This window comes from Streptomyces tagetis (assembly GCF_018069565.1).
Taxonomy (GTDB): Bacteria; Actinomycetota; Actinomycetes; order Streptomycetales; family Streptomycetaceae; genus Streptomyces; species Streptomyces tagetis.
Map to the genome: position 1 here is coordinate 684,934 of NZ_JAGPNL010000001.1, position 57,671 is coordinate 742,604.

Annotated in this window: 46 protein-coding genes, 4 pseudogenes and 1 CRISPR repeat array (2 of these 51 only partly in view); of the genes and pseudogenes, 29 read left to right on the forward strand and 21 right to left on the reverse strand. The window is 72.9% G+C overall.

The features are described 5' to 3' along the window. From J5Y05_RS02910 to J5Y05_RS02925, 4 genes are all read left to right on the forward strand, one after another. A protein-coding gene (locus tag J5Y05_RS02910; protein WP_210868144.1) for an ABC transporter substrate-binding protein crosses the window boundary here: on the forward strand, positions 1 to 81 show its 3' portion. 1,017 nt of this gene lie to the left of the window's left edge; 81 of the gene's 1,098 nt are visible here — the last part of the coding sequence; its start codon lies beyond the left edge, outside the window; it ends in the stop codon at positions 79 to 81. Positions 82 to 277: 196 nt separating this feature from the next. Beyond that, positions 278 to 1,837, forward strand: a complete 1,560-nt coding sequence (locus tag J5Y05_RS02915) for a sugar ABC transporter ATP-binding protein (protein ID WP_210868145.1) — start codon at positions 278 to 280, stop codon at positions 1,835 to 1,837. Then, entirely contained in the window at positions 1,830 to 2,792 is a 963-nt protein-coding gene (locus tag J5Y05_RS02920) for an ABC transporter permease (protein ID WP_210868146.1), read from the forward strand. Before J5Y05_RS02915 ends, J5Y05_RS02920 begins: the two co-directional genes overlap by 8 nt. Continuing rightward, positions 2,789 to 3,823: an ABC transporter permease gene (locus J5Y05_RS02925; RefSeq protein WP_210868147.1), complete on the forward strand. Its 1,035-nt coding sequence runs from the start codon at positions 2,789 to 2,791 to the stop codon at positions 3,821 to 3,823. Before J5Y05_RS02920 ends, J5Y05_RS02925 begins: the two co-directional genes overlap by 4 nt. A 78-nt stretch (positions 3,824 to 3,901) precedes the next feature. Here J5Y05_RS02925 and J5Y05_RS02930 read toward each other — a convergent pair whose 3' ends face one another. Further along, positions 3,902 to 7,174, reverse strand: coding sequence for a LamG-like jellyroll fold domain-containing protein (locus J5Y05_RS02930; RefSeq protein ID WP_210868148.1), 3,273 nt, complete (start codon positions 7,172 to 7,174; stop codon positions 3,902 to 3,904). A gap of 500 nt (positions 7,175 to 7,674) precedes the next feature. Here J5Y05_RS02930 and J5Y05_RS02935 point away from each other — a divergent pair, with 500 nt between their 5' ends. Next, positions 7,675 to 8,124, forward strand: a complete 450-nt coding sequence (locus J5Y05_RS02935; RefSeq protein WP_247614007.1) for a hypothetical protein — start codon at positions 7,675 to 7,677, stop codon at positions 8,122 to 8,124. Positions 8,125 to 9,197: 1,073 nt separating this feature from the next. On the opposite strand, the gene J5Y05_RS32410 is transcribed toward J5Y05_RS02935, so the two are convergent. Next, positions 9,198 to 9,935, reverse strand: coding sequence for an ATP-binding protein (locus J5Y05_RS32410; protein ID WP_307853672.1), 738 nt, complete (start codon positions 9,933 to 9,935; stop codon positions 9,198 to 9,200). Between the two features lie 147 nt (positions 9,936 to 10,082). On the opposite strand from J5Y05_RS32410, the gene J5Y05_RS02945 reads away from it, so the two are divergent. The 4 genes and pseudogenes from J5Y05_RS02945 to J5Y05_RS32760 all read left to right on the forward strand — a co-directional run. Further along, positions 10,083 to 10,808, forward strand: coding sequence for an NsdA family TPR-like regulatory protein (locus J5Y05_RS02945; RefSeq protein ID WP_307853673.1), 726 nt, complete (start codon positions 10,083 to 10,085; stop codon positions 10,806 to 10,808). Then, entirely contained in the window at positions 10,805 to 11,527 is a 723-nt protein-coding gene (locus J5Y05_RS02950) for an HAD family hydrolase (RefSeq protein ID WP_210868150.1), read from the forward strand. The genes J5Y05_RS02945 and J5Y05_RS02950 overlap by 4 nt, the downstream gene beginning before the upstream one ends. A gap of 644 nt (positions 11,528 to 12,171) precedes the next feature. Then, positions 12,172 to 12,411: pseudogene (locus tag J5Y05_RS32755) on the forward strand (hypothetical protein); the annotation flags it as partial. A 102-nt stretch (positions 12,412 to 12,513) separates the two neighbouring features. Next, positions 12,514 to 12,949: pseudogene (locus J5Y05_RS32760) on the forward strand (LacI family transcriptional regulator); the annotation flags it as partial. A 192-nt stretch (positions 12,950 to 13,141) separates the two neighbouring features. Here the strand turns inward: J5Y05_RS32760 and J5Y05_RS02960 are convergent. The 10 genes and pseudogenes from J5Y05_RS02960 to J5Y05_RS03000 form a co-directional block, all read right to left on the reverse strand. After that, positions 13,142 to 14,275 (reverse strand): phosphoenolpyruvate carboxykinase (ATP), encoded by a 1,134-nt coding sequence (locus tag J5Y05_RS02960; RefSeq protein WP_210868151.1) that lies wholly within the window; start codon positions 14,273 to 14,275, stop codon positions 13,142 to 13,144. Then, positions 14,272 to 14,820, reverse strand: coding sequence for a Rossmann-fold NAD(P)-binding domain-containing protein (locus J5Y05_RS31520; RefSeq protein WP_247614008.1), 549 nt, complete (start codon positions 14,818 to 14,820; stop codon positions 14,272 to 14,274). Before J5Y05_RS31520 ends, J5Y05_RS02960 begins: the two co-directional genes overlap by 4 nt. Continuing rightward, entirely contained in the window at positions 14,817 to 15,176 is a 360-nt protein-coding gene (locus J5Y05_RS31525) for a lactate/malate family dehydrogenase (RefSeq protein ID WP_307853677.1), read from the reverse strand. The genes J5Y05_RS31520 and J5Y05_RS31525 overlap by 4 nt, the downstream gene beginning before the upstream one ends. After that, a complete protein-coding gene (locus J5Y05_RS02970; protein ID WP_210868152.1) occupies positions 15,173 to 16,378 on the reverse strand; it encodes a hypothetical protein in 1,206 nt (401 codons plus the stop codon). The genes J5Y05_RS31525 and J5Y05_RS02970 overlap by 4 nt, the downstream gene beginning before the upstream one ends. A gap of 190 nt (positions 16,379 to 16,568) precedes the next feature. Further along, positions 16,569 to 17,252: a hypothetical protein gene (locus J5Y05_RS02975; RefSeq protein WP_210868153.1), complete on the reverse strand. Its 684-nt coding sequence runs from the start codon at positions 17,250 to 17,252 to the stop codon at positions 16,569 to 16,571. A 264-nt stretch (positions 17,253 to 17,516) separates the two neighbouring features. Continuing rightward, the gene (locus tag J5Y05_RS02980; RefSeq protein WP_210868154.1) at positions 17,517 to 18,032 is read right to left on the reverse strand and encodes a hypothetical protein; all 516 of its coding nucleotides are present in this window, start codon (positions 18,030 to 18,032) and stop codon (positions 17,517 to 17,519) included. Beyond that, the gene (locus tag J5Y05_RS02985) at positions 18,029 to 18,400 is read right to left on the reverse strand and encodes a hypothetical protein (protein WP_210868155.1); all 372 of its coding nucleotides are present in this window, start codon (positions 18,398 to 18,400) and stop codon (positions 18,029 to 18,031) included. Before J5Y05_RS02985 ends, J5Y05_RS02980 begins: the two co-directional genes overlap by 4 nt. Before the next feature lie 341 nt (positions 18,401 to 18,741). After that, a complete protein-coding gene (locus tag J5Y05_RS02990) occupies positions 18,742 to 19,986 on the reverse strand; it encodes a helix-turn-helix domain-containing protein (protein WP_210868156.1) in 1,245 nt (414 codons plus the stop codon). 132 nt (positions 19,987 to 20,118) lie between these two features. Continuing rightward, entirely contained in the window at positions 20,119 to 20,661 is a 543-nt protein-coding gene (locus tag J5Y05_RS02995; RefSeq protein WP_210868157.1) for a vWA domain-containing protein, read from the reverse strand. A 102-nt stretch (positions 20,662 to 20,763) separates the two neighbouring features. Further along, positions 20,764 to 22,331: direct repeats of the CRISPR family, unit length 29 nt; unit sequence CGGAACACCCCCACGCACGTGGGGAAGAC. A gap of 163 nt (positions 22,332 to 22,494) precedes the next feature. Next, positions 22,495 to 22,677, reverse strand: a pseudogene (locus J5Y05_RS03000) (IS1380 family transposase); the annotation flags it as partial. 306 nt (positions 22,678 to 22,983) lie between these two features. Between J5Y05_RS03000 and J5Y05_RS03005 the strand changes: the two are divergent. Beyond that, complete coding sequence (locus J5Y05_RS03005; RefSeq protein ID WP_210868158.1) at positions 22,984 to 23,898, forward strand: HipA family kinase; 915 nt, start codon at positions 22,984 to 22,986, stop codon at positions 23,896 to 23,898. A 33-nt stretch (positions 23,899 to 23,931) separates the two neighbouring features. Here the strand turns inward: J5Y05_RS03005 and aceB are convergent, their stop codons facing one another. Both aceB and J5Y05_RS03015 read right to left on the reverse strand, forming a co-directional pair. Then, the gene (gene aceB, locus J5Y05_RS03010; protein ID WP_210868159.1) at positions 23,932 to 25,563 is read right to left on the reverse strand and encodes a malate synthase A; all 1,632 of its coding nucleotides are present in this window, start codon (positions 25,561 to 25,563) and stop codon (positions 23,932 to 23,934) included. A gap of 181 nt (positions 25,564 to 25,744) precedes the next feature. Further along, positions 25,745 to 26,344 (reverse strand): nucleotidyltransferase family protein, encoded by a 600-nt coding sequence (locus J5Y05_RS03015; protein ID WP_210868160.1) that lies wholly within the window; start codon positions 26,342 to 26,344, stop codon positions 25,745 to 25,747. A 204-nt stretch (positions 26,345 to 26,548) separates the two neighbouring features. Between J5Y05_RS03015 and J5Y05_RS03020 the strand changes: the two genes are divergently transcribed. Continuing rightward, complete coding sequence (locus J5Y05_RS03020; RefSeq protein ID WP_210868161.1) at positions 26,549 to 26,863, forward strand: DUF5955 family protein; 315 nt, start codon at positions 26,549 to 26,551, stop codon at positions 26,861 to 26,863. Positions 26,864 to 27,050: 187 nt separating this feature from the next. Here J5Y05_RS03020 and J5Y05_RS03025 read toward each other — a convergent pair. Continuing rightward, positions 27,051 to 27,851 (reverse strand): annotated as a pseudogene (locus tag J5Y05_RS03025) (NAD(P)/FAD-dependent oxidoreductase); the annotation flags it as partial. Between the two features lie 110 nt (positions 27,852 to 27,961). Between J5Y05_RS03025 and J5Y05_RS03030 the strand changes: the two are divergent. Both J5Y05_RS03030 and J5Y05_RS03035 read left to right on the forward strand, forming a co-directional pair. Next, entirely contained in the window at positions 27,962 to 28,345 is a 384-nt protein-coding gene (locus J5Y05_RS03030) for a type II toxin-antitoxin system RelE/ParE family toxin (protein ID WP_307853678.1), read from the forward strand. Continuing rightward, entirely contained in the window at positions 28,342 to 28,683 is a 342-nt protein-coding gene (locus J5Y05_RS03035) for a helix-turn-helix domain-containing protein (protein ID WP_210868163.1), read from the forward strand. Before J5Y05_RS03030 ends, J5Y05_RS03035 begins: the two co-directional genes overlap by 4 nt. Positions 28,684 to 28,955: 272 nt before the next feature. Here the strand turns inward: J5Y05_RS03035 and J5Y05_RS03040 are convergent, their stop codons facing one another. Together J5Y05_RS03040 and J5Y05_RS03045 are read right to left on the reverse strand one after the other, a co-directional pair. Then, the gene (locus tag J5Y05_RS03040) at positions 28,956 to 30,047 is read right to left on the reverse strand and encodes a sensor histidine kinase (protein ID WP_210868164.1); all 1,092 of its coding nucleotides are present in this window, start codon (positions 30,045 to 30,047) and stop codon (positions 28,956 to 28,958) included. After that, positions 30,040 to 30,735, reverse strand: coding sequence for a response regulator transcription factor (locus J5Y05_RS03045; RefSeq protein ID WP_210868165.1), 696 nt, complete (start codon positions 30,733 to 30,735; stop codon positions 30,040 to 30,042). Before J5Y05_RS03045 ends, J5Y05_RS03040 begins: the two co-directional genes overlap by 8 nt. Before the next feature lie 129 nt (positions 30,736 to 30,864). On the opposite strand from J5Y05_RS03045, the gene J5Y05_RS03050 reads away from it, so the two are divergent. Beyond that, positions 30,865 to 31,926: an endonuclease/exonuclease/phosphatase family protein gene (locus J5Y05_RS03050; protein WP_210868166.1), complete on the forward strand. Its 1,062-nt coding sequence runs from the start codon at positions 30,865 to 30,867 to the stop codon at positions 31,924 to 31,926. Positions 31,927 to 32,004: 78 nt separating this feature from the next. On the opposite strand, the gene J5Y05_RS03055 is transcribed toward J5Y05_RS03050, so the two are convergent. After that, positions 32,005 to 32,808, reverse strand: coding sequence for an IclR family transcriptional regulator (locus J5Y05_RS03055; RefSeq protein WP_210868167.1), 804 nt, complete (start codon positions 32,806 to 32,808; stop codon positions 32,005 to 32,007). Between the two features lie 354 nt (positions 32,809 to 33,162). Between J5Y05_RS03055 and J5Y05_RS03060 the strand changes: the two genes are divergently transcribed. After that, entirely contained in the window at positions 33,163 to 33,771 is a 609-nt protein-coding gene (locus tag J5Y05_RS03060; protein ID WP_210868168.1) for a dihydrofolate reductase family protein, read from the forward strand. Positions 33,772 to 33,861: 90 nt separating this feature from the next. Here the strand turns inward: J5Y05_RS03060 and J5Y05_RS03065 are convergent, their stop codons facing one another. Then, positions 33,862 to 34,905 carry a Gfo/Idh/MocA family protein gene (locus tag J5Y05_RS03065; RefSeq protein ID WP_210868169.1) on the reverse strand — a complete coding sequence of 348 codons (1,044 nt, stop codon included), beginning with the start codon at positions 34,903 to 34,905 and terminating at the stop codon, positions 33,862 to 33,864. 115 nt (positions 34,906 to 35,020) lie between these two features. Here J5Y05_RS03065 and J5Y05_RS03070 point away from each other — a divergent pair, with 115 nt between their 5' ends. The 11 genes from J5Y05_RS03070 to J5Y05_RS03120 all read left to right on the forward strand — a co-directional run bounded on the left by J5Y05_RS03070 (position 35,021) and on the right by J5Y05_RS03120 (position 53,098). Then, positions 35,021 to 35,770 (forward strand): GntR family transcriptional regulator, encoded by a 750-nt coding sequence (locus J5Y05_RS03070; RefSeq protein ID WP_307853767.1) that lies wholly within the window; start codon positions 35,021 to 35,023, stop codon positions 35,768 to 35,770. A gap of 282 nt (positions 35,771 to 36,052) precedes the next feature. Next, a complete protein-coding gene (locus J5Y05_RS03075; protein ID WP_210868170.1) occupies positions 36,053 to 37,057 on the forward strand; it encodes a sugar ABC transporter substrate-binding protein in 1,005 nt (334 codons plus the stop codon). 140 nt (positions 37,058 to 37,197) lie between these two features. Next, positions 37,198 to 38,184: an ABC transporter permease gene (locus J5Y05_RS03080; protein ID WP_307853680.1), complete on the forward strand. Its 987-nt coding sequence runs from the start codon at positions 37,198 to 37,200 to the stop codon at positions 38,182 to 38,184. After that, positions 38,181 to 39,014, forward strand: a complete 834-nt coding sequence (locus J5Y05_RS03085; protein WP_210868172.1) for an ATP-binding cassette domain-containing protein — start codon at positions 38,181 to 38,183, stop codon at positions 39,012 to 39,014. Before J5Y05_RS03080 ends, J5Y05_RS03085 begins: the two co-directional genes overlap by 4 nt. 242 nt (positions 39,015 to 39,256) lie before the next feature. After that, positions 39,257 to 40,405 (forward strand): ROK family glucokinase, encoded by a 1,149-nt coding sequence (locus tag J5Y05_RS03090; RefSeq protein ID WP_210868173.1) that lies wholly within the window; start codon positions 39,257 to 39,259, stop codon positions 40,403 to 40,405. A 22-nt stretch (positions 40,406 to 40,427) separates the two neighbouring features. After that, positions 40,428 to 41,009 carry a sugar kinase gene (locus tag J5Y05_RS03095; protein WP_210868174.1) on the forward strand — a complete coding sequence of 194 codons (582 nt, stop codon included), beginning with the start codon at positions 40,428 to 40,430 and terminating at the stop codon, positions 41,007 to 41,009. Between the two features lie 383 nt (positions 41,010 to 41,392). Further along, positions 41,393 to 44,359, forward strand: a complete 2,967-nt coding sequence (locus J5Y05_RS03100) for an SCO1167/SCO6262 family helicase (protein ID WP_372450473.1) — start codon at positions 41,393 to 41,395, stop codon at positions 44,357 to 44,359. Between the two features lie 818 nt (positions 44,360 to 45,177). Further along, positions 45,178 to 46,959, forward strand: a complete 1,782-nt coding sequence (locus tag J5Y05_RS03105) for an SWIM zinc finger family protein (RefSeq protein WP_443742824.1) — start codon at positions 45,178 to 45,180, stop codon at positions 46,957 to 46,959. A 113-nt stretch (positions 46,960 to 47,072) separates the two neighbouring features. After that, positions 47,073 to 48,065, forward strand: coding sequence for a hypothetical protein (locus J5Y05_RS03110; protein ID WP_210869651.1), 993 nt, complete (start codon positions 47,073 to 47,075; stop codon positions 48,063 to 48,065). A gap of 237 nt (positions 48,066 to 48,302) precedes the next feature. After that, positions 48,303 to 50,162, forward strand: a complete 1,860-nt coding sequence (locus J5Y05_RS03115; RefSeq protein WP_210868176.1) for an HSP90 family protein — start codon at positions 48,303 to 48,305, stop codon at positions 50,160 to 50,162. Between the two features lie 2 nt (positions 50,163 to 50,164). Beyond that, positions 50,165 to 53,098: a hypothetical protein gene (locus J5Y05_RS03120; protein WP_210868177.1), complete on the forward strand. Its 2,934-nt coding sequence runs from the start codon at positions 50,165 to 50,167 to the stop codon at positions 53,096 to 53,098. A 17-nt stretch (positions 53,099 to 53,115) separates the two neighbouring features. Here J5Y05_RS03120 and J5Y05_RS03125 read toward each other — a convergent pair whose 3' ends face one another. Both J5Y05_RS03125 and J5Y05_RS03130 read right to left on the reverse strand, forming a co-directional pair. Beyond that, positions 53,116 to 54,288 carry a 4-hydroxybenzoate 3-monooxygenase gene (locus J5Y05_RS03125; protein ID WP_210868178.1) on the reverse strand — a complete coding sequence of 391 codons (1,173 nt, stop codon included), beginning with the start codon at positions 54,286 to 54,288 and terminating at the stop codon, positions 53,116 to 53,118. A 168-nt stretch (positions 54,289 to 54,456) separates the two neighbouring features. Beyond that, positions 54,457 to 55,197, reverse strand: a complete 741-nt coding sequence (locus J5Y05_RS03130) for a helix-turn-helix domain-containing protein (protein WP_247614010.1) — start codon at positions 55,195 to 55,197, stop codon at positions 54,457 to 54,459. Positions 55,198 to 55,290: 93 nt separating this feature from the next. Between J5Y05_RS03130 and J5Y05_RS03135 the strand changes: the two genes are divergently transcribed. The 3 genes from J5Y05_RS03135 to J5Y05_RS03145 form a co-directional block, all read left to right on the forward strand. Then, positions 55,291 to 56,163 (forward strand): siderophore-interacting protein, encoded by an 873-nt coding sequence (locus J5Y05_RS03135; protein WP_307853681.1) that lies wholly within the window; start codon positions 55,291 to 55,293, stop codon positions 56,161 to 56,163. Positions 56,164 to 56,428: 265 nt separating this feature from the next. After that, positions 56,429 to 57,346 (forward strand): ribokinase, encoded by a 918-nt coding sequence (locus J5Y05_RS03140; protein ID WP_210868180.1) that lies wholly within the window; start codon positions 56,429 to 56,431, stop codon positions 57,344 to 57,346. Then, positions 57,343 to 57,671, forward strand: the 5' end (the start) of a protein-coding gene (locus tag J5Y05_RS03145; protein WP_210868181.1) for an ABC transporter permease. Its footprint extends 709 nt past the window's final position; 329 of the gene's 1,038 nt are visible here — the first part of the coding sequence; it begins with the start codon at positions 57,343 to 57,345; its stop codon lies beyond the right edge, outside the window. The genes J5Y05_RS03140 and J5Y05_RS03145 overlap by 4 nt, the downstream gene beginning before the upstream one ends.

Genomic DNA, 57,671 nt, shown 5'->3' on the forward strand with positions numbered 1-57,671 from the left:
GAAGTCCCCCAGGACGTCATCATCGAGGACGGCGCCTACACCGGCGACAACGCCAAGCAGGACATCGGCAAGGCGTACTGACCCCGCCGCCCGGGGCCGGGTCCGCTCTCGACGCGGCCCGGCACCCGGCGCCCGGCGCCCGGTTCCGGGCGGCCCCGGCCGCGCACCCGCCGTCCCCGCACCTCGTACCCCTCCGTAACCCGCACCCCGTACCCCCGTACCCTCCGTACCTCGTGCCGCGTACGCGGTACTCGTCCCGCTCTACCTGGAGGCACAGGTGGCACCCCCCGCCGAGGTCCTCGCCGTCCGCGGACTCAGCAAGACCTTTCCCGGAGTCCGGGCCCTGGACGGCGTGGACCTCACCCTGCACCCCGGTGAGGTGCACGCCCTCATCGGCGAGAACGGCGCCGGCAAGTCCACGCTCATCAAGGTGCTCACCGGCGTCCACCGGCCGGACGCCGGCGACATCACGTTCCAGGGGCGGCCGGTCGCCTTCTCCACTCCGATGGAGGCCCAGAAGGCCGGCATCTCCACCATCTACCAAGAGGTCAACCTCATCCCGCTGCTGAGCGTGGCCCGCAACCTCTTCCTCGGCCGCGAACCCCGCACCCGCCTCGGCCTGCTGGACTTCGGCCGCATGCACCGGGAGGCCGACGAGGCGCTGCGGGCCCACGGTGTCCGGGTCGACGTGCGGCAGCCGCTGCGCACCCTCGGCGTCGGCGCCCAGCAGATGGTGGCCCTCGCCCGCGCCGTCGCCACCGACGCCCGCGTCGTCATCATGGACGAGCCCACTTCTTCCCTCGAACCGCGCGAGGTGGAGACCCTGTTCTCGGTCATCCGCCGCCTGCGGGAGTCGGGCATCGCCGTCGTGTACGTCAGCCACCGCCTCGACGAGCTGTACGCCGTGTGCGAGACGGTCACCGTGCTCCGCGACGGACGCCGGGTGCACCACGGGCGGCTGGCCGACCTCGACCGGCTCGGCCTCGTCTCCACCATGCTCGGCCGGGACATGGGCGAGGTCCGCTCCGAGGGACTGACCAAGTTCACCGGCGACCACCACGCCGCCGCCGGCGAGCCGGTGCTCCAGGCGACCGGCCTCACCGTGCCACACAGGCTGCACGGCGTCTCGGTCGGCATCCGGCCGGGCGAGGTCGTCGGGCTCGGCGGACTGCTCGGCTCGGGGCGCACCGAGACCGCGAAGGCCATCTCCGGTGCGCTGCCGCTGCGTTCGGGCGACGTCGTGGTCGCCGGGGCCCCGCTGCGCGGCGGCTCCACACCGGCCGCCATCCGGGCGGGCATCAGCCTGCTGCCCGAGGACCGCAAGAGCGAGGGCATCGTGCCGGGCCTGTCGGTCCGCGAGAACATCGCCCTGGCCGCCCTGCCCCGGCTCTCCCGCTTCGGCCTCGTCTCCGAGGCCCGGGTGGACGCCGTCGTCGACACCTTCGTCCGGCGGCTGCGCATCAAGGCGTCCTCGCCGCACCAGAAGGTCGGTGAACTCTCCGGCGGCAACCAGCAGAAGGTGCTCCTCGCCCGCTGGCTCGCCATGAACCCCAAGGTCCTGCTCCTGGACGAACCCACCCGCGGCATCGACGTCGGCGCCAAGGCCGAGGTGCAGAAACTCGTGGACGAACTGGCCGCCGACGGTCTGGGCGTCCTGCTCATCTCCTCCGACCTGGAGGAACTGATCGAAGGGTCCGACCGCGTGGTCGTACTGAAGGACGGTGCGGTCGTCGGCGAACTGACCGGCGACGACGTCACCGAGGACAAGCTGATGCGGACCATCGCCGGGGACCCGCCCGCGCCCGGCGCGGTGGAGGTGGCGGCCACCGATGACTGAAACCGCCCTGCGCACCGCCCCGTTCGACAAGACCCGCGTCCTCGCGTGGCTCCAGAGCTACGGCGTCTACGCGGGCGTCGCCATGCTCCTGATCGTCAACACCGTCATCACACCGCACTTCCTGACCGCCGAGAACTTCCGCACCCAGGCCGTCCAGGTCGCCCCCGTCGTCATCGTCGCGCTCGGCATGGCCCTGGTCATCGGCACCGAGGGCGTCGACCTGTCGGTGGGCGCCGTGATGGCGCTGGCGGCCTCGGTGACCGCGCTCTACCTCGGCTACGGACTGCTCCCCGCGCTGCTGGTGGTGGCGGTCTTCGCCGCGGGCGCCGGACTCGCCAACGGCGCGCTGGTCGCCTTCGTCGGCGTGCAGCCCATCGTGGCCACCCTGGCGCTCATGGTCGGCGGGCGCGGCATCGCGCTGGTGCTGCTGCCGCAACTACAGGACCTGCACAACCCCGCGCTGGCGTCCCTCGGTTCCGGGGCCGTCGCGGGCATCCCGTACCTGATCCTGATCGCCGCCGCCCTCGCCCTGCTGATCGCCTTCGTCGTCCGGCGCACCACCTTCGGCCGGCAGCTCCTCGCCATCGGCGACAGCCGCCCCGCCGCCCAGCTCGCCGGCCTGCCGGTGCGCCGGGTGCTGGTCGTGGTCTACGTCGTGTGCGCGCTGCTCGCCGCGGTGGCCGGGGTGCTGGCCACCGCCCGGCTCCAGGCCAGCGACCCGACCTCGCTCGGCAACCTCATGGAGCTGTCCGCGATCACCGCCGTCGTGGTCGGCGGCACCCCGCTGACCGGCGGCCGGATCAGCATCGGCGGCACCGTGGCGGGCGCCGTCCTCATCCAGTTGCTCACCGCCACCCTCATCAAGCACGATCTGCCGCCCTCGTGGACCCAGATCGCCCAGGCCATAGTGATCGTGTGCGCGGTCTACGCGGCACGGGGACGGGGGAAGCGATGACCGCCACCAAGACGGACGCCCCCACGACCGCCCCGGGTGAACAGCCCGCGGACGAGACGGAACCGGTGGGTTCCGCACGCTCCGAGCGGCTGAGCGCGCTGGTCCAGCAACACGGCGCGCTCGCCGTGCTGGTGATCGTCTCGCTCGTCGCCTCGCTCAGCTTCGACTCGTTCGCCACCGGGGACAACGTCTCCAACATGGCGACCAGTTCGGCCTTCCTGGCGATCGTCGCGCTCGGCATGACCTTCGTCATCATCACGGGCGGCATCGATCTGTCGGTGGGCTCGCTGTTCGCGCTCGGCGGCGTGCTGGCGGCCTGGGGCTCGCGCCACGGCACCCTGGTGGCGCTGCTGCTGCCGCTCGCGGTGTGCGGACTGATCGGTGTCGTCAACGGCCTGCTCGTCGCCCGCTCCCGGCTCGCGCCCTTCATCGTCACCCTGGCCGCCATGCTGGGGGCGCGCGGTGTGATGCTGGCCCTCACCGACGAGGGTGCCGAGACCTATCTGATCGGCAAGGACTCCTTCCTCGCCGACCTCGGCCAGGGCAGCACCCTGGGCGTCGGCAACCCGGTGTGGGTCACGCTGGCGCTCTTCGTCGCGGGCGCCGTCGTCCTGCGCCGTACCCGGTTCGGCCAGCACGTCTACGCGGTCGGCGGCAACGAGGACGCGGCTGCCCTCATGGGCGCCCCGGTGGCCCGCACCAAGGTCCTCGTCTACACCCTGTCCGGACTGCTGGCCGGCCTGGCCGGCGCGCTCAACGCGGCGTGGCTCGCGTCGGGCGTGACCATCCTCGGCGGCGGCATGGAGCTGGAGGCCATCTCCGCCGTCGTCATCGGCGGCACCCTGCTCACCGGTGGCCTCGGCCATGTCAGCGGCTCGCTCGTCGGTGTCCTGCTGCTCAAGGTGATCCAGAACGTCATCAACCAGATCGGCTCCCTGGACTCCTCCTACCAGCAGGTCGTCAGCGGCGCCTTCCTGGCCGTCGTCGTCATCGCCCAGACCTGGCTGGGCCGCAGGCGACGGCTCGGGTAGCGGGGGCCGGCACAGATGGTCCCGGCGGGCGTCTTCAGGGACGCTCGCCGGGACCACGTCTGTGCGGGGAGGCGGGTGCTACGGCTTCTCCCGGGTGTGGAGCGCGCTCACCTCCTCCGAGGTGAGCGCCGTGTCGTAGGCGTGGACCTCGTCGACGGCACCGTTCCAGAAGTCGGTGTCCTCGCCGTTCCACTGGGCGCGGCCGACGGCGAGGGGGCCGGAGCCGACGTAGTTCGGGCCGGCCGTCGCGGTCGCGGCCAAGGCGCCGTCGACGTACAGCCTGATCTGGTCGCTCGCGGCGTCGCGGACGCCGACGAGGTGGTACCAGCGGCCCGTCGGGGGCGTGACCACCAGCCGGGCGCGGTTCTCGCCCGGCGTGCTGAAGGCGAAGGCGCCCTGGCCGTACTGCAGGTAGAACGGGCTGGCCTGGCGCCGGCCGTCCTGGCTGACGGCGGTGGCGTAGTTGCCCGGGAGCCCGTCCAGGCGCACCCAGGCGGAGACCGAGTAGCTCCCGGTGGTGTCGAGCACCGGGCCGTCGGTCTGGGCGGACTGCCCCCGGCCGTCGAACTTCAGCGCGCTGCCGCTGACGCCCGGGGTCCAGGTGGTGCCCGCGGAGAGCGTCAGGGACCTGTGGTGCGGGCCGGTGTCCGCCGCGGTGGTCCCGCCGCCCTCGTCGAGGGGCCAGTGCCCGCCGCCGGTCGGCGTCGGGCGCTCGCCGGCGGCGGCACCGGCGGCGACGACCTGGCGGTTGACCGCGCGGACGCGGACCGGGTCGACCTTGACCTCGCGGCGGTCGTAGGTGTAGAGCCCGTTCAGCTCGTTCTCCAGGTCGGTGATCTGCGTGTACACCGATCCGGACAGCTCGGCGCCGGCCTGGTCGAGGTAGAACTTCTCGGTGTTCTCGACGTACTTGCGGGTCAGCGCCTCCTTGTCCGCGACGCCGCTGTAGATCACGGTGGGGGCGCCCGGCCACATGTGCCCGGGGGCGCGCAGCGTGAAGCCGCCGTGCTCGCCGTCCATGGCGGCCCGGTGGTCGGGGAAGGGCGGGGAGTCGTTGTTGTAGTCGTGGTGGTCGATGATGTCGCCCTTGCCCGAATCACCCTTGGAGTTACAGCAGTTGACACCGCTGTGGGCGTTGACCAGGCGGGACGGGTCGGCGGCCTTGACGGCCTCGGCGAGGCGCCCGCTCTCCTCGCGGTCCCACTCGCCCCAGCCCTCGTTGAAGACGACGTGACCGATGACGGAGGGCGCGTCGTGGTGCTGCCGCATCGCCTCCATCCCCTCGTCGACGAAGGACTTCCGGCCGGTGGCGTCGGTGATGTTCCCCGAGACGAAGTCCTGCCACACCAACAGGCCCAGCTTGTCGGCGTGGTGGAACCACCGGGCCGGTTCGACCTTGATGTGCTTGCGGACGGCGTTGAAGCCCAGCTCCTTGTGCGCCTTCAGGTCGAAGGCGAGCGCCTCGTCGCTCGGCGCCGTGTAGAGGCCGTCGGGCCAGAACCCCTGGTCGAGCGTGGCGAGGGAGAAGACCGGCTTCCCGTTGAGCACCAGCTTGCGGTGGCCGCCGACGTCCTCGATGCCTATCTTCCGCATCCCGAAGTAGCCGGTGACCTTGTCGCTCGATTTGCCGTCGGTGAGCGTGACGTCGAGGTCGTAGAGGTAGGGGTCGTCAGGGCTCCACAGGTGCTGCCGGGTCACGGGCAGGCGCAGTTCCTTGTTGGCGGGGCCGGAGATCTTGCCCACGACCTTGCCCCGCTTGTCCCGGGCGACGGCCTCGACGCGCGCCCGGCCGGAGGCGTCGGCGGAGGCGACGGTGACCGCCAGGGTGCCGGTGTCGATGTCGGGCGTGGTGACGAGGTCGTCGATGGCGACGGCGGCGACGGGCTCCATCCACACCGTCTGCCAGATGCCGGACGACTGGGTGTAGAAGATGCCGCCCGGGTCGGTCGACTGCTTGCCCGTCGGCTGGTCGGCGCCGCCGGTGTCGGTGACCGCGACGACCACCTCCTGCGGACCCGAGCCCTTGAGCGCGTCGGTGATGTCGGCGCCGAAGGCCGTGTAGCCGCCGGTGTGTTCGGCGACCTTCCTGCCGTTGACCCAGACCGTCGCCCGGTTGTCGACGGCGCCGAAGTTGAGCCGGAGCCGGCTGTCCTTGTCGCCCTTGCCGACCTTCCAGTCCCGCGGCACCTCGACGAGCCGGCGGTAGAACATGTGGTCCTCGTGCCGCTCCAGACCGGAGAGCTGCGACTCCACGGGGAACGGGACGATGATCTTCTCGCCGAGGTTCCGGCCGAAGACCGGCCGCTCGCCCGCCTTGGCGGCGCTGAACTGCCAGGGCCCGTTGAGGTTCTTCCACCGGGAGCGCACCTGTTGCGGGCGCGGGTACTCCGGCAGCGGGTTCCTGGTGTCGAGCTTGTCGCCCCAGGGGGTGGTGAGGCGGTGCGCGGAGTCGTTCTGCGCGTACCGGATGATCTTCGGTACGGTCTTGCCGCCGGAGGTGAGGCCGCCGGCGCCGTCGTAGGCGACGCGGACCTGCTGGTTCTTCTGGACCGGCTCGGCGAGGGTGATCAGCAGGGAGTCGCGGTCGCCGGGGGCGGTGCGGACCGAGGCGAGGGGCATCGGGGTCGTGTCCGCCTCGACCTTCAGGTGGTCCCGGACCGCGCCGATGTCGCCGACCCGGCCCTCGAACCGGGCCCGTAGCTGTTTCCCGTCACCGGCGACCGACAGCTCCACCGGGTAGACCTCGAAGCCGTCCGGCGGGGTGAAGGCCGACATCGGCACGAGCTGCTTGGGCAGCGTCGGGGCGGACCAGCGCAGGAACATGTTGGCGCCGCCGGTGTCCTGGAACAACTCCAGCCGGAAGTCGTGCGGTTCGCCGGCCTTCAGCCTGATCGGGGCGCTGGTCTGCTCGTTGTCCCAGTCGGGCACCCAGTGGTCGATCACCGGCTTGCCGTCGATGAGGAGCCGGAAGCCGTTGTCGCCGATGGCGTGGAAGGTGTAGTCGCCGGTGGCGGGCGCCGTGATCCGGCCGGTCCAGCGGGCGGTGGTGTGCTCCGTCCTGCCGGTCAGCTCCTCGAAGGTGCCGGTCAGCCCGGAGAAGTTGATCTGCGGGTCGAGCGAGGTGCCGCCGAGCCGGTCGAAGTCGCGTGCGCCGGGCGCCGACATGGCGAAGTACTCGCCCTTGAGCCCGTGCACCGCGACGGCGGCCCGTTCGGAGGAGGGGGCCGCGGCGCCGGCCCGGGTCTCGGCGGCCGACGCGGTGGACAGCAGCCCGGTCGTGGGCAGGACCAGGGCCGCCGCGGTCAGCAGGGCCCAGGCTCTCGCTCGTGGGCGGAGGTGTCGTCTTGTCATCGAACCCTTCCTCGCACAGAAGGTGGCGGACCGGGGCCGGCCGGCTCCGGTCGGGTGACACGGCGGGGACACCGCAACGGGCGCGGTCAGCGACCATTTCAACGTTGGAAAATAACGTTGGAAAACAGTGCCAGCGGAATGACAGCATGCCGTTCCGCCACTGTCCAGACCTCGCGCACCACGGGCTGACGGGACGTCGGCCCGCCGCACGCCGCGGACACGGCGGTACGTGACCTCGCCGGGCGGCGCCGGCGGGACAAGGTGTGCCGGCGCCCGCGGTTCGCGCACCGCAGGGGATGAGGCATAGCTTGGGAGATCAGCGTCGATCGTCTACGCGTACGTAGTCATCTTCGGGCTGCGGGCCGCGTCGGGCCCGCCGGGCGGCCTGGATCGGGGTTGGTGACACGTGGTGAACGAGCGCCGGGACGAGAGGCATCCCTGTCCGAGAGCGACGAGGAGTCACTGCGCGGTCTCCTGCGTGAGGCCGAGGGCGGCTCCGAGTGACGTACGTGCTCGTCCTGGTCGTTTCGACCCTCGCTCTCCCGTGGGGCGGGGCGGCCGTCGCCAGACGTCTCGCCGGCCTCCTGCCGCCTCGCTGGGCTTGCTGGTTGCTGACGGGCGCGGCGGTTCTGCCGGCCGGTGGGACGATCTCCGCGCTGGTCGGCCTGTTTCACGTGCCGTTCCTCGCCTCGTTGGAACAGGTGTCTTTGACGCGGGTGAGGGAGGTGTGGCCGGCGGCGGTGCCGCTCGCCGGGATCGCCGGAGTGGTGATGCCGGCGCAGTCGGTGTTGCTGGTGCGGCGCCGGCTTCAGCACCGTTCACTGCTCAAGAGGGCGTGGTCGTCGGCGGACGAGGGCACGGGAAGCGGGGGCGTGCTGGTGGTGCCGGGAAGCGATGCCGACGCCTTCGCGCTGCCCATCGCCGGACTCCACCCCACGTACACCGGGTAACTCACCGTCGACGGTCGCCCGTTGACCCCCGCGTGCAACGCCGCACCCGAGAACAGCAGCGCCGCGTCCAACTCGTCCCGCAGAACCCGCTGGCCGCGCCCAACCCCCCGGCACACCGTCGGCCGGCAGTTGACCCGTCCCCTGCGTCTGCACGCCGATGTGTCCAGGAACGTCCGTTCCGAGCGGGTCAGTCACCGAACTCCTCGCCCCGGTCGGCCTTCCCGCCGACTACGCCGACCGCTTTCCGGGAGAGCTGTTGGGCGGACAGCGCCAACGCGTCTCCATCGCCCGCGCCTTGGCCACGAGGACCCGATATCCTCCCCTGCGGCGAGGCCACCGCAGACATCATGGAGCTTCTCTCCCGCCTGCGCACCGAACACCGGATGACCCTGGTCATGGTGCCCCACGAGGCACCACCTGGTCGCTCGATACACCGACACGGTCCACCTCCAAGTAGCTCGGCGCGGCTGGCCTGCGCGAGGAGGTTCCGGCTTGGCGCAGGGCGTCAGGCGTCGAGGCTTCGGCGGAGGCCGATATCCATCAAGCCGCGCATGCCCTATTTGTCGGAATCGAAGAAAGTACTCGGAAGCTGCCTCTGGCGGCAGTAAAATCGCAAGTCATCCAGCCTGCTCCCCGCACCCGCGGGGATTGTCCCTCCTGGACCTTCGCGGCCAGGTCGTCCGCGCGCTGCTCCCTACACCCGCGGGGATGGTCCCCTGATCCCGTTCGTGCACAGCGACTTCGAGGCCTGCTCCCCGCACCCGCGGGGATGGCACCAGCGCGGGACTCTCACCTCCGTGGTCTCCTGGGTTGCACACACGGGCCCGCCCGAAGCCCAACTCGGGGGAGAGCCGCGACCGTGGCCGCGACCACGACGGCGACGGCCTGGAACACCGTCAACACCCAGCCCAGTACGGCGTTCACCGGCAGCAGCGCCGCCGAAGCGGAATCCATCGGCCACCCACCCATCGGTATCGGCTCCCGAGCGCACGAATTATCACAGCCGCCCCGCCGGAGGAAGAGGGGGCCAGTGAACCAGGTCACCTGCGGAGACGCGGTCCTGAGGGTGCTCGTCATCGGCTCAGGGGCCCGCGCAATTCGCGCCACGTACTGGCCCCGTCGTCGCCGACACCCCAGGAGCCCTGTCGGGCAACGGCGATCGCCTGCACCAACATCAAGCCACGGCCGTGTTCGTCTTCGGCAGAGGGATTACGCGGAGTGGGCCGATGCCCGGGGACTCCGTCGTGGACGTCGATCCGCAAGCAACTGCCGCGGAGGGAGAGCGTCAATGTCACCTCTCGACCGTGGCTGTGCTGGACCGCGTTGGTCACCAACTCGGAGACGACGAGCACGGCGTCATCCACAAGGCAGGCCAAACCCCTTTCGAGCAAATGAACCCGCGTCAGCTTTCGCATCTCGGCTACCCGTGACATGTCCATACGCACGGGGGGTTGCCCTGGTCCGCGCTCGACGATCTGAAAGGTTCGCCTCAGCAGGTCGGCATTTGCACCGGCGGAGCGAAGCAGTCGTTCGGCAGTCGTTGTTATCACGTCCTCTTGTGGGAACGGAGGAGCGACCAGACGACGAGTTTCGCCCTGCGAGGGGTGGTCCGCCCGCCGCCGCGGCGAAGACGGGGCGAACATGGGTGAGACGGGGTCGTCGTGGAGCCTCGCACGTCCTTCCTCCCTCCACAGCGAAATGTGGTCACCGCATCCGACTGAGTGGTCAGCGCGTGGGCATGAGTGTGACGCCAGGACGAACCTGTGCTTATCTCTGCGGCGATATCTCCACGGAGATAAGGAGTCCGGCATATCGTGTGGACCGTCGGGGAGTTCGATCCAGGGGGCCGCACCATGAGACCGACGGGCCGCGTATGCGAGAGGTGCGCAACCGGGCTCAGTCAGTACAACCCCGATGCCCTGTGCGCCTTGTGCGCAAAAGCAGTGACGGCGCCGGGAGTGCCCGATCGTGCCTGGCGCGACGAGGCCGTCTACCGTGCCCTGGCCGCTTGGGACTTCGGGGAACTCGGCGCTCTGCGCGCGGCGCACGCCTCAGGCGACTCCCGTCTACGCGCCGGTGCCCTCGGTTTCCTCGCCATCCACGGTTACTCCGCCGGCGACCCGCGCGACGCCATCACCGCCGCCCGTACCGCGCGCCAGGCGATCACCGATCACGACGCCCCCGCCCTGAACGCCATGCTCCTCACCCGCCAGGCGCGCGGCCATGCTCGACTCCGTGAAGAGCGCCAAGCTCTGGCCGCGCTTGCCGAAGCCGAAGAACTGTGTGCGCGCGGCCGGGGCGAGGACGACCCTCACTGGCTGTACTGGATCAGCCCGGGGGAGATCCTCGGACAGACCGGAAGCTGCCACCTTGACCTGGGACAGCCGGCTCGGGCAGCCCAGTCCTTCGCCGCGGCCCGTGGCGTGCTCAGCCGGGAGGAGACCCGGACCACCGCACAGTTCCTGTCCCGAGCCGCGACCGCACAGATGCGCGCGGGTGATGCCGACGCGGGCTGCGCCACCGCCCATGACGTCCTGACGCTCGCCGAAGGGATTCGGTCCGCCCGCCTCGACGACCACCTGCACACCATGCTTCACGAGACGCGTTCCTACGGTGCCCCCTCAACCGCCCGGGATCTGCTGGATCGTGGGGAGAGTGTCATGCGTCAGCGAGCCGCCGCGTGATCCTTGTTCTCTGGGATGTCGACCGCACGCTCCTTTACACCGGTGACACCGATCGGCTGGTCTACCGGGAGCTTTTCGAGGAGGCGGTGGGTAGGCCCGCCGAGCGTTTGCCCGCCCGGGGCACCGGAGTGACGATGCCGCTCGCTGTCCGGGAGTTGCTGCGTGTGAACGCGGTGAAACCCGAGCGGATCGAGGATCTCGCGCAGCGCATCGTACGGCGGATGCCCGCGCGACTGGAAAGTCACCGGGACGATCTTGCCCGCACAGGGCGGATCATGCCCGGCGCACCCGCCGCTCTGGCCGCCGTGCGACAAGAGCCTGGGCTGGTCCCCACGGTCGTCACCGGCAACCTGCGGGGCAGCGCCGAGATCAAGCTCAAGACTCTCGGCCTGGACGAGTATCTCGACCTCGATATCGGCGGATACTCCTCCGACGATCCCCACCGCCCCGCCCTCGTACGCGTGGCACAACAGCGAGCCGGCGCCCGCCACGGGTTCACCTTCACGCCGGATACGACCGTGATCATCGGCGACTCCCTTGAGGACGTTCGCACCGGACGGGAAGGCGGGGCCCACGTGATCGGCGTCGCTTCGGGTACCACATCAGCCGAGCAACTCGCGTCCGCCGGGGCCTGCCACGTCGTCCCTGACCTGACCGATGCACAACGCGTCATTCGACTGATCGACCAATGCGCCACGCTCGACGCCGACCAGCGCTGAAGCCGCCGGCGTGAGGGCTTGGGCATTTTTCGCCGATTGTCGTGGAACACCCCACGCAGGTGGGGAAGACCCTGAGCAGGAACGGGCCGCAGCCCAAGTTCCCTTCGGCCACTTCGCCAAGGAGTGGCTCACCGATCAAGACCTCGCGCACTCGACCATGCAGAACTACCCGCGCAGCCTGGCGCACTTACTGCGGGCATTCGGGGACAGGCCATCCCGGAGATCATCAAGTCGACGGTGACGGTGGCTACCTGGGAGCGAGAGCAGCTCAAGCAGTCCGCGGTGAGCAGTGTCCGCACCTACCGCTTGCTGCTCCACCTGATCCTCGCCGACGTACGCGACGCAGGCCACGCCGACATCAACGTGGCCGAACGTCGCAGTGGCCGAGGGCGCCGCCACGGGCGGAGCCGGCGGTGCGGCCCCGAGAAGGCGACCACCACCATGCTTGGCTCCTTGCTCATCGCCGAGCGCGCCTCCCTCCCGTCCACCCGCGACGACGAGTTCGTGGCCCACATCCTCAAGACCTATACGGGCATGCGCTGGAGCGAAGTCGTCGGTCTGGAGACGCAGTACGCCCGGCCTGACGCACGCTGCTTCCGGATCGAATGGCAGCTCTGTGAACTCGACATCGGCGAGCTGGTCCAGTGCCCGCCGAAGGACGACAGCTACCGCAACATCGACTCACCGGACTGGCTGTCGCACCTCGTCGGGGCCACCTCGCCAGCACCAAGCCACAGCCCTGCGGCTGCCACGGGCTCACCTACGTCTTCAGCGGCCGAGGCGTCGGCGGGACCAGGCAGGACGGGCCCACGGTCCGCCAGGTCGCCGAATTGGCCGGCGTCTCCACCGGCACCGTCTCCAACGTCCTCAACTGCCCGGAGCGGGTGACCGCAAAGACCCGCGTCCTCGTCGAGAAGGCCATCGCCGAGATCGGCTTCGTCCGGCAGGCCGGCTCCTCCCGCGAGGCAGCCCACTGGCGGAGGTCCGGCCGCGCGACGTGGATCTTCACCCCGGCCGCGACCGGCTGGTACCCGAAGAAGGCCCCCAACGATGCCCACCCGTGCCCGTGACCCGCGGGGAATTCCCCGGTGTGCCGGTACGCGGCCGGGGCGCCGCCAGCCGGGCAGAGGCGTGCCGGCCCCCCATCAGGGATCTCCTGACCCGCCACGGACTGCGCCACGGCCACCGAACCTCATGGAGGAGCTGGGAACACTCAAGGTCCTCATGGACGAGCGCGTGGGGCACGAGGACGGATCGGTCAGCGCCCGCCACGCCCACGTCACGGACTCGATGTGGCAGACGCTCATGGAGCAACTGACCGAGGTCCGGAACGAGTCGCTGGCTGCCCGCCGCGCGTTGCACCCTCGGTACCCTTTGCCGGTACTCGACCGGCTGTTGCATGAGCGTGCCGAGTCCCGGTAGGTCGTTGATCAAGATCACACCCGGCTCACACCCAGAATCGGCAGAAGTGCCCGACAAGTATCCGCAGGTGAAAGCGGTGCAACGTCGGGCGCCACACCCCGGGGGTCGTCACCCCGGCTGGGTGTCACACCAGGAACCGAGCCGCCCCGGCCGAGAGCGGTCGGGGCGGAACCACGGAGCACGCGGTAGGGATCAGATCGAGTCAGCCACCTTCGTCAGGACCGCGGTACTCGCCGGCACGTCATGGCTCAGCCGCACCGTGCGGTGCGGCAGCTCGGCGAGCCGCGCCGCCACCTCGGCCCGCGCGCTCTCCCGGCCGCCGCCGTCCACGCCCTGCGCCTGCCCGAAGACGTCGGGGTAGCGGTCCTCCGTCTTCCCGGACATGAAGTCTGCCTCGCCCAGCGTCCGGGTGCCGTCGGTGATGTCCGGCGCCGTGTCGGCGTCGACCTGGGGGAAGAGGAGACCGGCCGCCCGGCCGCCGGTGGCCAGCGGCACGCCGAACAGGTCCGGGAACTGGTCCGGGAACACTTGGACCTTCCGCTCGCGCTTCGCGTTCTCCCACAGCGGCGTGTGGTCGCCGGCGAGCAGCGCCTCGGCCACCGACTCGTGCTGCGTCGGGTGGAAGCTGCCACCGGACCGCAGGTACTCGCGGGCCTTGGCGTCCCAGCCGAGCGAGTGCAGCAGGCCGAGGCCGAGCGCGGCGGCGGACGGCCAGGGCACGACCTCGACGTCCCGCTCGCCGGTCGGCCGGACTAGCACCCGGTCGTTGGCGAGGAGTTGCCAGCCGTGCGAGGCGAGCAGCAGCGCCGTGGTCGTCTTCCCAGCCCCCTTGTCACCGAAGGTCAGCAGAGTCGCACCGTCGTCCGGCCGTACGACCGCAGAGGAGTGGAGCACGGCCCACCCGTCGCGGAGGAGCCGGCTACGGATCGCCTCCCGTGCGAGGCGCGCGGCGGCCAGGGCGAGCGGCTGCGCGTCGGAACCGGCGAGGACGAGACGGCCCGAGGACGGGGTGCTGCGGTACGCGATCCCCTCCTCCGGCGACGTGGCGATGATGTCCTCGCCGTCGCGCGCCACCAGCAGTGGGTGCTTGGCGTAGGCGACTTCTTCGGCGGGCCGGCCGTCGTGGACCAGGAGGGTGATCTCCTTGTAGCCCTCCGGCTTGACGTCCGCGATCACCACGGCCCCGGCGCACACGGCGGCGGCGTCCACCGTCGTGGCGTTCCACCACGGGCCGAAGTAGCGCAGGGCCCAGTCGGTGACCTCCTGCCGGTTGCTGAGCACGGTGACGGCCGCCGCGGCGGCCTCCAGTCGAGTTGCTGTGATCATGTAGCGATCCTCTTGGGGAGAGCTTGGAGTTGGGCGTAGGCGTCGCGGAGACTGCCGGCCGCGGAGTCCAGACGCAGGCGTTCGGAACGGGTGAGGGGAGGCAGGCACGGTATGGCCTGGCCTCCGGTGAAGCGCAACGGAATTCCGAGGTAGACGTCCCCGTATGGCACGGACAGCTCCTCGACTCCGTCGACCAGGCCAAGTGCCTTGCGAAGCGTGGAGAGCACCGCGCCGGCGGGGCCACAGCGGGTACGGCCGATACCGTTGCGGATCAGCGCCGGGCGCTGTTGGAGGTCGGCCACGACGGTGCGCACCGGGACCACGACCGGGCGACTGCCGACGGTGGTCGTCGACGCGCACACCACGGCGCGGTCACCGTGCTCGCCGATGACGTGGCCGCGCACCAGATCCGGGGATACCTGGGCATACCGGGCGAGCAGGAGGCGGTACCGAGCCGAGTCGAGGTTCGACCCGATCCCGAAGACCCGGGAGCAGCCCGAGACCTCGCCGAACCGTCGGGCCATCAGGTCGACCGGGTTCGTCACGACGAGGACGGCGCCGCCGTACCCGCGCAGCTTCCCGCCAACGCCCCGAGCGCGGGAGCGTTCGCCGCCGCGCCCCCACGCCGGATGTCCCGCTGGGCCGTGTTCGTGAAGTCGGTGCGCAGGGCGATCACCACCGCGTCGCAGTCATGCAGGTCGGCGACCTCACCGGCCTCGATCAGGGAGCGCGACCGTGTGGTGTGCGCGAGGTCCTGAAGGTCGGCGCATAGGCCCCGCACCTGGCTGGGCTGCCGGGACACGACGAGGAGCCGGTCGGGCAGGCCGGCGGTCACCAGGCTCGTGGCGACGGTCTGCCCGACGGCGCCCGCCCCGACGATCCCCACCACCGGGCCGCTCACCGCGCGCTCCCCGCGGTGTGCTCCACCTCGGAGAAGACCGCGTCCAGGAGCCGCAGGCCGGCCATCGATCCGACGAGGAGGGCGCTCACCCGGTCGACGACGCCCGCGACCGTGCGGGCCTGGGCGACGAGGGCCTGCTGATGGGGCGCCAGGGGAAGCCCCGGGGGCGCGCTGAGGCAGGTACTCAGGATGCTCACGGTGTCCATGAGCCACAGGACCAGGACATCCCGGAGCCGGGCCGCTCGGTCCCGTTCGGGCAGCGCCGCGGCGTGCCGGGCGAGCGTGGAGGTGACGCCTTGCACGATCTGCCGTCCGGCCTGCGGTTTCGGGCGCCCGACCGCGAGGAGGAGCGCCCGGCCGGTGAGCTTTGCGACGTCCGGCTGGGGACCGGCGGCCCACTGCACGGCCGGGTCGATGAAGTTGAGGCGCGTGCCGTCGAGGAAGACGTGCTCGGGCTTGAGGTCCCCGAAGACGACGGTGTCCCGACGGGGCGAGAGCGCACTCGACATCCGCAGCAGCCGCCACACCGCGTTCTGTACCAGCTCGATGATCTCCTCGCGCACGCGCTCCGGGAGCCCGCTGTCCCGGCCGAGCGCCCGCAGATAGGCGGTGGTGCTCAGGCCGTTGGACTTCCGGCGGAAGACGCCGACGACGGACCGCTCGCCGATCGGTGCCGCTTCGCGCAGGCACTCGGCGCCGGCCGGGCCGTGCAGGTCACCGAGGGCGTCGAGCACGGCTTCGAGGAGCGCGCCCGTCTCCCAGGGGCGGGCGGCCAGCTCGTCGGCGAGCGGCGTGCCCGCGGCGACGTGCGTGAGCAGCACTCCGCCGTGCAGACCGGCGGTCCCGCACACCCAGGGACGGCCGAGCTTCCGCAGGACCTCCAGGTTCTGCGCCTCTCGCGCGGTTAGCAGGCCGGTGCTGACGACGTAGGCGCGCTGCGCTTCCTGTACCTCGTCCCACGTCCCTCCAGCGCCCCGCAGGATCGACACCAAGGACAGGCCGAGCCAACTGTATTTGGCGATCATCTCCTCGCCGTCCACCGTGATCCGGCAGACGTACGACGTGACGCTCGGGCACTGCGGACCGAGGACGACGTTCCTGCCCGGCCACGCCTCTGCCACTGCCTGCGTGATGTTCTGCTGGCTGGCGGCGTGCAGCACCGCTGCGTTCACCGCCGCGTTCTCGCTCGTAGCGAGGGTCACAGACCGCCTCCTTGAGGGATTGCGCGTCCTACGGGTGCTGGTCGCGCGTTCGGGGTGCGTGATGGGGCAGGCGGCCGGACAAGAGCCGCCTTGGTCCGCCGCGCGGTGCGCGCCGAGGGTGACCGGCGAACGCGCTGCACAGGACGAGAGCAGTACAGGGGGCGAAGCGGGCGGGTGGTCCGGCGCAGCGTCAGGCAGCCGCCGGCACCTCGACCCGAGCGAACTCCTTTTCCAGCCGGTCCCGACCCAGTCGCGCAAACTCGACCTTCAGGTCGACTGGTGTCACGCCGTGCAGCTCGACGACCATGCGCCCGGCCACCACCCAGGACGCGGCCGGCGAGCCGTACACGACCTGTTCGTCGCCGCCCATCGGCCGGAGGGTCACCGGGTCGTGCACGATGCCGGCCAAGCCCCATGCCGGCGCGCTGTCCGCCGTGGCCGCGACGTGGTGCCGCAGCAGGTACGGGCAGAGCTGCACGGAGATCCCCGCGCACGGCAGGCACACCGGCGGACTCGCCGTCCGCTCCCTCTCCCTGATCGGGTTGTCCCCGCGCAGGAGAAACAGGAGCGGCGCGGCGGGGTCGTCCGGGGACCGCGCGCAGACCTGGCACAGCCCGTCCCGCATCGCCCGCCGCTGCCGGTAGGGGTGCACCTCCCGCAGCCGCGGCTCACCCCGCCGGCCCTTCGGGAGCAGCGTCGGCCGCACCCACAGCGTCCCCCAGGAGTCACGGTCGAGGTGCGACTCGTCCACGAACGCCAGCCGACCTCCGCAGGAGGTGAGCCGGGGCGTGACCAGCGTCTCCCGGCTCCACCCGGCGATGTACGGCACGATGCCCGGCGGTGCGGGCGGTAACACGAGGCTGTGGGCAGCCATGGGGTCCCCCTGATGGTGCGTTGGTCCGCCCGCCCCCTCGGGCAGTGAGGTGGCAACCGGGAGGCGGGCGGGGTCTGATGGGCCGCTGGGCGAGCGGCCACCGCGCGGTGGTCTACGCCGTGGCGATGCCGACGAGGAGAGCGCCGAGCACAAGGGCCAGGGCGAGCACGTAGAGGGTCTGGCCGATGGGGCTGTCCGGCCTCACGCCCGCCCCGCGGCGACGGCTACCTCGACCTGCCCGCGCTCGGCTGGCGGCCGGCCGGGTCACTGCTCTTCCTCTTCCAGGGCAACGGCCTGCCGGCCAAGCCGTACCAGGGCGGCGACGGCCTCAACGTCACACAGGCCGCCCGGAACCTCCAAGGGCAGGCTCCAGTAGGCTCCGCGGCCGGGTTCTGTGCGGTGGACGGCGGGTAGGCCCAGGAAGTGACTGCGGGTCAGCATCTCCACGGTGTCCCGCCCGGCCGCCAGCGGCCACTTCACCGACGGGGGCACAAGCGCGTAGTACGTGCACTGTCTGCGGTCCAGGGACACTGCCCCGCCGCCGCTGAAGAAGCCTTTGAGGAACGCGTCGGCTTTCGAGAGGTCACGGGTACCGGCGGCGGACCACACCAGCGGGCCCGGCACCCGCACAGCGGTGAAGCGAACGTTGCACGGGAAGAGCGCGGTGTCCCCTTGCCCCCAGTCCTCCCACACCTGGTGCTCGTCCCGCACAGCGGTCAGGAGCCACCGGATGACGGCTAACTGCCGGTCGGCGAGATCCCCCACTGCGCGGCGGTTCATCGGGCCCCCGATCTGGACATTCGGAAGGCCATTTCGAGCACCGGACGGATCTGCCAGCCGTTCAGCAACTCACGGGGCGTGGCTGTGCCTTCCAGCCACGGAGGGGTATCCCACCGGACGTCGTGGCTCGGCGGGAGCGCCACCCACCCGTCCGGTCCGGTGTGCACGTCTATGTCGTCGTCGACGATGGCATGGTGCCCCGTGGCCGGCAGTACGAGCAGAGCGCAGTGATCCTTGGTGAAGAAGCACGGCGTCGGGGCCCGTCGGTCCAACTCGACCATGGCGGCCACACCCAGCATGCGCGGGACCACGATCGCGTCGAATCGGGCGGTGGTGGCGATGAGGGCCGATCCCGGGGCCGTCGGCACGACCTCGTCGACCGTGTCCTCGTGGAGCCGGGGGAACTCCCCGGTCCGGGGATGAGCACCAGGCAGAGCGCATTCGGCCCTCGCGCAGGTACACCCCTGGCGAGGCCGGTAGCGATGCCCCAGTGTGAGAGGCCAGCCCAGTGAAAGATACGCCCGTGCCGCAGTGGCAGGGTCGCGGGTGCTGATCGGCTCCATCGCCGATACCCCCAGGTGATCACTCAGTTGCGAACGGTGATGCGCCTACCGTTCCGCACCCGCGGCCCCGCGCCCCTATTTTTTCCTAGGGGGCACTTCGGGGCGTTCGGCGATGCCGCGCGCCCTCTGAACGCCCCCGAGCGCCACTACCGGACCAGCTCCATGTTCCGGATCAGCCCAGACAACATGGCTGCCTGGGACGGCACCCCGACACGGGCGAGGTCGGACACCAAGGCACGCGCCATCGGGTCGGCGTAGACGTAGTACGGCGCCTGCCCAGCCGCCGCGCGCAGCTTCACCACGGCCGCCGCGCTGCGCCCCATCCGGTGGAGCGCGCGGGCCTCATCGATGGCGAAGTGGGTCTTGCGCTCCTTGCTCGGGATAGCGGCCACGTTGGCCCTCGGAACACGCTTGAGCCCGGTGTCGGGCTGGTCGACCTCGACCCCGGCCTCGGCCGCGTGAACGGCGACGGTGCCTTGCCCGAAGACCGTGTAGGCGTCCAGGTCGTACCAGTCGTCACCGAGACGGTCGGCATCGGCCAGAGCGGCGTCGATGCGCGCCCAGGCGTCATCGGCGTTCCTTCCCCGTGCATGACCGATGGCGGCTCTCAGGTGTAGCGCCCCGCGAAGGGACACAGCCCGGTTGTCGGCGTTGCGTGCACTGGCGAGCGGCTCCAGGTCGCGCAGCGCGGCGTCCGCGACCGCGACGGCCTCGCGCAGGGTGGCTTGGTGCAGCAGGGCGCCGCACCGGTCCCAGGCGACTGCGGCCTGGGCGACGGGGTCTCCGAGCTGTGTTGCCGAGCCGGCGGCGACCTCGGCCGCGCTCCAGGCGAGATCGGGGTACCCGAGCTGATTGAGGCACATGCGCGACGTCCGGGCCACGTCCGCGAGGAGGCGTAACGTCTCCTCCCGCGCCAGGCCGTCAACGCTCAGCAGGGCCGTGTTCAGGTCCTCGACGAGCGGCGGGAGGAGTTCCGCCACCTTGGGCAGGTTTGCGGCCTGCCGGGCATCCGCCGCCTCGCCGGCCCGGCTGTGCAGCGCTGCCATCCCCACAGGGGTCGCGGAAGGGCTGAGCCCGGGATGCCCGGAAAGGATCAACCCCGAGCGGCGCAGGCCAGTCCGCAGAGCGGGGATGTACGCGTGAGCGAGCGCCCCGCCGCCCCGCTGGAGCCGGTAGGGCTGCCCGAGCAGCCACACGACATCCACGTCGCAGCACTCAGCGATCGCGGTGATGACGGAGTATCGGTCAAGCGCTAGACGGCCGTTCTCGACGCTCGCCACCCAATCTGGCGTACGTTCAATGAAATCCCCCAGCTCAACCTGGGTGAATCCGGCAGCATTGCGGGCGATACGGACTCGTTGCCCGATGTGCTCATCGCTGGTTAGGGGCATACTGGTTCTCCGTTCTGGCCTCGACGCTCAGAACGCTACTCCCGAGCCCGCCCCCGCCGCCTCCCCCTGGAGAACGGCGGGGCGGGGGAGTTCACGCCCCCGCCCCCTTCTCGGCCGCTCTGGGCAGACTGCTTACTCCCAGGGCCAGGCCGCGGTGTGTCCTGCCTCCATCATCGGGATCAGCCGGAACGCGGCGTCGGTCAGCCCCCTGAAAGTGTGCCGGTTCCCGTTGCCGGACGGACCGCGCCCGACCCGGTAGCCAGCGAGGTTCCACGTGTAGAGGGGCACAGAAGCCGGGATCTGCGTCGCGGCGCCCGAGTCTGCCGTCTGCTCGTCGGTGACGATGACGACGCGGTCATGCCCGTCGAACGTGTCCCGCAGCGCCATGGCCGTTTCCGTGCCGCCGCCGAGGAAGAAGCCGTCCCGCTCCCACCTCTCGATGCTGCGCAGCACCGACTCACCCCGCACCATCGGAAACGCCTTTGTGCGCCGGCGGACGTTCCACCCCGCCGCGGAGTACGACACCACGTGCGCCGGGTCACACCGGTGGGCGAGGGCCACGCCGAACAGCGTGGCGACGTCCCAGCGGCGCACGCTGCTGTCCCTGGACAGCACGTCGCGCATGGACCTGGAGGTGTCGATCAGGATGAGCGTCCGCCCCCGCAGAGCAGGCACGTTGTCCCGGGAGGCGTTCAACGCCCTGTCCAGGGCGTGCCCCCACCGCAGTGACGGCGCCTCCCGGTAGGCGGTGTGGAACCGGAACGGCAACTGCCTCGACGGAGCACCCCCACGCACGTGGGGAAGACCTCGTCGTCCTGATCATCGACTCCTGGAGCCACGGAACACCCCCACGCACGTGGGGAAGACCGTTCGGCTCCGGCCAGCGCCGTGAGGGCGCCCTTCTCGTCCGCCGGAACACACCCCCACGCACGTGGGGAAGACTCGTGCTCACCGGACAGGCACAGGACGCAGAACGGAGCACCCCCACGCACGTGGGGAAGACGGCGAGCCCGGCGTCGGCAAGGTCGCCGTCGCCGGAACACCCCCGCGCACGTGGAGAAGACGTCATGCCGGTGGCCTTGGCCAGCTCGTGCATCGGAACACCCCCACGCACGTGGGGAAGACTGCCTGGAAGCCGGCATCCTGACCCAGCGCCACGGAACACCCCCACGCATGTGGGGAATACGTGCTGTTGGGTGTTGGTGGCCCACGGGTCGCCGGAACACCCCAACGCACGTGGGGAAGACTACGGCGGCCTGGACCTCGGCTCGGTCAGCGACGGAACACCCCCACGCACGTGGGGAAGACCCGGACCACAGGCCCTGGACTACGTTCCGGCCCGGAACACCCCCACGCACGTGGGGAAGACTGGCGGGCCTCGGCATCGGTCATGCCGGTGGCCGGAACACCCCCACGCACGTGGGGAAGACGCTTCCGGTGTCCGACGGAGAGGGAGAGAACGGGGAACACCCCCACGCACGTGGGGAAGACGATGCGGGGACTTGCGGGGACTTGGGGAATCCCGGAACACCCCCACGCACGTGGGGAAGACGACCGCCGTGTACCCGAAGATGTTGGGCGGGGCGGAACACCCCCACGCACGTGGGGAAGACGGCCGACGGCCTGGACGATGTCGACCTGGGAGCGGAACACCCCCACGCACGTGGGGAAGACACGAGGAGACGCTCGGATACGGGGCGAAGAAACGGAACACCCCCACGCACGTGGGGAAGACCCGGTCGGCGCGGTCAACTTCACCGCAGCCGTCGGAACACCCCCACGCACGTGGGGAAGACGACCTGCAGGGCGACATCATCGAGCGCGGCGCCGGAACACCCCCACGCACGTGGGGAAGACCCCTGTGCCAGTTGAAAACTCCCAGAGGGAGGCGGAACACCCCCACGCACGTGGGGAAGACGACATGCGGTCGATGAGCCGCTTGAAGAACTCCGGAACACCCCCACGCACGTGGGGAAGACGCGCGGGCACCCGCTCCCGTCAGGAGCTGCCTCGGAACACCCCCACGCACGTGGGGAAGACACCCCACCCCCGAGCGCAAGAAGCTCATCCGTCGGAACACCCCCACGCACGTGGGGAAGACGTTTTCGTGGTGGTCGGCCCCCGGGGCTTCGGTGGAACACCCCCACGCACGTGGGGAAGACCCGACGAGGCCCTTGCCGAACGGGGCGAGTTGCGGAACACCCCCACGCACGTGGGGAAGACGCGGTCCACTTGCCGGGCGGCAGGGTGATGGACGGAACACCCCCACGCACGTGGGGAAGACTTGAAGACACGGTCGGTCGCTACGTCGATGGCCGGAACACCCCCACGCACGTGGGGAAGACTCTTCCTGACCTGCTGTTCAGCGGGGCCTTTGCTGTTTCTTTACGGAGGGGGTGGCTCTGAGGTGCTGGAGTGGTTGGGTCATGTTGGCGACTTTAGTCGGGCTCAGCGGGCGTGGAGGTGTTGTCAGTGGGTGTGCTTGGATTGCGAGGAGTTCCCCCGTCGACTCGGTCCACGGCGGACAGCGTCCAGAGCCTTCTTGCCTGCGGCGGCGAGCGTTCCGATCAGTCGGGAGACGGTCGGGTCTGAGGACACCGGCCCGAACGGAGTGGGCTCAGCCCGGAGCATGGCGACATCGGTGAGGCAGCCCCCGACGTCCGGGAGGAGCTTGGCGGGATCGTGGACGGCCGTGTGACCGGTAGTGATCGGCTGTGGCCGCGATGTCGGCCTAGCCTGCCTGGGAGGCGTCTCAAAGAGACGGCTTCCGTGTGCTGCGGCGCATGTACGCCTCGATCATGTGGGAGCCGGTGACGTTGGTGCCGTGGCTCAGCCCTTCTCGTCGACTGTCACGCTTGGTTACTATGCTCATTTCATGCCGGAGGCGGGAAGTAAGGGGCGCACCGCCCTTTGACGGATCGGAGAGGTTTTCCCTGGATCGCACCGCGTGGGAGTTGGCGTGGAATATAAGGTAATGGATCTTTGGAGCCTTGGAATATGCTGACCGAGGTAACCGCGACCCGCTACATCGAGCCCCTGCGCTCCGGTGGCTCCGTGCCCGGGATTGTCGAGGCCGATGATCTGGGGACATACGTCGTGAAGTTCACCGGCTCCGCGCAGGGGCGCAAGGCGCTGGTCGCCGAGGTGATCGTCGGGGAGCTGGCGCGGGCGCTCGGGCTGCGGGTGCCCGAGCTGGTCCTCGCCTGGTTCGACCCGGAGATCGCCGCGCACGAGCCGCACCAGGAGGTGCGGGAGATGCTGTCCGCGAGCGCCGGGCTCAACCTCGGCATGGACTACCTGCCGGGCGCCGCCGACTACACGCCCGAGGTCGCCAAGAGGTTCCCGGTCGGCCCCGAGGAGGCCGGGCGGATCGTCTGGCTGGACGCGCTCACCGTGAACGTGGACCGCACCGTGCACAGCTCCAACCTCATGGTCTGGCCCACCTTCGGCACCGCCCCCGCGCGGCTGTGGCTCATCGACCACGGGGCCGCCCTCGTCTTCCACCACCGCTGGGACACCTCGGCGCCGGAGAAGGCGTACGACTTCCGCCACCACGCCCTCGGCCACAGTGCCCCCGACGTCCGGGCCGCCGACGCCGAGCTGGCGCCCCAGGTCACCGACGAACTGCTGCGCGCGATCGTTGCCCAGGTGCCCGACGCCTGGCTGGCCGGCGAGCCGGGCTTCGCGGGCCCCGAGGAGGTGCGCGCGGCCTACGCCGGCTACCTCTCGGCCCGGGTGAAGGCGTCCGAGCGGTGGCTGCCCACCGACTTCCCGGGCCGCGAGGAACTGGCCGCCGAGGAGGGCCGGCGCGCGGAGCGGACCCGGCGCGGCCGGCCCGACTGGCTCAAGCGCGTCCCCGACCTGCACGGCCGGCCCGCCGCGGAACCGGACTGGTCGGCCCACCTGGGCTGACACCCCTGAGGGCCGCCCGGCGGCGAGGGGCGCTCAGCCCCGGAGCCGCTCGTACGCCGGGACCGTCAGGAAGTCGGCGTAGTCCTCGTCGAGGGAGACGGTCAGCAACAGGTCGTGTGCCTGCTGCCAGTCGCCCGCGGCGAACGCCTCCTCCCCGGCCTCGGCGCGGATCGCCGCCAGTTCCCCGGCGGCGATCCGGCGGACGAGGTCGGCGGTGACCCGCTCGCCGGTGTCGAGGACGACGCCCGCGTTGATCCACTGCCAGATCTGCGAACGGGAGATCTCCGCCGTGGCCGCGTCCTCCATCAGGCCGAAGATGGCCACCGCGCCGACGCCGCGCAGCCACGCCTCGATGTAGCGGATGCCGACCTGCACCGCGTTGACCAGGCCCGCGTGGGTCGGCCGGGCGTCGAGGGAGTCGACGGCGAGCAGGTCGGCCGCCGTGACGTCGACGTCCTCGCGGAGCCGGTCCTTCTGGTGCGGCCGGTCGCCGAGCACCTTGTCGAAGCACTCCCCGGCGATCGGGACCAGGTCGGGGTGGGCGACCCAGGAGCCGTCGAAGCCGTCACCGGCCTCGCGGTCCTTGTCGGCCCGGACCTTCTCGAAGGCCACCCGGTTGACCTCGGCGTCCCGGCGGGAGGGGATGAAGGCCGCCATGCCGCCGATCGCGTGCGCGCCGCGCTTGTGGCAGGTGCGTACGAGGAGTTCGGTGTAGGCGCGCATGAACGGGGCCGTCATGGTGACCGCGTTGCGGTCCGGCAGCACGAACTTCCCCCCGGCGTCACGGAAGTTCTTGACGATGGAGAAGAGGTAGTCCCAGCGGCCGGCGTTCAGCCCCGAGGCGTGCTCGCGCAGTTCCCAGAGGATCTCCTCCATCTCGAACGCGGCGGTGATCGTCTCGATCAGGACGGTCGCCCGGATCGTGCCTCGCGGGATGCCCAGGTGGTCCTGGGCGAAGACGAAGACGTCGTTCCAGAGGCGGGCCTCCAGGTGCGATTCGGTCTTCGGGAGATAGAAGTACGGGCCCTTGCCCCGCTCGATCAGGTGGCGGGCGTTGTGGAAGAAGTAGAGGCCGAAGTCGACGAGGGCGCCGGGCACCGGCGTGTCACCGACCCGCAGATGCCGTTCGTCCAGGTGCCAGCCGCGCGGGCGCACGACGACCGTCGCCAGTTCCTCGTCCGGGCGCAGCGCGTACGACTTGCCGGTCCGCTCGTCCGTGAAGTCGATGCCCCGGCGGTGGGCATCGGTCAGGTTGAGCTGGCCCAGGACGACGTTCTCCCAGGTCGGCGCGGAGGCGTCCTCGAAGTCGGCGAGCCAGATGCGGGCGCCCGAGTTGAGCGCGTTGACGGTCATCCTGCGGTCGGTGGGGCCGGTGATCTCGACCCGGCGGTCCTCCAGCGCGGGCGGCGCCGGGGCCACCCGCCAGGAGTCGTCTTCGCGGATCGCGGCGGTCTCGGGGAGGAAGTCGAGGGTGGCGGTGCGGGCGATCTCGGCGCGGCGCTCCGCCCGGAGGGCCAGGAGTTCGTCACGCCGGGGCGTGAACCGCCGGTGCAGTTCCGCCACGAAGGCGAGCGCGGCGTCGGTGAGGACTTCCTCCTGTCGGGGCACGGGCTCGGCGTCGACGATGGCCGGCGGGGTCGGCGGGGGCGGCGCTGGTGCGGACATGAGCGGTCACTTCCTTCTGCGGCGGCACCGGATGCCACCACGGACGAATGGGATGTTCCGCACCCGGGGAGCGGCCGGGCGCTTCTGCTCAACGGATAGTAGTTTTCTCATTGTGGAATCTCAATGGGAGGGTGGGGCGGTCGGTACGAGGGCGGGGGACGGGACGCCGACGGCGCACCCCTCACTCCAGTCGTCCCAGGTCCGCGGGGGTGTCGATGTCGTACGGCCGCGCCACGTCCCCGCACTCGACCAGCGTGAGCCGCCCCTCGTGCGCGCGCAGGTAGCCGCGCGCCCCCCGGTCCCCGGTCGCGGAGGCGGTCACGCCCGCCCAGTGCGCCGCCCCGAGCAGCACCGGGTGCCCGCGCACGCCCGCGTACGCCGCCGCGGCGAGGGACCTCTCGTCCCGGTACGCGGCCCGCACGCGCGCCGTCGCCTCCGCCCCGATCCCCGGCTGGTCCACGAGGGCGACCAGCGCGGCCCGCGCCCCCGTGGGGGCCAGGGAGGCCAGACCGGCGCGCAGTGAGGAGCCCATGCCCTCCTCCCAGTCGGGGTTGTCCACGAGGACGCACCGCTCCAGTGCCGCCCGCTCCCGTACCTCCGGCGCACGCGCCCCGAGGACCACATGCACCCGGGCGCATCCGGCGGCGCGCAGGGCATCGGCCGCGTGTTCGACGAGCAGGTGTCCCCGGTGTTCGAGCAGGGCTTTCGGCCGTCCGCCGAGCCGCCGGCCGCCCCCGGCGGCCAGCACCACCCCGGCGACCTGCTCCTCGTACTCCGTCATGGCTCCTGCATACCCTGAGCGGCGGTCAAACCCCGTGACCCGCAACGGCTTTCGGGAGGCTGAATTTCCGTCCCGGCGGTGGCGCCCGAGGCACTCGGTGGCGTTTACTGACCGGCGTCCCCGGAGCCCGGCCAAGTACCACGGGGACGCTCGACACGTTCCCTGCGTAGGGGCGCACAACGGAGTGCGAGGGGGAGGGCTGTGGTGCGAAGCAGTGTGGGGCGGCGGCAGGTGGCCGCCGGCGATCAGGATGTGCGGTTGGTGGAGCTGCGGGCCGCGGTGGCCCGGCTGCGCCGTCGGCTCGCGGTCCTGCCGGCCGACTTCCCGGACCGTGTCATAGCCGAGGAGGCGCTCGCCGATCTCGCCGCGATGACGGCGCACGGGGTGCCGGAGGTGGCCCGGCTGCGCCGGTCCCTGCTGCTGATCGCCGGGTCCATCGGTTCCGTCAGCGCCCTCTCCCCGTACCTGGCCGAGGTCCGCGACGCGGTCGACCTCTTCGGCGGCCCGCCGAGTCGGTGAGTCGGTGAGGCGGGGTGCGTGTGACGCCGACACCGGTGACCGGCGGGGTACGCATGACGCCGACACGGGTGACCGGCGGGGCACGCGTAACGCCGGCGCCGGTGACCCCCGGGGTACGTACCCCGACGGCCACCGGCGTCCCGGCACCCCCCGTCTCATCTGCCGGGCGGCTCGCGGCGGGCGGCGCTCACCGCGCGGCGATGACGTCCGCGATCCGGGCCAGCGGCGAGGTCGTCGTCCGGGCGTCCTCCTCCTGGCGGTCGGCGGCGCGGTAGGCCGCGTACATGCCGTGCACGCCGAGCCAGCGGGCCGGCTCCGGCTCCCACCGGCGTGACCCGCGGCCCGTCCAGGGAAGCCGGGTGCGCTCGGTGTCCTCGCCCAGGACCAGGTCGGTGAGCGTGCGCGCCGCGAGGTGCGAGGCCGTCACCCCCTGGCCCACGAAGCCGCCCGCCCAGCCGAGGCCCGTGACCCGGTCGAGGCGGACCGAGGGGCACCAGTCCCGGGGCACCGCCAGCACCCCCGACCAGGCGTGCGCCACCGGCACCGAGGCCGCCGCCGGGAAGAGCCGCGCCAGCGTCGCCGCCAGCGAGGCCACCGTCGACGCGCTGGTGCCGCCGGCCGCGTCCACCCGGGAGCCGAACCGGTACGGCACCCCCCGGCCGCCCAGCGCGATCCGCCCGTCGGCGGTGCGCTGGCCGTAGAGGTAGGCGTGCGTCTGGTCGCTGAACAGCTCCTGGCCCGCCCAGCCGATGGTGCGCCAGGCGGCCTCGGGCAGCGGCTCCGAGACGATCATCGAGGAGTTCATCGGCAGCCAGGTCCGCTTCTCGCCCGGCAGCTCCGAGGTGAACCCCTCGGTGCAGCGCAGAACATGACGTGCCGTCACCTCACCGAAGGGCGTCGTGACCGACCGGGGCCCGATCGCGGTGACCGGCGTCGACTCGTGGAGACGGACGCCGAGCCGCCGGTCCACTGGGAGAAGCCGTTGAACGCCTCCGCCTTGTCCGGCACGGCCCTCACCCGCGGTCTCCACGCGCGCCGTCGATGACGAGGTGGCGCCCGCGCTTGAGTATGTCGGAGGCGACATATAATGTGGCATGGGTGGATGGACTTCTCACCATCGAGCTCGAGCCCGAGATGCGGGACTGGCTGGATGCCCTGCCGGCCAGGCATTTCCTCAAGATCGACGAATACGTCGGACTGCTCGCGGAACATGCCGGCGTGCTCGGCGAGCCCTACGCCCGCTACCTCGGCGACGGAGTCCGGGAGCTGAGGCCCACCCTCAACGGTGCCGCCATACGCATCACCTACTGGCTCACCCCGAACCGCACCGCTGTCCTGCTGACCGTCTTCCGCAAGACGAGAATGCGGGAGGATGCCGAGGTCAGGCGCGCCAAGCTCGCGCAGAAGGTCTGTGAGGCCGAGCACGGCCCGGCCCACGAAGAGTTCGTCCGCACCATCGAGGAAGGGGAGGTGGAGCAATGAGCCACAGCCGTTGGAAGACACTGCGCGAGCGCAAGCTCGCCGAGGGTCTCACCGAGCCGGAGGACGTGGCGGAGGCCCGTCGTGAGATCCGGCTGTCCATGGCCCTGGCGAAAGCCGTGTACGACCGGCGCACCGAGCTCGGGCTCACCCAGACCGAACTGGCAGGCCGCGCGGGCCTCACCCAGGCGAAGATCTCCCGGATCGAGGGCTCCGACACCGTCCCCACACTGCCGCTCCTGTCCAAGCTGGCCAAAGCCCTGGACGCGACCCTCAACATCGCGCTCGACAACGACGACACCCAGGTGACCTTCACCGCGCACCGCACCGACGCGGCCTGAGCCGGCCGGGCACCTTCCCGCGCATCGCCCGCCGACTCACCTTCCCGGATTCTCGGAACTCTCGCAGTGTTCCTTCGCACGGGCAGGATCAGCGCTGGCCCAGGGACAGGACTGTCGTGGCCGGCGACATCCACACCACGGAGGCCGCTGCCGCTGCCTGGCGTCACAGCACCGTGTTCACCGAGGCGCCGCGTCGATCGTGACGGAAGTCCCGCATCGCGCGGGTCCGGGGGCTCTTCGTGGTCGTGGCGGCGCACCGGTTGCCTGAGGCGTCATCTGTCGGGGTGCGGGGATGCCGCGGGTAGTTCCACCGTGACGCGGAGGCCGCCGGCGGGGCGCGGGGTGAGGGTGAGTGTTCCGTCGTGTGCGCGGGTGATGGTCTTGACGATGGCCAGGCCGAGGCCGACGCCCGCGTGGTCGGTGTGTACGCGCTCAGTGCCGCGCTGGAACGGTTCGGTGAGTGTCGAGGCCAGCTCCGGGAGGACCTGCGCGCCGGTGTTTTCGACGGTGAGCACCACTGTCTGGGGGCGGACCCCGGTGGTCACCCACACGGTGCCCTGTTCCGGCAGGTTGTGGACGATCGCGTTGTGTACGAGGTTCGAGGTGAGCTGTAGCAGGAGCGCCGGCGATCCGATCGTGGGGGCGATGTCGCCACGGGTTTCGAGGGTGACGCCACGCTTCTCGGCGAGGGGGAGGAGTGTCTCGGTGGCTTCTTCCGCCATGAGGGACAGATCGACGTGTTCCCGGGTGAAGGAGCGCTGGTCGGCGCGGCTGAGCAGGAGCAGTGCTTCGGTGAGGTCGATGGCTCGGGTGTTGACGGTGTGGAGGCGGGCGATGAGTTCGCCGGTGTCGTGTCCCGGATCGGTGCGGGCCACGTCGAGCAGTGCCTTCGAGATCGCCAGCGGGGTGCGCAACTCGTGAGAGGCGTTGGCCGCGAATCTCCGCTGTTCGGCGACGTGGGCTTCGAGTCGCGCGAGCATCTTGTCGAAGGCGTCGGCGAGTTCGCGGAACTCGTCCTCGCGGCCCGGCAGCCGGACCCGGTGGGAGAGTGAGCCGTTCGTGGCCATGCGTGTGGCGTGTGTGATGCGGGTCAGGGGGGCGAGCATGCGGCCGGCGAGGACCCAGCCTCCCAGGAGACCGAATACCAGAAGGAAGGCCAGCACCCCGGCTGTGGCCGGGGCGTAGGCGCCCAGAATGACGGAGCGGATGGGCACGAATTCACCGGGGCGGCTCGAAACGACCCTCACGTCGCGCAGGATGAACACCCACACGGTGGCGAGCAGCAAGACGCCCGCGACCATGAGGAATCCGGCGTAGCTGAGGGTGAGTTTGAGGCGAACGCTCAGACCGGGTGCCCTATCCACGGTCTCCTCCCTCACGTCCGGTGCCGGGTGCTGTGTCGATGCGGTAGCCGACGCCCGGCACGGTGGCGATGATCCAGGGCTCGCCGAGACGCTTGCGCAGCGCCGAGACGGTGATGCGTACGGCGTTGGTGAACGGGTCGGCGTTCTCGTCCCACGCGCGTTCCAGGAGTTCCTCGGCGCTGACGACACCGCCGTCGGCGGCGACGAGGACTTCGAGCACGGCGAACTGCTTCCTGGTCAGCGCGACGTAGCGGCTGCCCCGGTAGACCTCTCTGCGGAACGGGTCGAGGCGCAGACCCGCGATCTCCCGCACGGGAGGTCTGCTGTGGGCACGCCTGCGGTCGAGCGCCCTGAGCCGGAGTGCGAGCTCTCGCAGCTCGAACGGTTTGGTGAGGTAGTCGTCGGCGCCGAGTCCGAACCCGGAGGCCTTGTCGTCGAGGCGGTCGGCCGCGGTGAGCATGAGGATCGGTATGCCGCTGCCGGAGGCGACGATGTGTCGGGCGATCTCGTCACCGGACGGCCCGGGGATGTCGCGGTCGAGGACGGCGATGTCGTAGGCGTTGATGCCCAGCAGTTCCAGAGCGGTGTTGCCGTCACCCGCGATGTCGGCCGCGATCGCTTCCAGGCGCAGGCCATCGCGGATGGCTTCTGCCAGATAGGGCTCGTCCTCGACGATCAACACGCGCATGCTCTTGAGGCTACGAGCCGGCACATATTGTCTGTGTATCGAGAACCGCATATGTGCCGGCAACACCGCGCGGTCTTGGCTGGCGGTATGCGTCACACCCCACCATCAGCACGACCAGGGAGCCGCCGGATGTGCCGGCTCCTTCAGGCCGGCGGCGGCGGCCGGGACACCGGCTCCACCACCTGGCGCGCACGCATCCGCCGGGTGATCCGCGGCGTCTCCCGGCCGGGCCCGTGGAGGCGTGGCCCGGTGCTCGCGGGGGCGGCGTTGCTGCTCGGCCTGGTCCTGCTGCTGCACGCGCGGACAACGGACCTCGGGGGCCTCGGCAGCCTGGTGGAGACCTTCCTGCCGTGGTTCGGCCTGTTCATCCCGGTGCTGGCGGCCGGGGCGCTGTGGCGCCGCTCCGCCTCCGCGGTGGCCGCTCTGCTGCTGCCGGTCACGGTGTGGCTGAGCCTCTTCGGCGGGCTGCTCAGTGACAAGTCCCGGGCGGGCGGCGACCTCACCGTGGTCAGCCACAATGTCGGCGCCGGCAACCCCGACCCGACCGGCACCGCCCGTGACCTGGCCTCCTCCGGGGCGGACGTGCTGGCCCTGGAGGAGATCACCCCGCAGGTGAAGCCGCTGTACGAGAAGGAGCTGGCGGAGGCGTACCCGCACCACACGGTGCAGGGCACGGTCGGGCTGTGGAGCAAGCTACCGCTGTCGGACACCCGGCCGGTCGACATCAAGATGGACCACGGGCCGCTCGCGGACACCAAACCGGCCGACGTCACGATGGCCTACAACCGAGCGCTGCGCACCACGGTGGCCACGGGCCGGGGTCCCCTGGCGGTGTACGTGGCCCACCTGGGGTCCGTACGGGTGATGCCCAGGGGAGGCTTCTGGACGGTCCATCGGGACAGAGGCGCGCAGGCGCTCGGCGAGGCCATCGCCGCCGAACGGAATGAGCGGGTGGTGCTGCTCGGCGACCTGAACGGCACCGTGGACGACCGGGCGTTCGCCGGCATCACCTCGCAGTTGGACCCGGTGCAGGACGCGGCCGGGGACGGCTTCGGCTTCACCTGGCCGGCGAAGTTCCCGGTGGTGCGGATCGACCAGATCCTGGTCCGCGGTGTGGAGCCGACGAGTTCGTGGGTGCTGCCCGCCACCGGAAGCGACCACCTGCCGGTGGCGGCCGGCATCAGATGGTGAACAGCACGCCAAGCCTCCGGGTCCGCCCCCGCAGGAGCCGAGCGCGGGCCCGGTGAGGCAACTGAGGTTGATTGTCCGTCAGGAAGTCGACGTCGCGGTCGAGTTGCGCAAGGTCTCCGACAACTCCGCCGCCACCTGCCGGAGTACCGGCACGATCCGCTCGGTCGCCTCCTCGGTGACGCGGCCGGCCGGGCCGGAGATCGAGATGGCGGCGGCGGTGGGGGAGTCGGGCACCGAGACGGCGAGGCAGCGCACGCCGATCTCCTGCTCGTTGTCGTCGATCGCGTACCCCTGGCGGCGCACCTCCTCCAGCGCCGCGAGGAACCCGTCCGGCGTGGTGAGGGTCTTGTCGGTCGCGGCCGGCATGCCGGTACGGCGCAGCAGCGCCCGTACCTCCTCCGGCGGCACGTCGGCGAGGAGCGCCTTGCCGACGCCGGTGGTGTGCGGCAGCACCCGCCGGCCGACCTCGGTGAACATCCGCATCGAGTGCTTGGACGGCACCTGCGCGACGTACACGACCTCGTCCCCGTCGAGCAGCGCCATGTTGGCCGTCTCGCCGGTCTCCTCGACCAGGCGGGCCAGGTGCGGGCGGGCCCAGGTGCCGAGGAGGCGGGAGGCGGACTCGCCGAGCCGGATCAGGCGGGGGCCGAGCGCGTACCGCCGGTTCGGCTGCTGGCGTACGTATCCGCAGGCCACGAGCGTGCGCATCAGCCGGTGGATGGTCGGCAGGGGCAGGCCGCTGCTCGCGGACAGCTCGCTCAGCCCGACCTCGCCGCCCGCGTCCGCCATCCGTTCGAGCAGGTCGAAGGCGCGCTCCAGGGACTGGACGCCGCCCGGGGCGGGCCTCGCGGAGTCGGTGGTGCTGGCGCTGGACGTCGGCACGGCACGTTCCTTTCGGGACTGGCGGGAGGCAGCAGCCTACCCGGCGGCCGGTCGCCTCCCCGCTGGTCCGGAGCTGAGTTCTGCCTACTGGAAGGTTAATTCCGCTAGCCGGAAAGGTCTAGGGGTGTGCTCCGCGCCGGGCCCCGGGGGCGCCAGGATGCCGCCTGCCCGGCCGGCCCCGTGCCGGTGGCGGGCCCGGCGGCGCCGCGCGAGGGTGGACGGCGGGGCCGCCCCGGGCGATCCGGCCGCGCGGCACCGATGAGCCGGCGCCCTTCGCGGGGTCCGTACCCATGAGAGCGGGTCCGCCGGCCGCGGCGGACCCCCACCCCCGGACACGGAAGGCAGGCACCCGCCATGGGCAAGCTCGTCCTCACCTCATTCGTCACCCTCGACGGCGTCCACCAGGCCCCCGGAGGCCCCGGCGAGGACACCCGCGGCGGCTTCGGCCAGGGCGGGTGGAGCGTCCCGTACGGCGACGAGGACTTCGGCGCCTTCGTCACCGGGGTCTTCGACCGCGTCGGCGCCTTCCTCCTGGGCCGCCGCACCTACGAGATCTTCGCCTCGTACTGGCCCGAGAAGACCGACCCGGAGGACCCCATCGCCTCCCCGCTCAACACCCTGCCGAAGTACGTCGTCTCCCGCACCCTCACCGACCCGTCCTGGGCGGGCACCACCGTGCTCGGCGGGGACCTCGCCAAGGAGGTCACGGCGCTGAAGGAGCGCACCGACGGCGAACTCCAGGTCCACGGCAGCGGAGACCTCGCCGCCTCCCTCTTCGACCTCGGGCTGATCGACACCGTGCACCTGCTGACCTTCCCGGTGGTGCTCGGCGCCGGCCGCCAGCTCTTCCCGCAGGGGGTGCGGCCCACGGCCTTCCGGCACACCGGCGGCCACGTCACCGCCGCCGGCGTCTCCATCCAGACCTACGACCGCGCGGGCAGCCCGTCGTACGGCTCGTACTGACCGCTCGTACCGACCGCCCGTACTGATCGCTCCTGCTGACGTGCGGGTCCCGCCCCGGCGTAGGGGGCCCACGCCGGGCGGGACCGGCCGCTACCGGACGCCGAAGGCGCCGAGTCCCGGTGCCGGGTGTGGCGCCCCCGGGATCTCCGCGGGCCGCACCGCGCGGCGCTCCCGGCGGGAGACCTCGCACGCCTCGGCGACCCGGAGCGCCTCCAGGGCCTCGCGCCCGTCACAGGGGTTGGGCCGCTCACCGCGCACCACCTGCACGAACGCGCACAGCTCCGCTTCGTAGGCGGGGGCGAAGCGCTCCACGAAGCCGGTCCACGGCTTGTCGGCGGCGGGCGGCCCGGTCGGCTCGGTGGACGCGATCGGCGTGCGGTCGTCCAGCCCGACGACGATCTGGTCGCGTTCCCCGGCCAGCTCCATGCGCACGTCGTACCCGGCGCCGTTCAGCCGGGTCGCGGTGACCGTGGCCAGCGTGCCGTCGTCCAGCGTGAGCACCGCCGCTCCGGTGTCGACGTCGCCCATCGCCCGGAACATCGGCGGCCCGGCGTCCGACCCGGCCGCGTACACCTCGGCGACCTCCCGGCCGGTCACCCAGCGCAGCATGTCGAAATCGTGGACCAGGGTGTCCCGGAAGAGCCCGCCGGAGTGCGGGAGGTACGCCTGCGGCGGCGGCTCCTGGTCGCTGGTCACCGCCCGGACGGTGTGCAGCCGGCCCAGCCGTCCCGAGCGCACCGCCTCCCGCGCCCCGGTGTACCCGGCGTCGAAACGGCGCTGGAAGCCCATCTGGAGCACCGTCCCCGCCGCCTCCACCTCGGCGATCGCGGCGAGGGTGCCGGGCACGTCCAGCGCGATCGGCTTCTCGCAGAACACGGGTAACCCGGAACGTGCCGCCCGGCCGATCAGCTCGGCGTGGGCCGGTGTCGCCGTGGTGATCACCACCGCGTCCACTCCCCAGCGGAAGATCTCGTCCACCCCCGGTGCGGCCGTCTCGCCCAGGCGATGGGCCAGCTCCTGGGCCCGGCCCAGATTCGCGTCGGTCAGGATCAGTGATCCGACGTCGCGGTGGCGGCTGAGTGTGTTGGCGTGAACGGTGCCGATGCGGCCCGTACCGATGACCCCGATGCGCATGGAAACAAAGTGGGCTGACAGGCCGTGCGCTGTCAATGCGTATGTCCGGACAATCGAACCAGAAGGGTTCGGACGGCGGCTCAGGAGCTACGCTCGTGGCGTGTCGAAACCAGTGGTGGACCCGACCGTCTCGCTCGACCTCGGCGTGGACCGCAGCAGCCCGGTCCCGCTGTACTTCCAGCTCTCCCAGCAGTTGGAGGCCGCGATCGAGCGCGGCGCCCTCACCCCCGGCAGCCTGCTCGGCAACGAGATCGAGCTGGCCGGGCGGCTCGGCCTGTCCCGGCCCACCGTCCGCCAGGCCATCCAGTCGCTGGTCGACAAGGGCCTGCTCGTGCGCCGCCGGGGCGTCGGCACCCAGGTCGTGCACAGCAAGGTCAGACGCCCCCTGGAGCTGAGCAGCCTCTACGACGACCTGGAGGCGGCGGGCCAGCGCCCCGCGACGACGGTGCTGGTCAACACCCTCGTGCCGGCCGGCGCCGAGGCCGCCGCCGCGCTCGGGGTGGCCGAGGGGAGTGACGTCCACCGTGTGGAGCGGCTCCGGTTCGCGCACGGGGAGCCGATCGCGTACCTGTGCAACTTCCTGCCCACCGGCCTGCTCGACCTGGACACCGCCCAACTGGAGGCGACCGGCCTGTACCGGCTGATGCGCGCCGCCGGGGTCACCCTGCACAGCGCCCGGCAGTCCATCGGGGCGCGGGCCGCCACCGCCGCCGAGGCCGAGCGGCTCGGCGAACCGGAGGGCGCCCCGCTGCTCACCATGGAGCGGACCACCTTCGACGACACCGGGCGAGCGGTCGAGTTCGGCGCCCACACCTACCGGCCCGCCCGCTACTCCTTCGATTTCCAGCTCCTCGTGCGGTCCTGATCCCCGAGGCGGCGGCCCGTTCCCGGGCCGGCCGTCCGGCCCGCCGAGTTCGTCACATTGTCCTGACAAATGGGCGGGCCGGTCGCGCCCCGCCGCCCGGTGGCCGTTCCCCGTGTCCGACAATGGAGCGTTTGGGGTGGGTGAGGCCATCGGTGCCGGGGAGGACAGGGTCCTCGTACGGGCGCCGTGACGGCCGGCACCGACCACGGCAGGACGCCCGCACGACCCGGCAGGGCGCCGGGACGGCGGGACGGCATGACACAGCAAGAAGGGCACGGCCTCGTGGCACGGTTTCGGACCTGGGTAGGCATCGCGTTGGCGGGGACACTGACACTGTCCCTGGCCGGCTGTAGCAGCGCCGGCGGCAAGCGCGCCGAGGACGCCCGCAAGGCCGCGGCGGCCGGCGGGAGGGCCGCGGTGGACACCCCCCGCTGGACCTTCGCCATGATCACGCACTCGGGCGACGGCGACACCTTCTGGGACATCGTCCAGAGCGGGGCGGAGCAGGCCGCCCTCAAGGACAACATCAACTTCCTCTACAGCCACGACGACGAGGCCCAGCAGCAGGCGCAGCTCGTCGACGCGGCCGTCGACAAGAAGGTCGACGGCATCATCGTCACCCTCGCCAAGCCGGACGCGCTCAAGTCCGCCGTGGCCCGCGCGGAGAAGGCCGGGATACCGGTGATCACGGTGAACTCCGGCTCCGGCGAGTCCGCCCGGTTCGGCGCGCTCACCCACGTCGGCCAGGACGAGACCGTGGCCGGCGAGGCGGTCGGCGAGGAACTGAACCGGCGAGGCCGCGAGCGCGCCCTGTGCGTCCTGCACGAGCAGGGCAACGTCGGGCACGAGCAGCGCTGCGACGGCGTGGAGAAGACCTTCGACGGCGCCCTCCAGCGCCTCTACGTCAACGGCACGAGCATGCCGGACGTGCAGTCCGCGCTGGAGGCCAAGCTCCAGACCGACCGGGCCGTCGACGCCGTCGTCACCCTGGGCGCCCCCTACGCCGACGTCGCCGTCAAGGCCCGGCAGGGCGCCGGCAGCGAGGCCGAGGTCGACACCTTCGACCTCAACGCCAAGGTGGCCGCCGGGCTGGAGGACGGCTCCCTCGGCTTCGCCGTCGACCAGCAGCCCTACCTCCAGGGCTACGAGGCCGTCGACCTGCTCTGGCTGTACAAGTACAACGCCGACGTCCTCGGCGGCGGCCGGCCGGTGCTCACCGGGCCGCAGATCCTCACCCGGGACGACGCCGCCGCGCTGGCCGCGTACACGAAGCGGGGCACGCGATGAGCGAAACGTTTCCGCAGACTCCTCGGCGGGAGGCCCCGCCGGAGCCCCGCCCGGAGCCGCAGCCGGAGCCCCGCCCGGAGCCCCGCCCGGAGCCCCACCCAGAGCCTCACCCGGAGCCCGCGCGGCCGTACGCCCACAAGGTGCGGACGCTGCTCGGCCGCCCCGAGCTGGGCTCCGTGGTCGGCGCGGTCGCGGTCTTCGCCTTCTTCGCGCTGACCGCCGACAGCTTCCTGCGCGCCGCCAGCCTCAGCACCGTGCTCTACGCCTCCTCGGCCATCGGCATCATGGCCGTCCCGGTCGCCCTGCTGATGATCGGCGGCGAGTTCGACCTCTCCGCCGGTGTCCTGGTGACCTCCTCGGCCCTGGTCTCCTCGATGGTCAGCTACCAGATGACCGCCAACGTCTGGGTCGGCGTCGCCGTCTCCCTGCTGGTCACGCTGGCCGTCGGCGCCTTCAACGGCTTCGTGCTCACCCGCACCAGGCTGCCCAGCTTCATCATCACCCTGGGCACCTTCCTCATGCTCACCGGCATGAACCTCGGCCTCACCAAGCTCATCGGCTCCACCGTCTCCACCAAGTCCATCGCCGACATGGACGGTTTCCCGGCCGCCCGCGCGGTCTTCGCCTCGACGCTCACCGTGGGCGGCGTCGGCGTCAAGGTGACCATCCTGTGGTGGCTCGCTCTGGTCGCCCTGGCGAGCTGGGTCCTGCTGCGCACCCGCGCCGGCAACTGGATCTTCGCGGTCGGCGGCAACCGGGAGGCCGCCCGCGCGGTCGGCGTCCCCGTCACCCGGACCCGGATCGGCCTCTACATGGGGGTGGCGCTCGGCGCCTGGATCTCCGGACAGCACCTGCTCTTCGCGTACGACGTCGTCCAGTCCGGCGAGGGCGTCGGCAACGAGCTGATCTACATCATCGCGGCCGTCATCGGCGGCTGCCTGATCACCGGCGGCCAGGGTAGCGCCGTCGGCTCGGCGGTCGGCGCGCTCATCTTCGGCATGACCAGCAAGGGCATCGTCTTCGCCGAGTGGAACCCGGACTGGTTCAAGTTCTTCCTCGGGGCGATGCTGCTCCTGGCGACCCTGCTCAACGCCTGGGTCCGCAAGCGCGCGGAGGCCACCCGATGACCCCCACCCCGGCCCCCGCCCGCACCCCGCTCGTCGAGCTGACCGGTGTCGGCAAGCGGTACGGCACCGTCCAGGCCCTGGAGGGCGTCGGCCTGACGGTGCGCGCCGGGGAGATCACCTGCGTCCTCGGCGACAACGGCGCAGGCAAGTCCACCCTCATCAAGATCATCGCCGGTCTGCATCCGCACGACGCCGGCACCCTCGCCCTCGACGGCGAGGAGACCCGCCTCGCCTCCCCGCGCGAGGCCCTGGACCGCGGTATCGCCACCGTCCACCAGGACCTGGCCGTCGTCCCGCTCATGCCGGTCTGGCGGAACTTCTTCCTGGGCTCGGAGCCCCGCAAGGGCAAGGGGCCCTTCCGGCGCCTGGACGTGGACCACATGCGCCGCACCACCCGCGCCGAACTGCTGCGCATGGGCATCGACCTCGGCGACGTCGACCGGCCCATCGGCACCCTCTCCGGCGGCCAGCGCCAGTGCGTCGCCATCGCGCGGGCGGTGTACTTCGGCGCCCGGGTCCTCGTGCTGGATGAGCCCACGGCGGCCCTCGGCGTCAAGCAGTCCGGCGTGGTCCTCAAGTACGTGGCGGCGGCGCGCGACCGCGGCCTCGGCGTCGTCCTCATCACGCACAACCCGCACCACGCCTACCTCGTGGGGGACCGGTTCGTGCTGCTGAAGCGGGGCGCGATGGTCGCCGACCTCACCCGCGACGGGGTCACCCTGGACGAGCTGACCCGGCAGATGGCGGGTGGCACGGAGCTGGACGACCTGCGCCACGAACTGCGCCACGACCTGCGCGGCGTACGCGAACCGGCGGACCCGGCCCGATGACGCGCCCGGAATCCGGAGGGTCCGGCCCGGTGACGCGCCCGGAATCCGGGGGGCCCGCACCGATGGCGAACCGGACGAACCAGACGAACCCGGCGCCCGGTCCGGCGGCGGACCCCGACCTCGCCCGTCCCCGGCCCGGCGAACCCCGGCACCCGGCCGGGAACGTGCCGGCCGGCGGGCCGCGCCGTCCCCGGCCCCGCCCGTTCGGCGTGGGGCGGGGGCGTGCGGCAGAATTCGGCACGATGAGCACCTACCGCGACCTCACCGCCCCCATCGGCTCCCGCCGGGCACCCGTACTGAGAACCGTCGGCACCCGGGAGCGCCGCTCCCACCTGACGGCCCCCCGGGTCCCGACGGTGGGCATCGACATCGGGGGGACCAAGGTGATGGCGGGCGTGGTCGACGCGGACGGCAACATCCTGGAACGGCTCCGCGCGGAGACCCCGGACAAGTCGAAGAGTCCCAAAGTCGTCGAGGACACCATCGTCGAACTGGTCCTGGACCTCTCCGACCGGCACGACGTGCACGCCGTCGGCATCGGCGCGGCCGGCTGGGTGGACGCCGACCGCAACCGCATCCTGTTCGCCCCCCACCTGTCCTGGCGCAACGAACCGCTGCGCGACCGCCTCGCCGGCCGGCTCGCCGTCCCCGTCCTGGTCGACAACGACGCCAACTCCGCCGCCTGGGCCGAGTGGCGCTTCGGCGCCGGCCGCGACGAGGACCACCTCGTCATGATCACGCTGGGCACCGGCATCGGCGGCGCGATACTGGAGGACGGCCGGGTCAAGCGCGGCAAGTACGGGGTGGCCGGGGAGTTCGGCCACATGCAGGTCGTCCCCGGCGGCCACCGCTGCCCCTGCGGCAACCGCGGCTGCTGGGAGCAGTACAGCTCCGGCAACGCCCTGGTGCGCGAGGCCCGCGAGCTGGCCGCCGCCGACTCGCCGGTCGCCTACGGGATCATCGAGCACGTCAAAGGAGCCGTCGGCGACATCACCGGCCCGATGATCACCGAGCTGGCCCGCGAGGGCGACGCCATGTGCATCGAACTGCTCCAGGACATAGGGCAGTGGCTCGGCGTCGGCATCGCCAACCTCGCGGCGGCCCTCGACCCCTCCTGCTTCGTCATCGGCGGCGGGGTCAGCGCCGCCGACGACCTGCTGATCGGCCCCGCGCGGGACGCCTTCAAACGCCAGCTCACCGGCCGCGGCTACCGCCCCGAGGCCCGCATCGTCCGCGCCCAGCTCGGCCCCGAGGCCGGCATGGTGGGCGCCGCCGACCTGGCCCGCCTGGTCGCCCGCCGTTTCCGGCGGGCCAAGCGGCGCCGGGTGGAGCGCTACGAACGGTACGAGCGGTACACACAGGCCCGCCGTACCACCCGGGAGGCACTGTGACGGACTCGCTCCGGGAGGCACCGTGACGGACTCGCTGCCGCGTCCGGCCGCACCGCCGCACGGCCCGGCACCGCCCGCCGAGGACCGGCGCCATGTGATCCGGCGCCGGTCGCTCACCCTCCTCATCATCGTGCTGCTCATCGGCATCCCCGCCGGCTACCTGGTGATCTCCGCCAACCAGAGCCGGGACAGCGGCAAGGTCAAGGAGGCGAAGTACTCGGCGACCGGACTCACCGAGGGCTGGCCGTCCAAGCTCCAGCGCCGCCTCTACGGGGTGCCCGTCCCGGTCCCCTCGGCCGAGGTCGCGTACTACGAGACGAACAACTGGAAGACGAGCCGTCTCTACGTCCAGTTCGAGACGACCGGCGCCGGGCTGGACGCCTTCCTCGGCGGCATCGACGTCACCCGCGCCGACCTGGAGCGGGACCGGGCCGTCATCGGCGACCGCGACCGGCGCGTCACCGGCTGGAGCTTCGACGGGCCCGGCCCCTGGTGGGGCCTGGTGCGCGAACAGGCCGACCCGGCGCCCAGCCAGGAGGTCCTGGTCGACCTGGAGAACCCGGAGCGGCCGATGGTGTACGTGGTCGCCCGGACGGTTCCGTAGGGGGCGGCGGGTCGTCGGGGGGCCGGGATGGGGAGGACCGTGGGGGCGGCGGCGGGATTCCCGGTGCCGGTGGCCCGGTGTGGCCGGTGCGGCCAGTGGTGTGGCCGGTGGCGCCGCCTTACCGGGCGTACCGGAGTGGTGGCGCCGCCGATGGGCCCCTGTGCCTGGTGCGCCCGGATGGGCCCGCGCGCCAGGTGGGCCCCGCGTGGTCGGCGGCGTCGGTGCGGCCGGTGCGGTCGGCGGGGCCGGTTGTCGTACCCCGCCCGTAGAGTCGTAGAAGGTCCGGACCCGGCGGCACGCCCGGTCCGGGGAGACGGCATGCCGTGCGCGGGCTACAGGTGCGGCCACGGGCGGGGCGGGAGGTGACAGGACGGATGAGCGCGATGAGCGCGATGAGCGCGGCCACCGGCGCGGTCGCGGTGGCCGCGGGCCTTGGTGACCGGGCGGGGCACGGGCGGTGGCCCGCGTCGGCGGTCCCGCGGCGGCTCGCCGCCGTCTTCCTGCCCGCACCCCTGCCGCGCGAGGGCCGCATCGCCTTCTGGGACCCCGACGGCACCTGGGACCCCGCGTCCCCGGCCGGGGATTCCGGGCCGGCCGTGGCCGCCCCGGGGACCGACCCCGACCCCGATCCTGGCCCCGGCGCCGGGGAGAAGGGCGCCGATCTCACCGAGCTGACCGTCGTACGGCGCCACGGCGCGGGCGTCCGGCGGCGGACCGTCCCCGCGCTCACGCTGCCGCTCGGCGAGGCGCTGCCCCTGCTGGTGCGCGCCCGGCGCGATCCGGCCGCCCACCCCGCGACCGCCTGCTGGGGAGCCGCCGCCCTGCACGCGCTGCGGCTGACCGCCCGCGGCCGGCTGCTGCCCGGCCTCACCGCGACGGGACACGACGCCTGGCGGGCCGGCCCCCTCGACCCCGAGGACATCGCCCACCTGCGGGCCGTCGCCGCCGCCCTCCCCCCGGAGGGGCACGCGGTCCCGCTGGACGGGCCCGGCCCGCTGCGGCTGCCCGAGCCGGAGGCGCTGACCCGCTCCTTCCTGGACGCCGTCGCCGACACCCTGCCCCGCACCCCGGCCGCGCCCCACGCCGCGGGCCGGCCCTTCGCCGCCCGCCCCGCCCAGTACCTGCCGGGCGCCCAGGACTGGGCCGCGGAGGTCGCCGCCGGGATGGACGCCGGGGTGCGGATCTCGCTGCGCCTCGACCTCTCCGCCCACGACCTCTTCGACGCCGGAGCGGCCGGCGGGGCGCGCGGCGCGGGGGCCGCCGTCGTCCAGGTGCACAGCCTCGCCGACCCCACCCTCGTCGCCGACGCCGCCGACCTGTGGTCCGGCGCCGCGGACGCGGCCTTCGGCCCCCGCACCCGGGTGGACACCGCCCTCGCGGTACGGCGGGCGGCCCGGGTCTGGCCGCCCCTGGACCGGCTCGCCGAGCAGGACGTGCCCGACGTACTGGCCCTGTCCGAGGAGGAGGTCACCGACCTGCTCGGCGTGGCCGCCGGCCGGCTCGCCGCCGCCGGGGTCGCCGTGCACTGGCCCCGCGACCTCGCCCAGGACCTCACCGCCGCCGCCGTGGTCCGGCCCGCCCCCGGTTCCGCCACCGACGGCACCGGCTTCTTCGAGGGCGGGGAACTCCTCCAGTTCCGCTGGCAGTTGGCGCTGGGAGACGATCCGCTCACCGAGGCCGAGATGGACACCCTCGCCGAGGCGCACCGCCCGGTCGTCCGGCTGCGGGACCGCTGGGTCCTGGTCGACCCGGCCCTCGTCCGCCGCGCCCGCCGACGGGACCTGGGCCTCCTCGATCCCGTCGACGCCCTGTCCGCCGCCCTCACCGGCACCGCCGAGGCGGACGGCGAGACGGTCGACGTGGTGCCGGTGGGCGCCCTCGCCGCCCTGCGCGACCGGCTCACCGCCGGCCCCCTGCCGGCCACCGCCCCGCCCGGACTCCACGCCGTCCTGCGCGACTACCAACTGCGCGGCCTGGCCTGGCTCGACCTCATGACCTCGCTCGGCCTCGGCGGCTGCCTCGCCGACGACATGGGCCTCGGCAAGACGGTCACCCTCATCGCCCTGCACCTCAAACGAGCCCACCCCGCACCCACGCTGGTGGTCTGCCCCGCCTCGCTGCTGGGCAACTGGCAGCGGGAGATCACCCGGTTCGCGCCCGGGGTCCCCGTCCGCCGCTTCCACGGCGCCGACCGCACCCTGGACGGGGTGACCGGCGGCTTCGTCCTCACCACCTACGGCACCATGCGCTCGGTCGCACCCGAACTGGCGGAGCGGGACTGGGGCCTGGTCGTCGCCGACGAGGCACAGCACGTCAAGAACCCGTACTCGGCGACGGCCAAGGCGCTGCGCACCATCCCGTCCCCGGCCCGCGTCGCCCTCACCGGCACCCCCGTGGAGAACAACCTCTCCGAGCTGTGGGCACTGCTCGACTGGACGACCCCCGGACTGCTCGGCCCGCTCAAGTCCTTCCGCGCCCGGCACGCGCGCGCCGTGGAGAACGGCGAGGACGAGGAGGCGGTGGGGCGGCTGGCCCGCCTGGTCCGGCCGTTCCTGCTGCGCCGGCGCAAGTCCGACCCGGGCATCGTCCCCGAGCTGCCGCCCAAGACGGAGACGGACCACGCCGTCCCCCTCACCCGCGAACAGGCTTCGCTCTACGAGGCGGTGGTGCGCGAGTCGATGCTCGCCATCGAGACCTCCGGAGGCATGGCCCGCCGGGGCCTGGTGCTCAAGCTGCTCACCTCGCTCAAGCAGATCTGCGACCACCCCGCCCTCTACCTGAAGGAGGAGCCCGGACAGGGCGCCCCCGGGCGGCTCGTCGCCCGTTCCGGCAAACTCGCCCTGCTGGACGAGTTGCTGGACACCCTCCTCGCGGAGGACGGCTCGGCGCTCGTCTTCACCCAGTACGTCGGCATGGCCCGGATCGTCGCCGCCCACCTGGCCGCCCGCGCGGTCCCGGCCGACCTGCTGCACGGCGGGACGCCGGTGCCGGAGCGGGAGCGGATGGTGGACCGCTTCCAGAGCGGCGCGACACCCGTCCTCGTCCTGTCGCTCAAGGCCGCGGGCACCGGCCTGAACCTCACCCGGGCCGGCCACGTCGTGCACGTCGACCGCTGGTGGAACCCGGCCGTCGAGGAGCAGGCCACCGACCGCGCCTACCGCATCGGCCAGACCCAGCCGGTGCAGGTCCACCGCCTGGTCACCGAGGGCACGGTCGAGGACCGTATCGCCGAGATGCTGGAGGCCAAGCGTGCCCTGGCCGACGCGGTCCTCGGCTCCGGCGAGGCGGCCCTCACCGAACTCACCGACCGCGAACTGGCCGACCTGGTGTCCCTGCGGAGGCCCTCATGACCCCCCGGCCCTCCGACGAGGCCCGACGCGCCCTGCGTGCCGCCCTGCGGCGGACCGACGCGGCCCGGGACGACGGACCGCCGGACCCCGCTGCCGGGTGCGCGGAGCCCGAGCCGGACGCCGTACGGGAGGCGCGGCCCCGCGAGCGTGAGCCCCGGGAGCCGGACCACCGGCCCGGCGACGTGGCCCGCGCGGCCCTCCGGGAGGCGGTGACCCGGCGGCGTACGACGACCGGACCCCCGGCCACCGGGCGGGAGAGGACGGCGGGGACGGAGGCGCCGGACGCGCCGGAGGGGACGGCGGGGGAGTCGGGGGAGGCGCCCGCGCGGGGTGGAGCCGCCCCCTGGCCACCGGAGGCCCCGGCCGTGCACGACCTGCCGGACGACCGCGCGGAGTTCGAGCCTGAGGCTCGGGCCGCGCCTGAGTCTGCGTCCGAGCCTGAGTCTGCGTCCGAGTCCGATCGCGTGCCCGTGCCCGCGCCCGCGCCCGAGCCGGAGGCCATGGCGCCGGTTTCGTCGTCCTCGTCGTCCTCGCCGGCCGCGCAGTCCGTGCCCTCCGCCGGTGACGCCGCCGCTCCCGGCGCACGGCCAGGGGACGTGGCGAGGGAGGCGTTGCGGGCGGCCCGTCAGGAGGCGCGGCGGTCGCTGACGGAGGCCACCGCCCCGGCCCGCCGGACAGGGGCCGAACGCCGTCCGTCCTTTGCCGCCGCCGCCCGGCCCCCGTCCGAGGACGCCCGCGTTCGCGCCGTCCGGGAGGCCCTGGCGGACTCCTTCCGGCTGCCGTTCGACCTGGACCGGACGACCGAGGCCGCCGCCCCCATGGGCGGGCCCGACCGCGGCGACCGGCCCGCCGCCACCGACCGGCCCGTCCCACCGGAGGCCAAGGCGGCCTCCGTCCCGCCCGCCGCCGACGGTCCCGATGGTGACGGCCCGTCCACCGCCGGCCCCTCCGCCGACGACCGCCCTCGTGGCGACGGCCCTCCCGGCGCGGGCCCGTCCGCACACCGCCTTTCGCGCGACATCCGCCCGCGCGACGACGACCCGCGCGGCGGCGACCCCCGTGCCGACGGCCTTCCTGGCACGGGCCGCTCCGCCGACGACCACCCCCGCGCCGACGGCCCTCCCGGCGCGGGCCCCTCCGCCAACCGCCTTCCGCGCGACGACCGTCCGCGCGACGACCGTCCGCGCGACGACCGTCCCCGCGACGGCGATCCCCGCGCCGACGCCCCCCGCGCCGAAGGCCCCTCCGCCCGCCGCCCCCAGCGCCCGGACGACCCCGGTCCCTCCGTCGGCCGCCGCCGCCCCGACGTACCCCCGGCCCCCCATCCTCCCGCCCCCCGTTCCATGGCGGACCCCGGGCGGGACGGGGAACTGCGGCGTACCTTCCCGGCGTTCGCTCCCCGCAAGGGCGAGGCGTTCGCCGCGACCTGGTGGGGGAACGCCTGGGTGACCGCCCTGGAGGAGGGCGCCCTGGACCCGGCCCGGCTGGCGCGGGGGCGCACGTACGCCGAGCGGGGCCATGTCGACGCCATCACCGTGACCCCCGGCCTGGTCCTCGCCTACGTCCAGGGCACCCGCCCCCGCCCCTACCGCGTACAGATCCGGCTGCGCACCCTCGACGACGAGGACTGGCAGCGCTTCCTGGACGCCGCCGCCGAACGGCCCGGACACATCGCCGCGCTCCTGGACAAGGAGTTGCCGCACTCCCTGGCCGACGCGGGCCTCCCGCTGCTGCCCGGCCCCGGCGAGCTGACCCCGCGGTGCAGTTGCCCCGACACCGGCCACCCCTGCAAGCACGCCGCCGCGCTCTGCTACCAGACGGCACGCCTGCTGGACGCCGACCCCTTCGTGCTGCTCCTGCTGCGCGGCCGGGGCGAACGCGCCCTGCTGGACGCCCTGTCCCGGCTCAGCGCCGCCCGCGCGGCCCGCGCCGCCCAGGACAAGGGACCGGTACCCCTCCCCGGCGTCCGGGCCGGCGAAGCGCTCGCCGCGCGTACGCCGCCGCCGCTCCCGGAGCCGCTGCCCGCGCCCCCGCACCCCGAACAGCCCCCCGCCTACCCGGCGTCCCCCGGCGGGCCGGACCCCTTCGCCCTGGACCAGTTGGCCACCGACGCCGCCGCCCGCGCCCACGCCCTGCTCACCACGGGCCGGGACCCGGTCGGCGGACTGACCGACTGGCAGGACGCCGTCCGCCTCGCCGCCGCCCGCCCCGGCTCCGGGCTCACCGCGGGCACCCGCGCCCTCTACGCCTCGCTCGCCGCCGCCTGTGGCCGCTCCACGGCCGAACTGGCCCGCGCCGTCGCCGCCTGGCGCCAGGGCGGACTGGCGGCGCTCACCGTCCTCGACGAGGCGTGGGACCCGCCCGCCGGCCGCTTCGACCGGGCCCGCCCGCTGCTGCTCGCCGCCGACCTCCCCGCCTTCCGCCCCTGGCGCAACCACCTCACCCACCCCCAGGGCCACGTCCAGCTCCGCCTGGGCCGGACGGGCCTGTGGTACGCGTACGAGTCCGAGCCCGGCCGCGAGGACTGGTGGCCCCGTGGCACCCCCGACCTCGACCCGGTGGGCGCCCTGATCGGCCTCGGCACTCCGGTCGAGCCCTGATGCCCAACTCCCCGGGCCAGTTGTGGAGTCGGAGTGAAAACCCTGTGGAAGCCATGCTGGTGACGCCGCATATGCTGCACCGGACGATCACCGGGATCAGGGGAGGCACGGCATTGTTCGGCAAGCTGTTCGGCAGGGGCGCGGAACGACCGGCGGCGCATCCGTACGCCCTTCCCGCCCCCGCCCGGCGGAAGAACGGCACGTACACGCTGCGGGCGCTCGGCGACACGCGGGTCCTCGCCCTGGTGGAGGCCGCCGACGCGGGTGACTGGGCGGCGGTCAGGGCGGCCCTGGCCCCCTTCGACCTCGGCCGCCACCACCGCGTCCTGCGTGAACTCGCCCGGCTGGACGGCGTGGAGGAGTGGATCGTCCGCGCCGTCGAGGAGGACCAGGACGACGAGCACCGGGTCGCGGCCCTGCTGATATCCGGCGCGCGCCACATCGAGTGGGGCTGGCAGGCGCGCACCGCCGAACGCGCGGTGAACGTGTCGCAAGAGCAGTGGCGCGTCTTCTACGAACGGCTGAGGATCGCCGAGGAGCACCTGCTCAGGGCGGCCGAGCTGCGGCCGGAGGCGATCACGCCGTGGGAGCAACTCCTCATATCGGGCCGGGGCATGTCGCTCGGCACCGTCATCAACGAGACCCGGCTGCGGGCGGCCCTGCGCCGTGATCCGCTGGACCCCGCCGTCCACCAGGCATGGCTCACCCAGTTGCAGCCCCGGTGGGGCGGAAAGCCGGGGGAGGCACTGGACTTCGCCCGCGAGGCGTTCACCCGCGCACCGCTGGGGCACGGTCTCGGCTGCCTGATCGCCATGGCGCACATCGAGGAATGGGTCGAGGCCGAGGACGACGACGTGCTGCGGACCCCGGAAGTGCAGGCCGAGTTGCGGGCCGCGGCCGACCACAGCATCCTCCACCCCGACTACGTGTGGAGCCCGGGGTGGCAGCACGACTTCCACACCTTCGCGATGGCGCTGTCGCTGGCCGACGAGCGGCACACGGTCCGGCGCGTCTTCCACACGCTGGACGGGGCCTTCGTCCCCGGGACGTGGTTCTACTACAGGGACCCCGAGAAGCAGTTCGTCCGCGCACACCGCCGCGCCTGAACCGCCCCGGCGCTCCCCTCCGCCCGGCCGCCCGGGTCCACGACACCGGCGGCCGGCCCGGCCCCCGGCCCCGGCCCCGTGAGCCCACCCCGGCCCCGTAGACCCGCCCCGGCCCCGTAGACCCGCACCAGCGCCCCCCGTAGGCCCCACCAGGCCCCGTACACCCGCCCCCGGTCCCGTACGCCCGGCCGCCGGGCCCGCCCGACATCCCTCGCCCCTCCCACCCCGGACTGCCCGATGACTCTGCCCGACACCGCCACGAACCCGGCCGGCGCCGACCGCACCTTCCAGGTGGACCTGCGCGGCCTCGTCGACCTCCTCTCCCACCACCTCTACTCCAGCCCCCGCGTCTACCTGCGCGAACTCCTCCAGAACGCGGTCGACGCGCTCACCGCCCGCCACCGCCTCGCCCCGGACGCCCCCGACGGCGCCCCCACGGACGCCTTCGGCATCCGCCTGTACGCCGACGGCGCCGCCGTACGCGTCGAGGACGACGGCGTCGGCCTCACCGAGGCCGACGTGCACACCTTCCTCGCCACCATCGGCCGCAGCAGCAAGCGCGCCGACACCATCGCCGAGCAACGCGCCGACTTCATCGGGCAGTTCGGCATCGGCCTGCTCTCCTGCTTCCTGGTCGCCGACGAGATCCACGTCCTCAGCCGCTCCGCCCGCACCCCCGACGCGCCCACCGTGGAGTGGCGGGGCCGCGGCGACGGCAGCTACACCGTCCGCACCCTGCCCGCCTCCGCCCGCCCCCGCCCCGGCACCACCGTCACCCTGACGCCCCGCGCCGACGCAGGGGAGTGGACCCGCCCGGCCCAGGTGCACGCGCTCGCCCGCCACTTCGGCGCGCTGCTGCGCCACCCGGTGACCTTCGACGACGGCACCGGCGGCCCCGGCGTGCCCGTCAACCCCGAACCCGCCCCCTGGGCGCGCACCCACCCCACCCCCGGCGCCCGCTCCCGCGCCCTGGCCGCCTACGGGGAGGAGGTCTTCGGCTTCACCCCGCTGGACACCATCGAGCTGGACCTCCCGGCCGTCGGCCTCAAGGGCGTCGCCTGCGTGCTGCCCGAGACGGTGCCGGCCGGACGACGCCACGGGCACCGCGTGCACGTCAAGGGCATGCTCCTGTCCGACCAGGCCGAGGAGATCCTCCCCGACTGGGCGTTCTTCGTCCGCTGCGTCGTCGACGCCGAGAGCCTGCGCCCGACGGCCTCCCGCGAGTCCCTGTACGAGGACGACACCCTTTCCGCCGTCCGCGACGCGCTCGCCGAACGGCTGCGCGACTGGATCGCCCGCGCCGCAGCGAGCGACCCGGACCTCCTCGGCCGCTTCCTCCAGGCCCACCACCTGGCCGTCAAGTCCCTCGCCGTGCACGACGACGAGATCCTGCGGATGCTGCTGCCCTGGCTGCCGTTCGAGACCACCGACGGGCACACCACCCTCGACGAGTTCGCCCGCACCCACTCCACCGTGCTCGTCACCTCCAGCGTGGAGGAGTTCCGGCAGGTCGCCGCGATCGCCTCGTCCGCCGGGCTCGGCGTCGTCAACGGCGGCTACACCTACGACCGCGAACTGGTCCGCCGGCTGCCCGAGGTGCGCCCCGGGACCACCGTCGCCGACCTCGACCCGGCCACCCTCACCGCCCACCTCGACCCCGTCGACCGCGACACCGAACTCGCCGCCGCGGCCTACATCGCCCAGGCCCGCGACGCCCTCGCCGTCTTCGGCTGCGACGTCGCGCTGCGCGCCTTCCAGCCCGCCTCCGCCCCCGCCCTCCTCGTCGACAGCCGCGAGGCCCGCCACGAGCGCACCCGCTCCCAGCTCGCCCGGGAGCAGGAGGGCGGCCTGTGGGGCGACATCCTCGGCGCCCTGCGCCAGGAGGCCCCGCGCGCCCAGCTCATCCTCAACCAGCTCAACCCGCTGGTGCGCACCGCCGTCGCCATCGACGAACCCGAACTCGCCCGCACCAGCGCCGAAGCCCTCTACGGGCAGGCCGTCCTGCTCTCCCGGCGCCCGCTGCGCCCCGCCGAGTCCAGCCTCATCAACCGCTCCTTCCTCGACCTTCTCGCCCACGCCCTGCGCAAGGACCGCTGACGATGCCGACCACACCCCAGACCACCGACGAACTGTTCCAGGCGCTCCGGGAGAACGACCGGCGCCCCCACGGCCGCGCCCGCACCGTCACCGCCGAGGAACTCGTCGAGGCGGCCGAGCAGTTCGAGGAGCCCGTCCCGCTCATCCACGCGCTCCTCGAACTCCAGGAGGCGTACACCTACGGCGCCGAACCCCGGAAGTCACCCGTCGTCTTCGCCCGGCTGCTCACCCTCTTCGACGAGCAGCCCGACCTCTTCGACGAGCAGTTGCGGCACCTGCTCTTCTGGCGGTTCAAGTGGGTGGCCAACGCCCTGCGTTCGGTGCCCGAGATCCCGCTCGCCGGCCTGCGCCAGTGGCTGACCGAGATGCGCGACCGGTACGAGAAGGCCGGCCTCGGCCTCCAGCCGTACTACGGACAGGCGTACCAGCTCGCCGTCCACACCGGCGAGGAGACCACGCTCGCCTACGAGTTGTGGGCCTCCCGCACCCGTACCCGGCTCAGCGACTGCGAGGCGTGCGAGACCTGCGACCGCGGCCTGTACCACCTGGCGGCGGGCGACGACGAGCGCGCCCTCGACACCCTCGAACCCGTCCTGGAGGGCAAGGAGTCCTGCCAGGAGGAGCCCGCCCGCTCCGTCTCCCACGCCCTGCTGCCCCTGCTGCGCACCGGGCGCACCGACCGGGCCCGCGCCCTGCACCTGACCGGCTACCGCGCCTGCCGCCGCAACCCCTCCATGGCCCCCGAGGTCGGCCGCCACCTGGAGTTCTGCGCGCTGACCGGCAACGAGGCGCGCGGACTGGAACTCCTCGCCGAGAACCGCACCCTGTTCGACGAGGTCGACTCCCCGCTGGACCTCCTGGACTTCCTCACCGGCGTGGAAGTCCTCCTGCGGCGCGTCGAGGCCCTCGGCCACGGCTCCCTGCCCGCCTCCGGCTTCGCCGGCCGCACCTGGACGGCGTCCGCGCTGCGCGCCGAGGTGCGCGGCCGGGCCGCCGACCTCGCCGCCCGCTTCGACACCCGCAACGGGACCACCGCCCACACCGACCGGCGCACCACCCGCCTCGACCGCGCCCCCCTCCTGGAGGAACTGGAGCTGACCCTGCGCACCCGGGGCCTCGACGACCTCGCCCCCGACGCGTCCCCAGGTACCGCGGCGGCCCCCCGTACGACCAGCCCGCTCCCCGAGACCCCGGCCGAACTCATCACACGGTCACGCGAGTTGGACGAGGAAGGGCACCCGGACGCCATGGCCTGCCGGGCGCGGCTGCGCGCCCTGGCCGCCGAGCCCGGCTACACCCACCCCGACGATCCGGCGGTGGGCCCGCTCGTCCTGCTCCGTGCCGACCTGCTGGCCGACGAGGCGGAACGGGCCGGTGAGAAGGACGGGTTCGACGAGGCCGTCGCCCTCTTCGAGGAGGCCGCGGGCCTCTACGAGGACGCCGGGGCACCCGACCGCGCCGTGCTCGCCCGCGCCGCCGCCGTGCTCGCCGGTGCCGGGAACGTCCCCGGGGGCGAGCAGGACGCCGACGCCAAGACCGCCGCGCTGACCGCCGCCCACGCCGAGGTGGTCCGCCTGCACGAGGAGACGCCCGGACTCGCCCCGTATCAGGAGGCCCGACTGCTGCGGATACGGGCCACCGCCCTCGGCCTGCGCCTCCAGGGCACGGGCGCCGAGGAGCACGTCGCCCCGGTCCTCGCGGAGGCGGAACTGCTGGAGGAGTTCGCCACCCGGCACGACCTCGCCCTCCAGGTCTCCGGCGCCCGGCTGCTGCGCGCCAGCACGCACGCCCTCGCCGGCGACCTGCCCGCCGCGCTCGCCGAGACCGACGGCCTGCACGGACGGCTGACGGAGCACGGCCCCGCCTGGCACCTGCCCCGCACGCTCGCCCTGCGCGCCCGGCTGCGGCTCGGCCTCCAGGACGTCGAGGGCGCGCACGCCGACCTCACCGAGGCGCTGCGGCGGGCCGCCGACTGGCCGGCCGGCCCCGCCACCTCCCGTCTCCACGTCGACATGGCCGAGGTCCTGATGCACCTGGGCCGCCCCGAGGAGGCGCTGCGCCACCTGACGCGCTCCGCGGAGCTGGACCTGCGCCTGGGCAGCCGCACGGACGCCTTCTGCACCTACTCCAACGCGGCGCAGCTCAGCCTCGACCTGGGCCGCGTCGAGGAGTGCATCGCCCTGCTCGACTCGCTGCTGGCCGAGCCGGACGTGACCGCCGGCGAGGTGGACGACCGGCTGGTCGCCCAGCTCCGGCTGACCCGCGCCCGAGCCCTGCGCGCGGGGGAGGACCTGAAGGCCGCCACCGCCGAATGCGCCGCCCTCGCCGCCGAGTCGGCCGACTGGGACGACGACCCGGGCAGCCACGCCCTGATCGCCGCGGAGACGGCCGTCCTGCTGGGCGAGTCCGGCGAGTTCGACCGGGCCCGGCAGGCCGCCGACCAGGCGATCGCCGCCCACGCCCGGGGCCCGCGCTACGAGCAGCTCAGCAACTGCCTGCGCGAGCTGGCCCGGCTCACCGCCCAGCGGCGGGGAGCCGACGGGCTGGCCGACGCGCGCGCCTACCTCGACGACGCCGCCCGCGTCGCCGAGGAGGCCCGCGCCGCCGCGTACGAACCGCAGGGCCGCGCCCTGGACACCGCCCTGGCCTACGAGCACGGCAGGGTCAACGCCTACGCCGGTGCCTACGAGGAGGCCCTGACCGCCCTCGACCGGGCCCTCTCCCTCCTCGGCGACCCGGGGCAGGAGCAGCCCCACGCCGCCGAGTGGGCCGAGTGCGCGCGCCTGGCCGGCGCGGTGGAGGGCATCTACCTGGAACGCCCCCTCGGCGCCCTCATCCGCCTCGACGAGGCGGTCTCGCTGCTGACCGCCCTCGGTCACACCGAGGAGTGCGAGGAGCTGGAGGCCCTGGCCACCCGGCTCCGCGACGACGAGTAACCACGGCTCTTACACGCCTAGTTGGTCCCCGCGGTGAGTTCGCCGAAGAGGCGGCTCGCCGCGGGGGAGGTGAACTGGCGCTCCAGTTCCGCCCGCGCGATCCGCTTGCGGAACTCGCCCGCGTGGGAGGCGTCCCCGGCGTTGTGCATGGTCTCGGTGATCCACGCCGCGAACGCCTGGTAGTTCCAGATGTGGGGCAGACAGGTCTCCGAGTAGGCGTCGAGCAGGCTGGTATCTCCCTCCCGGTCCCGGTGGATGACCGCCCGCGCGAACACCTCGGCGTCGTGCAGGGCGAGATGGATGCCCTTCGCGCTCATCGGCGGCACGATGTGCGCCGCGTCCCCCAGCAGGTACAGGCTGCCGTGGTGCATCGGGGTGTGGACCACGCTGCGCAGCGGCACGATCCGCTTGTCGGCGATCGGCCCGGTCGCCACGGGGGCGCCGAAGCGGGCCTCCAGCTCGCCCCAGATCCGGGCGTCCGGCCAGTCGGCGGGGGTGTCGTCCAGCGGGCACTGGAGGTAGAGGCGGGCGGCGTGCGCGCCGCGGGGGATCATCCCGGCGAGGCCGCGGGAGTGGATCGCCATGCCCGCGGGCCGGGGCGCGACCTCGGCGAGGACGCTCAGCCAGGCGTACCCGTAGGCGTGGGTGTGCCGGGTGAGGGCGCCGTCGGGGACGGAGGCCCGGCTGACGCCGCGGTCGCCGTCGCAGCCCGCGACGAGATCGCAGCGAAGGCTCCGGGCGGTGCCGGCGGTGTCCCGGTAGCGCACCAGGGGGTGTGCGCCGCCGATGCCCTCCAGCGTGACGTCGGCGGCCTCGAAGCGGAGGTCCCCGCCCTCGCGCAGGAAGACGTCCGTGAGGTTGCGGACGAGGACCTGCTGCGGGCAGAAGAGGCTGTCGCCGCTCTCCTCGTCGAGGTCCACGGGGAGTTCCTCCCCGTCGAGGAAGAAGCCGCCCGGGGCGTCGGGGACGGGGTCGCCCTCCAGCACCTCGGCCAGGCCCCACGCGCGGAACATGCGCACGCCGAAGGCGTCGATGGTCCCGGCGCGCTGGCGCTGCTCGACGTAGGCGCGGCGGTGCTTCTCCAGGACGACGCATCCGACGCCGTTGCGCAGCAGGAAGGTGCCGAGGGTCAGTCCGGCCACCCCCGCTCCGACGATCACGACGGTGGTGCGCTCAGGTGTGTCAACCATGGTGTTTCCGGGTCTCCTTGACAGGACGTGCGTACGGGGCGCGTGTGGTACGCGCCGGCGGGCGACCGAGGCGCCGACGGGGCGCGACGGCGTGCCGGACTCCACTGTCGGACCCGCCGACGGCGCCGCCAACCGGTGAACGGACGCGGAATACCGAAAACCCGCCGACTACGTACGGCGGCCCCGCAGCTCCGCCCGGTAACGGCCCGGCGTCTGCCCGACGACCTCGGTGAACGCCTCGATGAAGCTGGAGGGGTTGGACCACCCGCACTCCATCGCCGTGTCGGTCACGGACCGCCCGTCGGTGAGGTGGACCAGGGCGTGGTGCACCCGCAGGATCGTCCGCCAGCGGTGGAAGCTCATCCCCAGCTCGGTGTGGAAGAGGCGGCTCAGGGTGCGTTCCCCGGCCCCCACGGCCCGCCCCAGCCCGGCCAGGGTCGCCGCGCGTCCGGGGTCGGCGTGGAGCAGGCCGGTGACGGCGCGCAGCCGGGGGTCGCGCGGCTCGGGCAGGTGCAGGGAGTGCTCGGCGGTCTCGGTCAGCTCGTCCAGCACCACCGCGCGCAGCCGCTCGTGGGCGCCGGGACGGACCTCGGGCCGGTCGGTCAGCGCGAGCAGCGCCTCCCGCAGCAGCGGGCTCACCCGGAAGACGCTGGGGTGCGGCGCGAGCGCGTCGCACAGCGCGGCCGGGACGGCGATGACACGGACGTCGGTCCGGCCGTAGAAGCGGTGGGAGTGGGCGAAGCCCGGCGGCGTCCACGTCACCCGGTTGTACGGAGCGACCCAGGTGCCGCGGGCGGTGGTGGTGGCCAGGGCGCCGGCCGCCGCGTACACCAACTGGCCGTCGGTGTGCGTGTGGGTGTCGAGGCGGAAGCCGTGCGGCAGCCAGCCGGCGCCTCCCTGCGTCGGCATCGGAGGGGGCGGCGGCGAAGAGTGGCGGGTTTCCGGCATCAGCCGTCACTCTACCGGTGGTGTCACCCCAGGGGCGTGCACCAGGATCGCCCCATGACCAGCCAGGCACGGCACGCACCGGAGGCCCCCTTGACCACCCCCGCACCGACCGGCGGACACCAACTCCCGCGAGGACGGCGGATGGTGACGCTGACCGTCCGCCGACAGGAGCGGATCGGACCGCACTTCGTCTCGCTCACCCTGGCCGGCGACGACGTACGGCATCTGGAGCGCTCCGGGTACGACCAGGCGGGCCGCCTCTTCTTCTCCGGCCCCGGCCAGGACGACGTCGCCCTCCCCACCGGGGAGCGGTGGATGCTCGCCCACGCCCTCCTGCCCGCCGGGCGCCGCCCCCGCGTGCGGACGTACACCGTCCGGCGCTTCGCGCCCGATCTCTCCTCGTTCGACATCGAGGTCTCCCTGCGCTCCCCGGACGGGCCCGGCGGCCCCGGGAACGCCTGGGCGCTGGCGGCCCGCCCCGGCGACCGGGTGGCCTTCCTCGACGAGGGGAGCCGCTACGCGCCCGCGCCCGGCGCCGGCTGGCAGCTCCTGGCCGGGGACGAGAGCGCGGTGCCGGCGGCCCTCGCGGTCCTGGAGAGTTCCGCCGCCGCCGGGGGGCCGCCCGCCGAGGTCTTCCTCGAAGTCCCCGCCGACGAGGACGTCCGCGCCGTACGCCCCGGGGTCACCGCCCCCGAGGGCACCCGCGTCCACTGGCTGCCGCGCAACGACCCCGCCCTGCGCCCCGGCACCCTCGCCCTGCGCGCCGTCCGCGAGGCCACCCTGCCGTCGGGGCCCTGCTCGGCCTGGGCCGCGGGTGAGTCCGCGCTGGCCACCGGGGTCCGCCGTCACCTCGTCGGCGAACGGGGCGTCCCCCGCGCGGCCGTCACCTTCCGCGGCTACTGGCGCCACGGCCGGGCGGCCCTCTGACGACCGCGGCGCCGCACTGCCGTATCACCGCACCACCGCATTACCGCACCCCGCACGAGGCCGGGCCGATCGTCGGCCCGGCCTTTCGCGTGCCGGACGACGGCGACGGCGACGGCGACGGCGGGAGCAGGGCCGCGGCGAGGGTCCGGGGACCGGCGTGCCCTCCATGTCCGACATTCACTGTGTGCCCGACCATTGACTATGGACATCCCTGTACCTACGATCTCGCTTGTCCATGGTTGTCCATACACAAAGTGGTGTGCCGATGAAGATCGCGGTTGTCGGAAGTTACGGAGCCGGCCTCACCATGCGGGTCCCCAAGGCACCCGCTGCGGGCGAGACCGTCTCGGGCGGCCTCTTCGACTCGGGGGCCGGCGGGAAGGGCAGCAACCAGGCCATCGGCGCCGCCCGGCTGGGTGCCGAGGTCACGCTCCTCACCGCCGTGGGCGACGACGAGTTCGGCCGCTCCGCGCGCGAGCTGTGGCAGCGCGAGGGGGTGAGCGCCGAACACGTGGTCACCGCGGCGGCGCCCACCATGGTCGGGTTCATCCTGGTCGAGCCCTCCGGGGAGAACCGCATCGCCATCGCCCCCGGCGCCCTGGACGAGCTGGACGCCGCCGCCGTCGACGCCTTCCGCGCCGAGATCGCCTCCGCCGACATCCTCGTCGTCTCCATGGAGATCCCCGAGGAAGCCGTCGTCGCCGCCCTCCGCGCCGGACGCGAGAGCGGCACCCGCACCCTGCTCAACCCGGCCCCCGCCCGGCCGCTGCCCGACGCGTGCTGGCCCCTCATCGACGTACTCACGCCCAACCAGACCGAGGCCCCCGTCCTCCTCGGCCTCGACGAGGGGCACGGGCTCGGCGACGAGGACCTGGCCCGCGCGCTGCACGAGCGCACCGGCGGCACCGTCGTCATCACCCGCGGCGGCGAGGGCGCGCTGGTCGCCCAGGACACCGGCGTCACCACGGTGCCCCCGCACCCGGCCCGGACGGTCGTCGACACCACGGGCGCGGGGGACTCCTTCACCGCCGCCTTCGCCGTCGCCCTGGCCGAGGGCCGACCCGTCGGCCGGGCCGTGGAGTTCGCCGCCGTCGCGGGCTCCCACACCGTGTCGATCGCGGGCGTCGTCCCCGCCCTGCCCACCAGAGCCCAGTTGAACGCCCTGATTGGAAACGCCTCGTGACCTCGACCACCACCAAGCCGCCCGCCACCGCGGCCCCGTCGTCCGACGCGAGCACCCGGCAGTTCCCGCTCGCGCTGCGCAGGCTGCTGCACGCGCGGGAGGCCGGCGTCTTCGCCGCCCTCGTCCTGCTCTTCCTCCTGGGCACCGTGCTCTCGCCGACCTTCGCCCAGTCCGACAACCTGCTCTCGGTGGGCCAGCAGATCGCGCAGATCGGCATCATGGCCGTCGGGGCGACCTTCGTCATCCTCAACGGCGAGATCGACCTCTCGGTCGGCTCCACCTACGCCCTCTCCGCGATCTCCACCGGCATGCTCATATCGGACGG

What these genes read in the sequence shown, in the direction of transcription:
- J5Y05_RS03090 (WP_210868173.1), top strand. Translation starts at nt 39,257, where the DNA reads ATGAGCACCTACCGCGACCTCACCGCCCCCATCGGCTCCCGCCGGGCA.
- J5Y05_RS03060 (WP_210868168.1), top strand. Translation starts at nt 33,163, where the DNA reads ATGGGCAAGCTCGTCCTCACCTCATTCGTCACCCTCGACGGCGTCCAC.
- J5Y05_RS03115 (WP_210868176.1), top strand. Translation starts at nt 48,303, where the DNA reads ATGACTCTGCCCGACACCGCCACGAACCCGGCCGGCGCCGACCGCACC.
- J5Y05_RS02975 (WP_210868153.1), bottom strand. Translation starts at nt 17,252, where the DNA reads ATGGCTGCCCACAGCCTCGTGTTACCGCCCGCACCGCCGGGCATCGTG.
- J5Y05_RS03035 (WP_210868163.1), top strand. Translation starts at nt 28,342, where the DNA reads ATGAGCCACAGCCGTTGGAAGACACTGCGCGAGCGCAAGCTCGCCGAG.
- J5Y05_RS03130 (WP_247614010.1), bottom strand. Translation starts at nt 55,197, where the DNA reads ATGCCGACGCAGGGAGGCGCCGGCTGGCTGCCGCACGGCTTCCGCCTC.
- J5Y05_RS03135 (WP_307853681.1), top strand. Translation starts at nt 55,291, where the DNA reads ATGACCAGCCAGGCACGGCACGCACCGGAGGCCCCCTTGACCACCCCC.
- J5Y05_RS02990 (WP_210868156.1), bottom strand. Translation starts at nt 19,986, where the DNA reads ATGCCCCTAACCAGCGATGAGCACATCGGGCAACGAGTCCGTATCGCC.
- J5Y05_RS32410 (WP_307853672.1), bottom strand. Translation starts at nt 9,935, where the DNA reads ATGCCGGACTCCTTATCTCCGTGGAGATATCGCCGCAGAGATAAGCAC.
- J5Y05_RS02960 (WP_210868151.1), bottom strand. Translation starts at nt 14,275, where the DNA reads ATGATCACAGCAACTCGACTGGAGGCCGCCGCGGCGGCCGTCACCGTG.
- J5Y05_RS03065 (WP_210868169.1), bottom strand. Translation starts at nt 34,905, where the DNA reads ATGCGCATCGGGGTCATCGGTACGGGCCGCATCGGCACCGTTCACGCC.
- J5Y05_RS02920 (WP_210868146.1), top strand. Translation starts at nt 1,830, where the DNA reads ATGACTGAAACCGCCCTGCGCACCGCCCCGTTCGACAAGACCCGCGTC.
- aceB (WP_210868159.1), bottom strand. Translation starts at nt 25,563, where the DNA reads ATGTCCGCACCAGCGCCGCCCCCGCCGACCCCGCCGGCCATCGTCGAC.
- J5Y05_RS03120 (WP_210868177.1), top strand. Translation starts at nt 50,165, where the DNA reads ATGCCGACCACACCCCAGACCACCGACGAACTGTTCCAGGCGCTCCGG.
- J5Y05_RS02925 (WP_210868147.1), top strand. Translation starts at nt 2,789, where the DNA reads ATGACCGCCACCAAGACGGACGCCCCCACGACCGCCCCGGGTGAACAG.
- J5Y05_RS03050 (WP_210868166.1), top strand. Translation starts at nt 30,865, where the DNA reads ATGTGCCGGCTCCTTCAGGCCGGCGGCGGCGGCCGGGACACCGGCTCC.
- J5Y05_RS03105 (WP_443742824.1), top strand. Translation starts at nt 45,178, where the DNA reads ATGGGCGGGCCCGACCGCGGCGACCGGCCCGCCGCCACCGACCGGCCC.
- J5Y05_RS03005 (WP_210868158.1), top strand. Translation starts at nt 22,984, where the DNA reads ATGCTGACCGAGGTAACCGCGACCCGCTACATCGAGCCCCTGCGCTCC.
- J5Y05_RS03045 (WP_210868165.1), bottom strand. Translation starts at nt 30,735, where the DNA reads ATGCGCGTGTTGATCGTCGAGGACGAGCCCTATCTGGCAGAAGCCATC.
- J5Y05_RS03085 (WP_210868172.1), top strand. Translation starts at nt 38,181, where the DNA reads ATGACCCCCACCCCGGCCCCCGCCCGCACCCCGCTCGTCGAGCTGACC.
- J5Y05_RS03100 (WP_372450473.1), top strand. Translation starts at nt 41,393, where the DNA reads ATGAGCGCGATGAGCGCGGCCACCGGCGCGGTCGCGGTGGCCGCGGGC.
- J5Y05_RS03015 (WP_210868160.1), bottom strand. Translation starts at nt 26,344, where the DNA reads ATGACGGAGTACGAGGAGCAGGTCGCCGGGGTGGTGCTGGCCGCCGGG.
- J5Y05_RS03125 (WP_210868178.1), bottom strand. Translation starts at nt 54,288, where the DNA reads ATGGTTGACACACCTGAGCGCACCACCGTCGTGATCGTCGGAGCGGGG.
- J5Y05_RS02980 (WP_210868154.1), bottom strand. Translation starts at nt 18,032, where the DNA reads ATGAACCGCCGCGCAGTGGGGGATCTCGCCGACCGGCAGTTAGCCGTC.
- J5Y05_RS02930 (WP_210868148.1), bottom strand. Translation starts at nt 7,174, where the DNA reads ATGACAAGACGACACCTCCGCCCACGAGCGAGAGCCTGGGCCCTGCTG.
- J5Y05_RS03140 (WP_210868180.1), top strand. Translation starts at nt 56,429, where the DNA reads ATGAAGATCGCGGTTGTCGGAAGTTACGGAGCCGGCCTCACCATGCGG.